This window comes from Actinomadura keratinilytica, from assembly GCF_039539665.1.
GTDB lineage: Bacteria > Actinomycetota > Actinomycetes > Streptosporangiales > Streptosporangiaceae > Spirillospora > Spirillospora keratinilytica.
Map to the genome: position 1 here is coordinate 1 of NZ_BAABDO010000046.1, position 45527 is coordinate 45527.

The following is a 45527-nucleotide window of genomic DNA, read 5'->3' on the forward strand; positions in this document are numbered from 1 at the left end:
GGCTACGTCGAACCCCGCACCGGTGAAGTGCTCCCGACCTGGGATGAGGCGCTTGGCGCCCTCGACCAGGACGACGACGCCGAACCCCTGCACGTGGTGCTGTTCGACCGCCGGTACCTCTAAGAACGCGCCAAACCCGGTGCCCCAGACGTCAAACCCGCCCACTATCGACTGCTGCTGCTGATAGACGCACCCATCACTCGGCGGCGACAGCTCAACGAGGCGCTGACAAACTTTCGGCAACGACGTCAGGGGCTGCCTGAATGGCGAGGAAGCGAGGCAGACGACGCTTCGGCAACATCCGCAAGCTCCCGTCAGGCCGGTTCCAGATCAGGTATCCGGGTCCCGACGGCATCATTCGCCCGGGAAGCCGCACGTTCGCGACCGAACGCGAGGCCGACCAGCAGCTTGCGCTCATCGAAGCAAAGCTGATCTCGGGCGAGTGGACCGACCCCAAGCGCGCCAAGGTCGACCTCAAGGGCTACGCGGCGAAGTGGATCACGGAGCGGCCGAACCTGCGGCCCCGGACGGTCGAAATCCACTCGGGGCTGCTGCGACGCCACATCGCGCCGTATCTCGGCAATGTGGAGCTGGGGAAGATCGACACGGCGAGCGTCCGGGAGTGGCGCGCGGCGCTGATCGAAGCAGGGGTGGGGGCCTCCGATGTGGCGAAGGCGTACCGGTTCCTGCGTGCGGTCCTCATGACGGCGGCCGACGACCTGATCACCCGCGCAACCCGTGCCGGATCCGCGGTGCCGGTGAAGAGAAGCCGAACGAACGGCCGGTGCTCACGGTGGCGCAGGTCTTCGAGCTGGCCGACCTGATGCCCGACCACTTGCGCGCCGTGGTGCTGCTGGCGACCTTCGCAAGCCTGCGCTGGGGCGAGATCGCGGCCCTCCGCCGGATGGACGTGGACGCTGACGCCGGTACGGTCTCGGTGCGGCAAGCCCAGGTCGAACTCGACACCGGCGAACTGCTCATCGGACCGCCCAAGTCACGCGCAGGCGTGCGGACCGTGGCACTCCCCCGCTCCATCCTCCCCGCGCTGCGCGAACACCTGGACAAGTACACCGGGCCGGAGCAGACCGCGCTGGTCTTCACGGGCAAGCGGGGCGGCAACCTGCGACGGGCCAACTTCCGGCGAGCGACCAGATGGGGCGACGCGGTGGCCGAGATCGGCGCACCCGGCCTGCACTTCCATGATCTTCGACACACCGGCAACATGCTCGCGGCCGACACAGGCGCGAGCCTGCGGGACCTCATGGAGCGCCTGGGGCACGACAGCGTGCGAGCGGCCATGATCTACCAGCACAAGTCGGCGGGCGGCAACCGCGCCATCGCCAACGCCATCGACGCCGAGATCAACAACGCCGACCAGGACGGCGACGGGTCCACCGGAGCACTCGCCCGCACGGGCTAATGGCACGCCAATGGCACGCAGACTCGGTTGCGGGGAGCCGACGGGGGGTTTGGGGGGTCGTCCCCCCGAAGGGCACTGCGGGCTACGGGGAAGGCGCACAGCGCCGACCAGCGTCGGCCGCATCGTGGGCGCAGCAAGGATCGAACTTGCGACTCCTCGCTTGTAAGGCGAGTGCTCTACCACTGAGCTATGCGCCCGGGAGGGACCGGGAAGAGATCCCGGTGACCGGGCAAGCGTACCCGGTCGGGGGGGCCGATCGCGAAACGGAAATCAGGGCTGGGCGTCGGGGCCGTCCTGCTCGGCGAGGAAGCGCTCGAACTGGGCGGCGATCTCCTCGGCGGTGGGCATGTCCTGGGACTCGGCGAGCAGGCTCTCGCGGTCGGCGGCGCCGGCGAAGGCGTCGTACTGCTCCTCCAGGGCGCGCACCACCTTCTCGACCTCCTCGTTGCCGGCGATCTGCTGGGCGATCTCGGCGTCGGTCTTGGCGGCGGCCTCGCGCAGGCGGTCGGAGGGCAGGACCAGGCCGGTGGCGGAGACGACGGCCTCCAGGGCGGCGACGGCGGCGGCCGGGTAGGCGGCCTGGGCGAGGTAGTGGGGGACGTGGACGGCGAAGCCGACCGCGTCGTGGCCCGCCTCGCCCAGGCGCAGTTCGAGCAGGGCGGCGGCGCTGCCGGGCACCTGGACCTTGTCGAACCAGGGGGTGCGGGAGACCAGCTCCGAGCGGGTGGCGTGCGAGGTCAGGCCGACCGGGCGGGTGTGCGGCACGCCCATGGGGATGCCGTGGAAGCCGACGACGAGGCGGACGCCCAGCCGTTCGACCAGGTGCCGGACGGCGGCGGTGAAGCCCTCCCAGAGCCGGTCCGGTTCGGGCCCGCTGAGCAGGAGGAACGGGGTGCCGACCTCGTCGCGCAGCAGGTGGACGACCAGTTGGGGGGCGTCGTAGGAGGCCCAGTGGTCGCGGTCGTAGACCATCATCGGGCGGCGGGCCCGGTAGTCCAGCAGCGAGTCGACGTCGAAGCGCGCGATCACGCGGTGGTCCAGCGCGTCGAGGAGGTGCTCGCGCAGGAGCTGCCCGGTGGACCCCGCGTCGACGAAGCCGTCGAGGCTGTGCAGCAGCACCGGTCCGGACAGCTCCGGCAGGTCGGTGTCCAGCTCGTACAGATCCTCAGGGTTGCGCACCGTCTCCCCCACATTCCTCATGCCGACGCACTCAACACTAGGACATGGCGGGGCGCTTCCCTGACGCGTTCATTCTCGCGCAGGGTGAACGGGGCCGGCGGCGAAGTCCTCGGGACGCAGCGTGATCAGGTCGTCGCGTCCGGCGGTGCCGCCGGCGGCGACGAGGCGGCCCGCGTGGCGCAGCCGGGCGCGTTCGATGGCGTTGCGGACGGAGCGGGCGTTGGCGAAGCGGGGCTGGGCGCGGCGGCGCCGGAGGTGGTCGCGGAAGACGGGCACGGCGTCGGGCGACAGGACGTAGCCGTCGCGTTCCAGCATGAGGTGCCCGATCGCCTCCAGTTCCGGCGGCGTGTAGTCGGGGAAGTCGATGTGGTGGGCGATGCGGGAGCTCATGCCGGGGTTGGACGCGAAGAAGGCGTCCATGCGGTCCTTGTAGCCGGCCAGGACGACCACCAGGTCGTCGCGCCGGTTCTCCATCACCTGGAGGAGGATCTCGATGGCCTCCTGGCCGTAGTCGCGTTCGTTCTCGGCGCGGTAGAGGTAGTAGGCCTCGTCGATGAACAGCACACCGCCCATGGCGCGTTTGAGCACCTCCTTGGTCTTGGGGGCGGTGTGCCCGACGTACTGGCCGACGAGGTCGTCGCGGGTGACCGCGACGAGGTGGCCGCGGCGGACGTAGCCGAGGCGGTGCAGCAGTTCGGCCAGGCGGGTGGCGACGGTGGTCTTGCCGGTTCCGGGGCTGCCGGTGAAGCACATGTGCAGGTTGGGGCGGCCGCTGCCGATGCCGAAGCGGGCGCGGGCCCGGTCGACCAGCAGCAGCGCGGCGAGTTCCCGGATGCGGTCCTTGACGGGGGCCAGCCCGACCAGGTCGGCGTCGAGGGCGTCCAGGACGTCGTCGACGCGGGAGGCGGCGCGTTCGGCCGCCAGGTCGATGCGGGCGTCCGGCGGCAGCGGCGCGGCCGCAAGCGGCGGCGCGGGCGGAGCGGGCGGCGGTTCCCCGGCGCCCGGCGGCGTTGGAGTCGCCGGGGAACCGTTCTCGGACGGCCGCATGCCGAATCCGAGCCTGCCGCTCAATCCGGCTCCTCGGCGGAGGCGCGGCGGGCCCCTCGGGGCCGGTCGAGCGCGTACGGGTGGAGGCGGACGCGGACCTGCCGGTCGCGGGTCTCCTCGCGGTCGATGCGGAAGCCGGGCTCGTCGGCCGGGCGCTGCACGATGAACGACAGCGCGGTGGTCTGCCGCCCGTGGCTCGCGTCGTAGGCGTTGAGGCGGATGTAGTGGTCCGGGTAGGCCCTGCGGCACTCGTTGACCTCGTGGACGACCCCGGCGGGGTCGGCGAGGTCGAACATCGGCAGGCCCCACATCTCCCAGTAGGTGTTGCGCGGGTGCGGGTCGTCGGTGAACTCGACCGAGCAGGGCCAGCCGCGTTCCAGGGCGTAGGCGACCTGTGCGGCGATCTCGTCGTCGGTGAGGTCGGGCAGGTAGGAGAAGGTGCCTTGGGTGATGCGCATCAGATGCTCACAGGGGTCTCGACGACGTCGGGGGTGTCGGTGGACTCGTAGGTGAACGTCACGTCGCCCCAGGTGGACAGCGCCACGTCCAGCTCGCGGCTGTGCCGGGCGGCGGCGCGCAGGATGTCGGGGCCCTCGGCCAGGAAGTCGCGGCCCTCGTTGCGCGCCTTGATCATCGCTTCCAGGGCGACGCGGTTGGCGGTGGCGCCGGCGGCGATGCCCATGGGGTGGCCGATGGTGCCGCCGCCGAACTGCAGCACGACGTCCTCGCCGAGGTGGTGCAGCAGCTGGTGCATCTGCCCGGCGTGGATGCCGCCGGACGCGACGGGCATGGTGCCCGGCAGCGACGCCCACTCCTGGTCGAAGTACAGGCCCTTGCGCGGGTCGGCCTCGACGCGGTTCAGGCGCAGGGTGTCATAGAAACCGGCGACGCTGCCCGGGTCGCCCTCCAGTTTGCCGACGACGGTGCCGGCGTGGATGTGGTCGACGCCGGCCAGCCGCATCCACTTGGCGAGCACGCGGAAGTTGACGCCGTGCGTCTTCTGCCGCGTGTAGGTGGAGTGCCCGGCGCGGTGCAGGTGCAGCAGGACGCCGTTGCGCCGCGCCCACCGGGCCATCGACTGGATCGCGGTGTACCCGACGGTCAGGTCGATCATGACGATGACGCTGCCGAGGTCGCGGGCGAACTCGGCCCGCTCGTACATGTCCTCCATGGTGGCGGCGGTCACGTTCAGGTAGTGGCCCTTGACCTCGCCGGTCGCGGCCTGCGCCCGGTCGACGGCCTCCATGCAGAACAGGAACCGGTCGCGCCAGCGCATGAACGGCTGGGAGTTGATGTTCTCGTCGTCCTTGGTGAAGTCCAGGCCGCCGCGCAGCGCCTCGTACACCACGCGCCCGTAGTTGCGCGCCGACAGGCCCAGCTTCGGTTTGACGGTGGCGCCGAGCAGGGGGCGGCCGAACTTGCCGAGGTACTCGCGTTCCATGACGATGCCGTGCGCGGGCCCCTGGAACGTCTTGACGTAGTGCGGGGGGATGCGCATGTCCTCCAACCGCAGCGCCCGGAGCGCCTTGAAGCCGAAGACGTTGCCGATGATGGAGCTGGTCAGGTTGGCGATCGAGCCCTCTTCGAACAGGTCGAGGTCGTAGGCGACGTAGGCGATGAACTCGCCCTCGCGTCCGGGCACGGCCTCCACCCGGTAGCACTTGCCCTGGTAGGTGTCGTAGCTGGTGAGCCGGTCGGTCCACACGACGGTCCAGGTGGCGGTGGACGACTCGCCCGCGACGGCGGCGCCCGCCTCCTCCGGCGGCACGCCGCGCTGCGGGGTGATCCGGAACGCCGCCAGCACGTCGGTGTCCTTGGGCTGGTAGTCGGGCCGCCAGTACCCCATCTCGGCGTACGGGATCACGCCCGCCGACCATCTGTCCGCGCTGCTCATCGTCCGCTCCCGTCCGTGGTCCGCAGTGGGTGGACGGTTCGAGCGTGCCCTGCCGATACTTGCAATGTCCATCAAGTCTTCTGCGGTGACCATCAACCGATCGTTTGAACCTGCGGGAGGGACGGGATGACCGAGGCGCGGCTGCGGTCGTTCACGGCGGTCGCCGACACCGGGTCGGTGCGGGCGGCGGCGCAGCGGCTGTACGTCACCGAGTCGGCGGTGTCGGCGGCGGTCGCGGCGCTGGCCCGGGAGGTGGGGGTGCCGCTGGTGGAGCGGGACGGGCGGGGGCTGCGCCTGACCCCGGCCGGCGCCGCCTACGCCTCGTACGCCCGGCGGGTGCTCGGCCTGCTGGAGCAGGGCCGGGCCGCGGCCCGCGGCGCGGCCGACCCGGCGCGCGGCTCGCTGCAGCTGGCGGCCGTGGCGACCGCCGCCGACCAGCTGCTGCCCGGGCTGCTGGCCTCGTTCCGCGCGCGGCTGCCCGACGTCGAGGTGGCCGTGGAGGTGGGGCCGAGCCGCCAGGTGTGGGGCGGCCTCGCCGACCACCGGGCCGATCTGGTGCTGGCCGGACGGCCGCCCGCGGGCGTGCCGGCGAAGGTGCTGGCCCGCCGGCCCAACGAGCTGGTGGTCGTGGGCTCCCCCGCGGTGGCGGCCGGGTTCGCGCTGGGCACCACCCCGTGGGTGATGCGGGAGCCGGGGTCGGGCACGCGGGCGACGGCCGAGGCGTACCTGGCCGACCGCGACGCCGCCCCGCCGCGCCTGGTGCTGGGCTCGAACGGCGCGGTGATCGCCGGGGCGGCCGCGGGGCTGGGGGTGGCGCTGGTGTCGCGGGATGCGGTCGGCGCCGAGCTGGCCGACGGGCGGCTGGTGGTCGTGGACGCCCCCGGCATGCCGCTGCAGCGGCCCTGGCACGCCGTGGCGGGGCCGTCCCTCACCCCGACGGCCCGGCTGTTCGTCCGCCATCTGGTCGACGCGCCGGGGTGGACACCCGCGGAAGGTCCGTGATCGCCGGGCGGCGGCACGCCAGAATCACATTCGACTCATCCTTCGCCATCGCAACCGATCAGCACGGGAAGGGGTCGCCATGACCGCCGACCACCCGTACGACATCGTCCTGTTCGGCGCCACCGGGTTCACCGGCGGGCTGACGGCCGAGTACCTGGCCGAGCACGCCCCGCCGGGCACCCGCTGGGCGCTGGCGGGCCGCAACCGGGGCCGCCTGGAGGCGGTGCGCGACCGCCTCGCCGCCCGCAGCCCGGCCTGCGCGGACCTGCCGCTGCTGTACGCCGACTCCACCGACGCGGCGTCGCTGCTGGACATCGCCGCGTCCGCCCGCGTGGTGGTCACCACGGTGGGCCCGTACGCCAGGTACGGGGAGCCGCTGGTGGCCGCGTGCGCCCGCGCGGGCACCGACTACCTGGACCTGACCGGCGAGCCGGCGTTCGTCGACCGCATGTACGTCCGCTACCACGAGGAGGCGGCCGCGAGCGGCGCCCGCCTCGTGCACGCCTGCGGCTTCGACTCGATCCCGCACGACCTGGGCGTCTACTTCACCGTCAAGCAGCTGCCCGAGGGCGTGCCGGTGCGGGTGGAGGAGTTCGTCCGGGTGAGGATCGACCCGTCCGGCGGCACCTGGCACTCGGCGATCGGGGTGGCCGCCGACCTGCCCGGCATGTGGCGCGCCCGGCGCGAGCGCCGCCGCGCGGAGGTGTGGCCCGCCGGACGCCGGGTGCGCGTGTCGCAGCGGCCCGTCCCGCACACCCGCCTCGGCTCCGGGTGGACGCTGCCGATGCCGACCCTCGACCCGGACATCGTGGCCCGGTCGGCCGCCGCGCTGGACCGCTACGGCCCCGACTTCGCCTTCGGCATGTACCTGGCGGTGCGGCGGCTGCCGACCGCCCTCGGCATGGCGGCGGGCGCCGCGGCCGCCATGGCGCTGGCGCAGCTCCCGCCCACCCGCGCACTGCTGCTGAACATGCGGACCCCCGGCCAGGGCCCGTCGCCCGAGACGCGCGCCCGGAGCTGGTTCCGGCTGACGTTCGTCGGCGAGGGCGGCGGCGCACGGGTGGTCACCGAGGTGGCGGGCGGCGACCCGGGCTACGACGAGACCGCCAAGATGCTCGCCGAGTCGGCGCTGTGCCTGGCGCACGACGACCTGCCGAAGACGTCGGGGCAGGTCACCCCCGCCGCGGCCATGGGCGACGCGCTGCTGGACCGGCTGGTGCGGGCCGGCATCACCTTCCGCGTCCTGCGAAAGGGCTGACCGCCTGCCCGCCGCCGCGCCCGCCCGCCGGGCCGCGGCGGCGGGAGGCCGGCACCGGCACGACGGCCTCGACCGTCGTGCCGACGCCCAGGCGGCTGGTCACCGACACCCGGCCGCCGAGCAGCTCGGCGCGTTCGGCCATGCCGCGCAGTCCGTAGGAGCCCGGGCGGCGGCCGGGCGCGACCACGTCCCGGACGCGAAAGCCCACGCCGTCGTCGGTGACGGCCAGCCGCACCCGGTCGCGGTCGTGCTCCAGCAGCAGGTCCACGCAGGTGGCCGACGCGTGCCGCAGGCAGTTGCCCACCGCCTCCTGCGCGATCCGGTACAGCGCGGTCTGCACGTGGTCGGGCAGCGCGTCGTCCAGCTCCCCGGTGACCGTGACGGTGACGTCCAGGTTCGCCGCGCCCGCCTCGCGCGCCAGCGTGGCCAGCGCCGCGGACAGGCCCAGGTCGTCCAGCACCGGCGGGCGCAGCCCCCCGATCGCGGCGCGGGTCTCGGCGGCGGCCAGCTCGCACAGCCGCCGGGCCAGGGCGATCTGCTCGGCGGCCTCGGGATGGTGGTCGGGCAGCGCCCGCTCGGCCGCCGACAGGTGGAACCCGAGCCCGGCCAGCCGCTGGGCGATGCCGTCATGGATCTCGCGGCTCAGCCGGGACCGCTCGGCCTCCTGCACCTCCACGGCGCGTTCGGCGAACCGCTCGGCGGCGAGTTCGCGCTGCTCGGCGGCGCGCAGCCGGCGGCACGACGACAGCACGGGCCCGAACAGCCCGGCCAGCGCGGTCGCCAGCGCCACGTCCCGCTCCCGGCAGGGGCCGGCGGACCGCACGTCCAGCACGGCGATCGTGGACGCGTCGTCGCCGTGCACGGGGATCGCGACGCCCCGCCCGTCGGCGTGCCGGCGGGCGCGTCCGTGGGCGGCCACCCAGCCGGCGTCGCCGTCGCCCAGCGGCACGCGCGGGCGGCCGGGGGCCTCCAGCGCCCGGTCGTCGGCGTCCAGGACGTACACGTCGCAGAACGTCAGCGCCTCGGCCGACCGGACCACCAGCCCGGCCAGCTCCTCGGCCAGCTGCGGCAGCTCCCGGGCCGCGCACGCCACCGCGACCACGCGCAGCAGCAGGTCGGTGCCGCGCGCGGCGAGCAGCTCCAGCGGCGGCGCGGTCACCGGAACAGGCCCTCGCGCAGGGCGACGGCGATCGCGGCCGACCGGTCGGTCACCTCCAGCTTGCGGTAAAGGGCGCGCAGATGGCTTTTGACCGTCTCCTCGCTCAGCACCAGCCGCGCCGCGATGGCCCGGTTGGACAGCCCGCCGACCAGCAGCGCCAGCACCTCGCTCTCGCGCTGGGTGAGCCCGCGCCCGGCGCCCGGCCAGAACTCGCCGCGGCCCAGCCGGGCGGCGGTGACCGCCATCCGGCCCGCCAGGGTCGGGTCGACGACCGTCTCGCCCTGCGCCACCTCCTCCAGGCGCTTGACCAGCTCCGGCCCGTCGACCCGTTTGAGCAGGTAGCCGCCGGCTCCGGCGCGCAGCGCCTCGAAGACGTACTGCTCGTCGTCGTACACCGAAAGGAACACCACGCGCGAGCCGGGAGCCTGGCGGGTCAGCGTGCGGCACAGGTCCAGGCCGCTCTCCGGACCGAGCCGCACGTCCAGCAGCACCACGTCCGGGCGCAGCGAGGTGACCAGCCGGGTGGCCTCCTTCCCGGCACCCGCCTGCCCGACCACGCGCACGCGCCCGGAGAAGCCGGCCAGCATGGCCTTCAGCCCGGCGAGGATCATCTCGTGGTCGTCGACCAGGACGACGCGAATGGGCCCCATTCGGGAAAGATAACAAGCCGTTGCCTACCCGCCAGTAGGGAGGGTTTCACCCCGCGAATCCCCTGCTCGGGGGACGCGGCGGGCGGAGGCGGCGGCCTAGCCTCGCGGGCACCGACGACCACCGCGGGACGCTGAGGAGGCCAGGTGCCCCATCGGATCGTGCACATGCTGCGGGCGCGCGGCGCGGCCCGCCGGCCCGTCATGCTCGCCATCGCCGGGGACAGCGCGGCGGGCAAGACGACCCTCACCCGGGGCCTGGTGCAGTGCCTGGGGGCGGACCGGATGACGGCCGTCTGCGTGGACGACTACCACCGCTACGACCGCGCCGAACGCCGGGACAAGCCCTTCACCGCCCTGCACCCCGACTGCAACCACATCGACATCATGGAGCAGCACCTGCAGCTGCTGTCGATGGGCGAGCCGATCCTCAAACCGGTGTACGACCACACCACCGGGCGGCTGGTGCGCCCCGAGCTGGTCCGGCCGCGCGAATTCGTGATCGTCGAAGGGCTGCTCCCCCTGCACACCCGGCTGGCGCGGGCGTGCTTCGACATCACCGTCTACCTCGACCCGCCCGAGCACCTGCGGCACCGCTGGAAGATCGACCGCGACTGCCGCACCCGCGGCTACACCCCCGACCAGGTGCGCCGCGAACTCGACCGGCGGGAGCCGGAGAGCGCCGCCTTCATCCGCCCGCAGCGCCGCTGGGCCGACATCGTGGTGCGGTTCGCGCCCGTCGCCGAACGCGCCGACCCGCCCGGCACGCCCCTGTCGGCCGAGCTGCTGCTGCGCCCCACCATCGACCACCCCGAGCTGGCCGAGGTGCTCAAGGAGCCGGGGACCGCCATGCACCTGCGGCTGCGCCGCGACACCGACGGCCGTCCCGTGGACGCGCTGCACGTCCACGGGTACGTGTCGCCCGAGGAGTCGCAGGTCGTCAAGAAGGCCATCTGGGAGCGCCTGGGGCCGCGCGCGGGCGACGGCATCGACCGCGACGCCCTGGGCCGCCTGTCCGACGGCACCGCCAGCGACCCCCTGGCGATCACCCAGCTGCTGCTGCTCTACCACCTGCTGGAGGCGGGCGACGGCCAGGCCGCCTGAGGGCGGCCACCGCGGACGCGCGGGGAGGCCCCGGACGTCCGGGCCGCGCGGCCGCGGCCGCCGGGAGGGCGTTCGTTCACTTCGGCGCCGGGCGCCCTCCCGGCCCCTGGGGACCGGCGGGCCCGGCGGCGGGCCGGGTCAGCGGACGGGGCCGCGCTTGAGGACGCGCGACAGCGCCGCCGCGACCTCCTGCGACAGGTCGGCGTCGACCGGTCCGGCGCCGCCGGACGGCACCAGGTCGCCGGGGCGCTCGTCGTCGCGGACGGCCTCGCGGGTGTGCCCGCAGTCGCGGCACTCCACCTCGCCGAGGCGGCAGGTCAGCACGGTGGAGCCGCAGGCGTCGCACTGGTCGAGTTCGGCCGTCCAGTCGTGTTCGGCCTGGCAGCGGGGGCAGATCAGCACCTGGCGGTCCGCCCGGACCCCGCGCTTCCACGGGCTCGCGCCGCGGACGGGGTCGGTCTGCCGCGCCCCGCATCGGAAGCAGGGCATCACACCTCCAGGGGTGCGAAGGGTTCGGACCGGCCCGGCCGGCGCGCGGCCGGGCCCGGCCCGGGACGGCCTACAAAGCGGCGAGCGCCTTGCGGTACTCGTCGATGTCGCGCGCGTCCGGGATCGCGTTGACGACCTTCCAGCGGACGACGCCCTCGGTGTCGATGATGAACGTGCCGCGCAGCGCCACGCCGCGCTCCTCGTCGAACACCCCGTAGCTGCGGGCCACCCCGCCGTGCGGCCAGAAGTCCGCCAGCAGCGGGAACTGGTACTTCTCCTGCTCGGACCAGGCCCGCAGCGAGAACATCGAGTCGACCGACACCGCCAGCACCTGGACGTCGTCGCCGCCCAGCGTCGGCAGCTCGTCGCGGATCGTGCACAGCTCGCCCGTGCACACGCCGCTGAACGCCAGGGGGTAGAACACCAGGACGACGTTCTTCCGGCCCCGGTAGTCCGACAGCTTCACCGGGGTGCCGTGCTGGTCCTTCAGCTCGAAGTCCGGCGCGCTGTCGCCAACCTCAACCGCCATGCCTCTCCCGCGGATCGCCCCGCTCGCGGCGGGGAACTCCTCGTCCCCGCGGTCACGGGGACGTGCGCGCACCACGGCGCGTCGCGGCCCAGTCTGCCACCTCCCGCCGGCGCGGCGGCCGCCCACCCCGCCCGCCGCACGGCGCGCCGGAAGCGGGGCCGCGCAGTCGTCGTGACACGGTCGTCATGCCACCCGGCGCCGCGGGCCGACCGTCACGGCCCGGCCGTCACGGCCCGGTTTCGCGTGGCCCGGTCCCGGTGGAGCGGGCGCCGGCGGGCGGCGGGCCGCCCGCGGCCTGGCTACTTGCGCGCCTTCGGCGGCACCAGGCGCGTGCCCGACCACTCGGCGGCCGCGCTGACGCTCTTGGTCTGGGTCAGTCCCGCGCTGCGGGCGGCCTCGCCGATGTCGCTGGGCTCCACATGCCCCTCACGGCCCGCCTTGGGCGTGAGCAGCCAGATGTATCCCCCGTCGGTGAGCGGAACCTGCGCGTCGGTGAGTCCGTCGAACAGGTCGCCGTCGTCCTCCCGCCACCACAGCAGCACGACGTCGACCACGTCGTCGTAGTCCTCGTCGACCAGCTCGTTCCCCGTGACCGCCTCGACGGAGGAACGAAGCTCCTCGTCGACGTCGTCGTCGAAACCGATCTCCTGCACCACCTGGTCCGGCTGGAAGCCGAGCCGTTCGGCCAGGCTGCGCTCAGTCTGCGCCTGACCCGCGGTCGCGCTCACGAAAGTCCTCCCATGGTCGATAGCCCGCGCGGTACCTTTCCCGGCCCCCGAGCGGAGGCCCCTGCGCACCGGCCGGGGCGCGGGGGCGCGGCACATTCCACGTGTCCGAGTCTGACACCGCTGCGGTGTTTGCGGGACAGTCCACACAAGTGAGGGGCCCTAGCGCAAGTGTCTTCCGGGCATTTGCCGGGCCCATTGGCGGGAACGCCGCCGGGACGGTCACTGGACACCCACCGAGCGTAACAATCCATGCTCAGCCCGCAAGGAAGGACAGCCGGACCTGCCGCTCGGGATTGTCGACGTTGAGGTCGACGAGCGCCACCGACTGCCAGGTGCCGAGGGCCAGCCGCCCGCCCACGACGGGGATCGTCGCGTACGGCGGCACGATCGCGGGCAGCACGTGGGACCGCCCGTGGCCGCGCGAGCCGTGCGCGTGCCGCCACCGGTCGTCGGCCGGCAGCAGGTCGCGCAGCGCGGCCAGCAGGTCGTCGTCGCTGCCCGAGCCCAGCTCGATCAGCGCGACCCCCGCGGTGGCGTGCGGGACGAACACGTGCAGCAGCCCGTCCTCGCCCGCCTCGGCGGCGAACCGCTCGCACTCGGCGGTGATGTCGTGCACGACGTCCCGGTTCCCAGTGGTCACCCGCACCACGACGCTCTTCATGACCCGCTTGTTTACCCCATCCCCCGCCCCCGATGCATGATCGCCCGGCCGGGCGCGCCGAGACCGCAACCGGCCAGCGCCCCGCCCGCCCCCCGCTCAGCCGCGGCCGGTTCCGGACGCGCCGCCCGGGCGACGCCCTCACCGGGGTCCCGGCGGAGCACATGATTGCGATCACGCACCGTGGTTATGACTACGGGATGTCGAGATCGATCGGCGGACACGCCCGGCGCGCGCCTGCCGCGCCCCGCCACGGCCTGGGGGCACCGGGGGGACGCGGCCGCCTACGGAAGGACGCGGGCATCCGAGGACAGGGCGCCGATGACGGCCCCTGGGGGGCGCCACCGGCGCCGGTGCGGTCAGCGCTCGGCGGTGGCCTTCGCCGGCTCGATCACGGCGTCGGGCCCCGGGAAGCACAGAGCCTCGTGTCCGTCTTCGAAGCGCACGACGTACGGCGGGCTGCCGTCGTCGCCGCGGACCTCGATGATCTCGCCCACCCGATTGTGATGGCCCACCCACCTGGAGTGCACAAGCAGTACATCTCCGACCGATGCCTTCATCACTCCCCCAGATCTCGCTGGTCGTACGGGTTTTGTCGGAGGGGTCATACCCTGGTTGCGGATTCATACCTGCGTGGGCGCGACGGTCCGCCGGAAGGGGGCGCGACCGCTTTTGCAAAAGGGTGGAAACCACCCTGCCGCAGAGCCTGACACCCGCTGTGACCGGGGAAAATGGTTACTGACTGGTAGAGATGCGATGGCCGCCCCGAGGGGCGACGATGGATCACGAAACCGGCGACGAACAGTCGCAGGACAGTACGGCACAGAGGGGACCCCGTGGCTACCGGACGTCAACGCTTTTCGATCATCAGCGACGGCCTGCCGAGCCAACTGCCGGACATCAACCCGGACGAGACCCGGGAGTGGCTGGAGTCGCTTGACACGGTCATCAAGACCGAGGGCAAGGGGCGCGCGCGCTACGTGATGCTGCGCCTGCTGGAACGTGCCCGCGAGCAGCAGGTCGGCGTCCCCGGCCTGCGCAGTACCGACTTCATCAACACCATCCCGCCGGAGCGCGAGCCCTGGTTCCCCGGCGACGAGCACATCGAGCGGCGCATCCGGGCCTACATCCGGTGGAACGCCGCGATCATGGTGTCCCGGGCCAACCGCCCCGAGCTGGGCGTCGGCGGGCACATCGCCACCTACGCCTCGGCCGCGTCGCTCTACGAGGTGGGGTTCAACCACTTCTTCCGCGGCAAGGACCACGGCGAGTCCGGCGACCAGGTGTTCATCCAGGGGCACGCGGCGCCCGGCATCTACGCCCGCGCCTACCTGGAGGGGCGGCTGACGCAGCACCAGCTGGACGGTTTCCGCCAGGAGATCTCCCACCCGGGCGGCGGGCTGTCGTCGTACCCGCACCCGCGGCTGATGCCCGACTTCTGGGAGTTCCCCACGGTGTCGATGGGCCTGACCGCCATCGACGCCGTCTACCAGGCCCGGTTCAACCGCTACCTGTACAACCGCAAGATCAAGGACACCTCCCGGTCGCACGTGTGGGCGTTCCTCGGCGACGGCGAGATGGGCGAGCCGGAGTCGCTGGGCGCCATCGGCCTGGCCGCCCGCGAGGAGCTGGACAACCTCACCTTCGTCGTCAACTGCAACCTGCAGCAGCTGGACGGCCCGGTGCGCGGCAACGGCAAGATCATCCAGGAGCTGGAGTCGTTCTTCCGCGGCGCGGGCTGGAACGTCATCAAGGTGATCTGGGGCCGCGACTGGGACCCGCTGCTGGCCCAGGACGTCGACGGCGTGCTGGTCAACAAGATGAACACCACGCCGGACGGGCAGTTCCAGACCTACTCGGTCGAGTCCGGCGCCTACATCCGCGAGCACTTCTTCGGCGACGACCCGCGGCTGCGCAAGATGGTCGAGCACCTGTCGGACGACGACCTGCGCCGCCTGTCGCGCGGCGGGCACGACTACCGCAAGGTGTACGCGGCGTTCAAGGCGGCCCGCGAGCACGTCGGCCAGCCCACGGTGATCCTGGCGCACACCATCAAGGGGTGGACGCTCGGCCCCGATTTCGAGGCCCGCAACGCCACCCACCAGATGAAGAAGCTCACCAAGGCCGAGCTCAAGGAGTTCCGCGACCGGCTCTACCTGGACATCCCCGACTCGGCGCTGGAGGCGGACCTGCCGCCGTACTACCACCCGGGCGAGGACTCCGAGGAGATCGAGTACATGCGCGAGCGGCGGGCCGCGCTCGGCGGGTTCCTGCCCAAGCGGGTGGTGCGCGCCAAGCCGCTGAAGCTGCCCGGCGACGCGGTGTACTCGTCGCTGCGCAAGGGCTCGGGCAAGCAGAACGTCGCCACCACCATGGCGTTCGTCCGGCTGCTCAAGGACCTGATCAAGGACGAGAACATCGGCGCCCGGTTCGTCCCGATCGCCCCGGACGAGTACCGCACGTTCGGCATGGACTCGCTGTTCCCCACGTCCAAGATCTACTCGCCGCACGGGCAGACCTACGAGGCCGTCGACCGCAAGCTGCTGCTGTCGTACAAGGAGTCCGAGCAGGGGCAGATGCTGCACGAGGGCATCAGCGAGGCCGGGTCGATGGCCTCGACGATCGCCGCGGGCACCTGCTACGCCACGCACGGCGAGCACATGATCCCCGTCTACATCTTCTACTCGATGTTCGGGTTCCAGCGGACCGGCGACCAGATGTGGGCGATGGGCGACCAGATGGGCCGCGGCTTCCTGCTGGGCGCCACGGCGGGCCGCACCACCCTCACCGGCGAGGGCCTGCAGCACGCCGACGGCCACTCCCCCCTGCTGGCCGCGTCCAACCCCGCCTGCGTGCACTACGACCCGGCGTGGGCGTTCGAGCTGGCGCACATCGTGCGGGACGGGCTGCGCCGCATGTACGGCTCGTCCGAGCAGCACCCGCACGGCGAGGACGTCTTCTACTACCTCACCGTCTACAACGAGCCCTACCAGCAGCCCGCCGAGCCGGCCGACCTGGACGTCGACGGCCTGCTCAAGGGCCTGTACCGGTACCGCGAGGCGCCGCGGGACGGCCTCGGGGCCGAGGCGCCGCGGGCGCAGATCCTGGCGTCCGGCGTGGGCGGGCGCTGGGCCCTGGAGGCGCAGCGGCTGCTGGCCGAGGACTGGGGCGTGGCCGCCGACGTGTGGTCGGCCACCTCGTGGAACGAGCTGGCCCGCGAGGCCCGCTCCTGCGACGAGTGGAACCTGCTGCATCCCGAGGCCGAGCAGCGCGTCCCGTACGTGACGCGGACGCTGGAGAACGCGCCCGGCCCGATCGTGGCGGTGTCGGACTTCATGCGCGCCGTCCCCGACCAGATCGCGCCGTGGGTGCCCGGCGACTTCCTGTCGCTCGGCACCGACGGGTTCGGCTTCTCCGACACCCGCGCCGCCGCCCGCCGGTTCTTCCACGTCGACGCGGCGTCCATCGTGCTCGCCGTGCTGACCCGGCTGGCCCGGCAGGGCGAGGTCAAGCCGGAGACGCTGCAGCAGGCCATCGAGCGCTACCGGCTGAACGACGACGTGGCGTCGGTGTTCGCGGGCGGCGCGCGGACCGCCGAGAGCAGCACCGGCGGCGACGCCTAATACCCTGGGCGAGGCCGCGCGGGCGGGTGCCGAGATCACGGAGGTGTAGGCCGTGACCCCGCCCCGCCCGCCGCGGCCGGGCGCCGCCGGCGTGCGCACGGCGCGCTACGGGCCCGGCCGGCGCCCCTCGATGTGCCGGCGGAGGAGGCCGGCGTGCGACAGCGGCCTGGACAGGTCGCCCACGTCGTCGTTGGCTCCGTAGTCGAGCAGGACGACATCGCCCTCGGCCGCCAGGCGGCCCAGTTCGGCGACCAGGTCGGCGACGCGCCTGTCCAGGACCCACCGGTAGGACGGCAGGTAGATCTCCCGGCGGGCCTGCTCGTACGGCAGCAGCACCGTCCCTTCGAGGCCCCGGCGGTGGCCGAGGACGGGTCCGTGCGCGCGGACCGTCCGCTTGAGCCCCCGCATCGAGGTGACGTGCAGCTTGGCGGGGTCGACGTCCTCGTCCGCGAAGACCTTGAGGGCCTGCCAGATCCCCTCCACCGACTGGGCGGTCACCCCCGGGGTGAACGGCACGGGAATGCCGCCGTGCGGGTAGAAGGGGCTCAGCCGCACCCACGGCTCGTCGGCCCGCGAGGTGACGTCCACGATCCGCGCGCCCGGATACGCCGCCTCGATGGAGGCCCTGGCCCGGCGCCTGCTCGCGACGTGTATGGCCATCAGCTGCCCCCCTTTCGGGGGGCAGCCTGCCCCACGGCACCGACATTCCCGGCGGTTCCGCGGCGTCAGGGAGAGGGGACGGTGCAGCCGTCGGAGGTGAGGACCGGGTTGCAGCGGGCGGCGGCCAGGCCGGGGAGGGCGGCGAAGTAGCCGGTGCCGAAGCGGTCGGCGAGCCCGGGGACCGGGTAGTCCGTGCTGACCCACTGGGCGCCGCTGGCCAGCGCCGCGTCGCGGACGGAGGTGTCGCCGCTGCGGGCCTGGGCGGTGTCGGCGTCGGCGCGGGTCCGCACGACGTAGCCGCGGCGGACGAGCGACTTGATCTCCTCGGCCGCGGCGACCGCGTCGTTGCGCTTGACGAACGCCGCGTCGGGCTGCCCCGGCTCGGCGCTGGTGAACAGGATCCGCCCTTCCAGGCTGGGGTTGCCCTCGACGTAGCGGTCGCGGTAGGAGCCGCCGTTGTCCATGAGGAACATGACCTTGCCGCGGACCGAGTCCAGCGAGGGCCAGCCGTTGCGCAGCACGGACTCCTCCAGGGTGAGGCCGTCGTCGCGGATGTCGTCCGGGGTGATCAGGTCGTCCGCCGAGAACACCGAGCGGATCTCCTCCTCCAGCGCGAGCATCCGCGCCCGCGTCCACCGGTACGGCGGGAGCGGGAAGGAGTCGGGCACCGACAGGTCGAGCGTGTCCTTGAACTCCAGCAGGATCGCGATCGGGACGTGCGACGGGTGGGCCCGCGACCAGTCGCGCACCGCGGTCAGGCATTCCACGAACGACACGCACGTGCTGCGGTAGTCGATGTCGCGGATGTGCAGGACCTTGGTGCCCTTCTCGAGCATGCGCGGGTCGTACTCCAAGGGCTGGCCGGTCAGCAGCCGGATCAGCGGCCGGGCGAGACGTCCGCCGTCGGGGTCCGCCCAGACGTCGAGTTCGATCTGCCGCACGCTCTGCTCGGCGAGCTGGCGGCCGAGCGGGACGTGGGTGTACTGCAGCCCGCCTGCCTGGGCCCCCGCGAAGGCGGAGATCAGCCCGAACTCCTTGGCGTTCGGCTCGACGTGGTAGCTGTTGTGCGTCCCGATGCTCTGGATCCGGTTGAGGGTGAGCTCCTGCGCCTGGTCGGCCGACGCCCGGGTCGCCGGGAGCACGGCGGTGAGCGCGGCGGCGGCGGCGAGGGCGGCGGACCGGCGGGCGAGGCGGCGGACCGCCGGGCGGAGGCGATACGGGGGGCGGAGATCATCCATGGACGTGAGAAGAGCTCACATCTGATCGCCCGTCAAGAGCCCTCCGGTGGCGGAGGGGAGCACGGGGTCGGCGCGCCGGCCGTGCGGGCGCCGGTGATTTCGCCGATTCAGGGGCGGCGCCCGGACGGCACACTGTGCTTCCCCCCGTCATCCGCTCAGGGAGGTGCAACCCCCGTGCGCACACCTGTCCGGTCCCCGTGGCGGCGAGCCGCCGCGGCGGCGCTGGGGGCGGTGCTGGCCGCCGCCCTCGTCCTCGGCGTCCCGCCCGCGGCCCCGGCCGCCCGGGCCGCGGCCGCCAACCCGGTGATCACCGTCCCGCCCGCCGGCGACCGCGGCTTCCCGTTCCTGGCCGCGGCCGAGGACCTCGGCTCGTTCGGTTACACCGAGAGCGAGTACTTCATCGAGGGCACCGCCACGTCCTACGCGAAGTCCGGCATCTGGACGTCCGACGGGCGGTGGGCCGTCCGCGCGTCCGGCCGGGCCGCCTACAAGACCCGGCTGCTCGTGCGGCGGCCCGCCGACCCGGCCAGATTCAACGGCACCGTCGTGGTGGAGTGGCTCAACGTCAGCGGCCAGCTCGAGCTCTCCCCCGACTACTGGTTCGCGCGGGACGAGCTGCTGCGCGGCGGCTACGCGTGGGTGGGCGTCTCGGCGCAGTCGGTCGGCGTCAACGGCGGCCTCGGCCAGATCCGCGGCCTCAAGGGCTGGGACCCGGCGCGGTACGGCAGCCTCGTCCACCCCGGCGACGCCTACTCCTACGACATCTTCTCCCAGGCCGGGCAGGCGCTGCGCACGCCGAACGGCCCCGACCCGCTGGGCGGGCTGCGGATCAGGACGCTGCTCGCCGACGGCGAGTCCCAGTCGGCCGGCTTCATGACGACCTACGTCAACGCCGTGCAGCCGGTGTCCCGGGTCTACGACGGCTTCATGATCCACAGCAACAGCGCGGTCGCCGCGCCGATCAGCGGCAGCCTGGCCGACGTGCTGCGGATGCCGACGCCGTCGCGCATCCGCACCGACCAGCCGGAGCCGGCGTTCGTCGTGCTGACCGAGACCGACATCCCGGGGGCGTCCGCCGCCCGGCAGCCGGACACCGATCGGATCGTGCGCTGGGAGCTGGCGGGGACCGCGCACGGCGACCAGTGGGCCTACGACCTCGGCGACCCGACGCTGCGCAAGTCCGCCGGCTCCGCCGCGCCGCAGCCCGGCTGCGCCCCCGGTTCGGCGCCGTTCAACGACGGGCCCGGCCACTACGCGATGAACGCCGCGCTGCGGCATCTGGCGAGCTGGGCCCGGGGCGGTGCGCGTCCGCCGGGCGGGCCGGCGCTGAACACCTACCTGCGCGACCCGAGCACCGGCCTCGCCGCCGGCGGCATCCGGCTGCCGGACGTCGCGGTGCCGACCCGCACCCTCACCGGCATGCGGGACACCGCCGGCAGCGGCGTCTTCTGCGGCCTGTACGGCGCCCGGGACCCGTGGAACGGCGACGCCGACCCGTGGGACCGCCATGACGACGGCGACCCGTCCGACCCCTCCTTCCCGCCCACCGCCGAGCCCGTGCTCAGCAGGCTGTACCCGACGCACGACGACTACGTGGCCAAGGTCCGGGCGGCCGCGCAGGCGTCGGTGGACGCCGGATACCTCCTGCCCGAGGACGCGGTGACGATCGTCACCGCCGCCCAGAACTCCGACATCGGCGGCTGACACCGCCCGCCGCCCGTAGGCCCTGCCCCGATGCCCTCCCGGGGCAGGGCCTGCGGAAAGGCGATGTCGGTCCCGGGCGGTTTCCACGCGGACCTGGATGTTATTGATCGTTTTGAGCCACGACGAACGGAGCGCGGCGAATGCGACCGGGCGAGCGCGGCACATCGGCGGTCCGCGGTTCGTCAGCACGCCGGTAGAGGTCGTCGATCAGCGCTGCGCCCGGTGCGCGCGGCGCCGCCGCACCCGCCGCCTGAACCCCCGCGACTACCATCTGCGGACCGCCCCCGGCGAGGAGCAACAATCCTCCTGAGCCCGCGCCCCGGCCCACCCGTCCGGCGGACACGGCGCCCAGCAGGCGGCGCAGCGACAGAGCACCCGGCCCCCGGCAGCGCCACCGCACCGTGCGGCGCGTTCGGCGGCGCGGGCGGCATGTCGAGCCGCGGCCCCGACCGCAACGGCCGCGACCCGCGCAGCCCTGCGCGCGGTGTCCCGAACCTTCCTGCGCGGTGGCCGCGCGTCCGCACACGGCACCGGCCGCCCTGCCGCGGTCTCCCCGACCGCCTGCCTGCTGTCTTTCCGGGGCCCTGCCCGCCGCCTCCCCTGCGGCCGCGCCGGCGCTGCCGTCGCCCGTGGCGTGCACGACACGCCGCCGGGGCGTACGGCCGGCGCGGGGCACGTCCCGGCCGTACGCCCCGCCGGCGGCGGCTACAGCGCGCCGAGGAAGTCGATCAGGATGCGGTTGACCTCGTCGGGGCGTTCCTGCTGGGTCCAGTGGCCGCAGCCGGGCAGCCAGACGGTGTCGCGCAGGTCGGGGACGAACGTCCTCATGCCGGCGACGGTGTCGCGGGCGCGCGGGGCGGCGGCGACGAGGTCGCGGTCCCCGGCGATGAACAGGGCCGGGGGCGTGATCGGGGCGCGGTGCCAGGCGGCGGTGAGCTCCCAGTTGCGGTCCAGGTTGCGGTACCAGTTGAGGGGGCCGGTGAAGCCCGCGTCCTCGTACTCGCGGACGTAGGCGGCGATGTCGTCGTCGGTGAGCCAGCCGGGCAGCCCGGCGGGTTCGGGGCACAGGTCGAGGAAGCCGCCGCCGTCCGGGACGATCGGCGTCAGGCCGGGGCCGTCGCCGGACGCGGCGTACAGCAGCCGCCGGAAGGCGGCGGTGCGGTCGCGGTCGAACTCGGCCTCGGGCACGTCGGGCTGCTGGAAGTAGACCATGTAGAAGCCCTCGCCCACCTGCTCGCGCAGCGCGGCCACGGGGGGACGCGAGGAGCGGGGCCGGTGCGGCACGGACATGCTGACGACGCCGCGCACCCGGTCGGGGCGCAGCTGCGCGGCGGCCCAGGCGACGGGGGCGCCCCAGTCGTGCCCGACGACGACGGCCTGCTCCTCGCCGAGCGCGTCGATCAGCCCGACGGCGTCGCCGACCAGGTGCAGGATGGTGTACTCCTCCACGCGGGGCGGCCCGCCGGTGCGGGCGTAGCCGCGCTGGTCGGGGGCGACCGCGCGGTATCCGGCCTCGGCGAGGGCGACGAGCTGGTGCCGCCAGGAGTACCAGCATTCGGGGAAGCCGTGCAGCAGCAGGACCAGGGGACCGGTGCCCGCCTCGGCGATGTGCATCCGCAGGCCGCTTGTGGACTGGACGTGGCGATGGGTGATCTCGGTCATGGAACCCCTCACGTTCGTCGGCACAGCCGACCGTAGCCCGCCGCGCCCGGACGCCACCTGACCGGCCCCGGGGCGCGGCCGCCCCTACCCTCGCCGACCGGCCGTCCAGGCGAGCAGGTCGTCGGCGCTCATGGTGTTGACGACCTGCTCGGGTGCGACCCCGCAGCGGACGGCGCGTTCGCACCCGTCGGGCTGCCAGTCGAGCTGGCCGGGGGCGTGCGCGTCGGAGTCGATGGCGAACCGGCAGCCCGCCTCGACCGCCGGCCGCAGCAGCCGCTCGGGCGGGTCCAGCCGCTCCGGCCGCGAGTTGATCTCCACGGCGACGTCGTAGGCGGCGCAGGCGTCGAAGACCAGGGCCGCGTCGAACTGCGACTCCGGTCGCACGCCGCCGCGCCGCCCGCCGCCCTTGACGATCCGCCCCGTGCAGTGCCCGAGGACGTCGACCCGCGGGTTCCGCACGGCCGCGACCATCCGGCGGGTCATGGCGACGCGGTCCATGCGCAGTTTGGAGTGGACGCTGGCCACCACCACGTCGAGCCGGTCGAGCAGGTCGGGGTCCTGGTCCAGCGAGCCGTCGTCCAGGATGTCCACCTCGATGCCGGTCAGGATGCGGAACGGCGCCAGCTCGGCGTTCAGCTCGGCCACCGCGTCCAGTTGCCGGCGCAGCCGCTCGGCCGACAGCCCGTTGGCCACGGTCAGGCGCGGCGAGTGGTCGGTCAGCGCGATGTAGTCGTGGCCGAGGGCGCGGGCGGTCTCGGCCATCTCCCATATCGGCGAGCCGCCGTCGGACCAGTCGCTGTGGGTGTGCAGGTCGCCGCACAGCGCACGCCGCAGTGCCGCGGCCGCCTCGTCCACATCCGATCGGGGGGACGTCCCCCGCTCCCTCAGCCCCTGCCCCTCGGTCGCCTCCAGGCGCAGCAGGTAGCCGGGGGTCTCCCCGCGCAGCGCCTCCTCGATCACCAGCGCGGTGACCTTGCCGATGCCGGGCAGCGCGGTCAGCGTGCCGTCGCGCACCCGCTCGGCCAGTTCCTCGCGCGGGGTGCGCTCGACCAGATCGGCCGCCTTGCGGAAGGCCCGCACCCGATAGGTGGGCTCCTGCGCGCGTTCCAGCAGGAACGCGATCCGGCGCAGCGCCTCCACCGGTTCCACAGTTCCGACCGTAGTACCCGAGGGGGGCGGGCCGGTGCGGCACCCGGTGCTTCACGCCGTGCGCTGAGCCGTACGCTGACGACGCGGGCGGCTCGGCCCGGATGCCCCCTCGGTATGACATAGAGGTGGCACCACGGTGTCATTCGCCGCGGGTGCGGACGCCTCTAGCCTGACGGCATGGACAGCGACGACGCCCCCAAGCAGGGCCTGGCGCAGACTCTGGGGCTGGTGCTGCGGCCCCTGGTGTCCGGCCTCGTCGGGTCCGCCGAGCCGCTCCCGGCCGACCGGCCGTGGCCGCCCCGGCTGCGCGACACCCGGCTGCGCCGAATCCCGTTCCCGGTCGTCATGCAGGTCATCGACCTGCTCATCGCGGTGGCCATCGGCTTCGGGACGTACTCGCTGCTGGTCCACGAGACGGCGGAGAACGGCCTGTGGGTGTCGCACGGGGAGCTGGGCATCGCCGCGTTCCTGCTGGCGCTGCCGATGGCGCTGCGCGAGCGCCATCCGGTGGCCGCGTGGCGGGTGCTGTACGCGGCGATGTTCTACACCGGGATGCAGCACTGGCTGGACGTGCCGTTCCCGCCCGGCGGGTCGGTCGCCGGCGTGTTCGTCCTCTACACGGTGGCGGTGCGCTCCCCGCTCAGCCTGACGGTCGGCGCGGGCCTGTGGTCGGTGCTCGGGGTGCTGGTGGTCGACCGGCGGACCGGCGCGGGCGCGGCCGTGTTCGTGGTGGTGCCGCTGCTGGTCGGCGCGTTCGTGCGGCTGCGCCAGAAGACCCGCGACGAGCTGGCCGAGCGGGAGCGGGCCGCCGCCCGCGAGCTGGCCGAGCAGGAGAAGCGGCACCGGGAGGCCGAGGCGGTGCTCAAGGAGCGCCAGCGCATCGCCCGCGAGCTGCACGACGTGGTGGCCCACCACATGTCGATGATCGCGATCCAGGCGGAGGCGGCGCCGTACACCGTGCCGGAGGTGCCCGACAAGATCCGCCAGGATCTGAAGGAGATCCGCGCGACCGCGCTGGACGCGCTCACCGAGATGCGCCGCATCCTGGGCGTGCTGCGCTCGGAGGACGGCGCGGAGACCGCGCCGCAGCCCGGCCTGGACCGGCTGGACGCGCTGGTGTGGGCGGCGCGCGGCGCCGGGCTGACCGTCAACACCAGCGTCACCGGCGACCTGTCCGCCGTGCCGCAGGGGGTGGCGCTGAGCGCCTACCGGATCCTGCAGGAGGCGCTCAGCAACGTGATGCGGCACGCTCCGGGGGCGGTGGTCGACGTCGAGCTGATCCAGCGGGAGGGCATACTCCTGCTCAGCGTGATCAACGGCCCGCCCGCCAAGGGTCAGCGTGCGTCGTCGCTGTCGCCGCCCGGCGAGGGGCACGGCCTGGTGGGCATGCGCGAGCGGGCCGCCATGCTGGGCGGCGGGGTGACCGCCAAACCCACCCCCGAAGGAGGTTTCGCCGTGACCGCCACGCTGCCGCTGAGGTCGGCGGCATGACGATCCGGGTGGTGATCGTCGACGACCAGGGCATGGTGCGCACCGGGTTCGGCGTGCTGCTGAACGCCCAGCCCGACATCGAGGTGGTCGGGGAGGCCGCCGACGGCGCGCAGGCGCTGTCGGTGGTCGCCGAGCAGCGGCCCGACGTGGTGCTGATGGACGTGCGGATGCCCGTCATGGACGGCCTGGAGGCGACCCGGCGGCTGCTCAAGGACGGCGGCGGGCCCGCCGAGCCCGGCACCGCCCCGAAGGTGCTCATGCTGACCACCTTCGACCTCGACGACTACGTGTACGAGGCGCTGCGCGCGGGCGCCAGCGGGTTCCTGCTCAAGGACGCCTCGGCCGACGAGCTGGCCGAGGCGGTGCGGATCATCGCGGCGGGCGACGCGCTGCTGTCGCCGTCGGTGACCCGGCGGCTGATCGCCGAATTCGCCCGGCTGGGCGGGCCGCGCGCGCCGTCCCGGGAGCGGCTGGGCGCGCTGACCGAGCGGGAGACCGAGGTGCTGGCGCTGGTCGCCCGCGGCCTGTCCAACGCCGAGATCGCCGCCGAGCTGGTGGTGGCCGAGCAGACCGTCAAGACGCATTTCGGCCGCATCCTCACCAAGCTCGGGCTGCGCGACCGGCCGCAGGCCATCGTCTACGCCTACGAGGTCGGCCTGGTCCGCCCCGGCGACTGATCCCGCCCAAGGCCGCCCCTGGTGCGCCGGCCCGCGTCATACCGGGGTGCGAGGCGGCAAGACGGCTCCGCGGTGTGATCCGCGCGACGGCCCGCGATTCCTAGCTTCCTGCTCAGGATCAGCCCCTGTCCAGGAAGGACGCCGCCGTGTGCAGCCCAACCCCCCGGAGGTTCCTGGCCGTCGGCGCGGCCCTGGCGGCGGTCGCCGCCACGAGCCCGGGGACCGGCCCCGGACCGTACGCGCCGCCGCAGGCCCGGCCGCCGCTGTCTCCCCGCACGCTCGACGCCCGCTACGCCGCCGTGCGCGGCGACATCCAGCGGGCCTACGACATCGCCCGCGCCGTGGGGGACGGCGCCCGCACCGAGGCGCTCAGGGCGTTCCTGGCGCCCGGCCGCCGCTTCCTGGCGTTCGACGCGCGCGGCCGCGGCCGGGCCGTCGAGGTCGTCGGCGACCTGGCGCAGGCCGAGCGGATCGCGGTCGTGGTGCCCGGCGCGGACGGGCGGCTCACCAACTTCGACGACCCCAAGTGGGCGGGCGGCGGCGCGCGCGCCGTCCACCGGCAGGCGCGGCAGGTGGCGCCCGGTGTGCGCCTGGCGGTGGTGGCCTGGCTCGGGTACGCCTCGCCCTCCACCGCCAGCGCAGCGGTGCTCACCCCGGGACGGGCCGCCGACGGCGCCCGCGAGCTGCGGCGATTCGTGGCCGGGCTGCATGCGGTCAACGGGCGCGCCCGGGTGGCGCTGCTGTGCCACAGCTACGGCTCGGTGGTGTGCGTCCAGGCGGCCCGGGCGGTCCGGGCGGAGGACATCGCGCTGTACGGCAGCCCTGGTGTCACCGCCTCCTCGGTCACCGACATGCACACCGGTGCACGCGTGTGGGCGGGGCGGGCCGACGGCGACTGGACCCGGTACGTGCCGAAGCTGCGCGTGGCCGGGCTCGGCTTCGGCCCGGACCCGGTGAGCCCTTCGTTCGGGGCGCTGCGCTTCGCCGCTGGGGCGGGCGCGCACAGCGAGTACCTGCGCCCCGGGTCGGTGTCACTGCGCAACCTGACGTTCATCGCGCTCGGCCGCATCTCCGAGGTGACCCATGCTTGACACACCGCGACCGGGTCTTGCGGCCCGCATCGAGGCGGCGACACCGCCCGACCGCGACCGCGCCGTCGACGCCCTGCGCGCGCTGGCCATCCTGGGCGTGGTGCTGGGGCACTGGTGCGTCACCGCGTTCGTGTCCATGGGGGACGGGCGGCTGCGGGTGGCCAGCCCCCTGTCGGCGATGCCGCACCTGGCGCCGGTCTCCTGGGTGCTGCAGACGCTCGCGGTGTTCTTCCTCGTGGGCGGCTGCACGGCGGCGAAGGGGCATCGCGCCGGGGAGCCGTACCTGCCGTGGGCGCGCCGCCGCCTGGCGCGGCTGGCGCGTCCCGTGCCCGTGCTGCTGCTGGCGTGGGCGGCGGCCGCGTCCGCGTTGGCGTGGGCGGGCCTGCCGTCCGGCACGCTGCACGCTCTGCTGAAGCTGGTGCTGAGCCCGCTGTGGTTCCTGGGCGTGTACGGGGCGCTCACCGTCCTCACCCCCGTGGTGGTGGCGCTGTGGAACCGGCTCGGCATGCGGGGCCTGCTGCTCCCCCTGGCCGCGACAGCGCTCATCGACCTGGGCCGGTTCGGCCTGGACGCGCCAGCCTGGATCGGCTGGGGCACCGTGCTGACCGGGTGGCTCGTGCCGTTCTACCTGGGGGTGGCGTGGGCGCACGGCGCCCTGGCCCCGCCCCGTGCCGGCTGGGCTCTGCTGGCCGGTGGCGCCGCGGCCGCGGCCGCGCTGGTGCTGTGGGCGGGATTCCCGGCGAGCATGGTGGGTGTGCCGGGCGCCGAGGTGTCCAACCTGAACCCGCCCACCCTGGCGGCGGTGGCGTTCGGCACGGCGCAGTGCGGCCTGGCGCTGCTGGCGCGCGGGCCGCTCACGCGCCTGACGCGGCGGCCCGGCGTCTGGGCCGCGGTCGCGCTGGCCAACCTGTCCGCCATGACGATCTTCCTGTGGCACCAGACGGCCATGATGTCCGTCACCGTGGCGGCCGCGGCGGCCGGCGGGGCGCTGCCCGGGCTGCTCACCGCCCCCGACCGGGCGGCGTGGATCCCCACCCGGCTGGCGTGGCTTCCGGTCTTCGCTCTCGCCCTTGCCGTGCTGTGGTCCCTGACGCACCGGTTCGAGCGGCCCCGCCCGCGATGAGCCAACCCCGACGCCGTCCCGTACATCACACAAGAGCGACCCGGGCGGCGGAGCTGCGGCGAACGCGCGGGGCAGACGGACACGCACGACGACCCCCGGATCGGCGGAGCACTGTCCCCCATCCGGTAGAAAGACGGACCATGCCGCCACGAGCTGCGGAAACGCGATCGTCCCTGCCTGCCGGACGGCCTGGCGAAGCGTCCCCGGACGCGCCGCCGGGCGCGCCGCCGGGCGACCGTCGGGCCGCGTCCGGACGCAGTGTCCGGCGGCGCCTGCGCCGGGCCTTCGCCGGCACCGTGACGATCTGCGCCCTGCTGCTCACCAACGCCGGCACCGGCCACGCCGACCCCTACGCCGCCCCCGGCCCCGCCCCCGTGCTCGCCCCGTCCACCCTGGACGCCCGCTACGCCGCCGAACGCCGCGCCATCGAACAGGCGCTCGCGACCGCCCGCCAGGTGGGCGACGACGAACGCGCCAGGGCGCTGGGCGCCTTCCTCCAGCCGGGCAGGCGGTTCCTGTACTTCGACGCGCGCGGCGACGGACGGGCCATAGAGGTCATCGGCGACCTGACACGCGCACGACGCGTGGTGCTGCTGGTCCCGGGGGCCGACACCACGCTGTCGTACTTCGACGACCGGGCCGGCAAGCCGTGGTCCGCCCCCGCGGGCGGGGCACGCGCGCTATGGCGGCAGGCGCACGCGGTGACCCCCGACCCCGGCATCGCGGTCGTGGCGTGGCTGGGGTATGCGGCGCCGCGCACGTTCAGCAGCGACGTACTGACCGATGAGCGGGCCGAGCAGGGCGCGGCCTCGTTGCGGCGTTTCCTACGCCGGCTGCACCGCGTCAACAGTCACGCCCGCGTGGCGCTGCTGTGCCACAGCTACGGCTCGGTGGTGTGCGGACGCGCCGCCCTGGCCGGATCCGGCACGGCCGGGGACGCCTGGCGCAGCGTCACCGACATCGCCCTGTACGGCAGCCCCGGCACCACGGCGTGGTCGGCGAAGCGCCTGGGCGGCACCGCGCGCGTGTGGGCGGGACGCGGTTCCGCCGACTGGATGCAGGACGTGCCGCACGTGCGCATCTTCGGCCTCGGCCTGGGCCCCGACCCCGTGTCGCCCGACTTCGGCGCCCGCGTGTTCGACGCGGGCGGCAGCGGCCACAGCGACTACCTCGCCCCGGGCTCGCCGTCCCTGCGCAACCTCACCTACATCGCCCTGGGACGTCCCCACGACGTCACCCTCGGCTGACCCCCGCGCCTGTTACCGGCCGGTCCGGGTGCCCTCCGGCGGAGCGTGAGCATGGACACCTCCCAGGTGGTGGCACCCTTGGGGAGGTGGACACCACCAACGAGGCCGCCCTGAGAGAGCAGACCACGCTGCGTTTGGAAAAGGCCATGGGGTCCTTCGGGACCGCCGCACTGGCCAAGATGGAGCAACAGCTTCCATGGTTCCGGCGCATGCCCCCCGAGCAGCGCTCCTGGATCGGGCTGGTCGCCCAGGCGGGCATCGCCGCGTTCGTGGAGTGGTTCAAAAGCGCCGAGCGCACCCGCCCCGCCATCGCCGGCGAGGTGTTCGGCACCGCTCCGCGCGACCTGATGCGGTCGGTGAAACTGCAGCACACCATCGACATGATCCGCGTCATCATCGACGTGGTGGAGACGCGGCTGGACGAGCTGGCCGCGCCCGGCGGCGAGGCGCAGCTGCGCGAGGCGATCCTGCGCTACACCCGCGACGTGGCCTTCGGCGCCGCCCAGGTGTACGCGCGCGCCGCCGAGACGCGCGCCGCCTGGGACGCCCGCCTGGAGGCGCTGGTGGTGAACGCGGTGCTGCGCGGCGAGGTGGACGACGGCATGCACTCCTGGGCGGCCGCGCTCGGCTGGACGTCCAAACCGGTCACCGTCATCGCCGGGTACACCCCCGAGGACGAGGAGCCCGAGGTCACCATCGACCAGATGCAGCTGGCGTCCCGCCGCGCCCGGGTCGACGTGCTGGCCGGCGTGCAGGGCCGCCGCGTCATCGTCATCGTGGGCGGCGCCGCCGACCCGCTGGAGGCCGCCCGGCACATCGCGGCCAAGTGCGGCCCCGGCCCCGTCGTGGTCGGCCCGCAGGTCGGCGACCTGTACGACTCCACCGCCTCGGCGCGCGCCGCGCTCGCCGGGCTGCGCGCCGCCGCCGGGTGGCCGGACGCGCCGCGCCCCGTCCTGGCCGCCGAGCTGCTGCCCGAACGCGCCCTCGACGGCGACGAGGAGGCCCGCCGGTACCTCGTCGAGCAGGTCTACAACCCGATGTGCGCGGCGGGCGCGCCCCTGCTGGACACCCTCACCACCTACCTGGAGCAGGGCTCGTCGCTGGAGGCCACGGCACGGCTGCTGTTCGTCCACCCCAACACCGTGCGCTACCGGCTGCGCCGCGTCGCCGAACTGACCGGGCTGACGCCGACGGACGGCCGCAACGCCTTCACGCTGCGGATCGCGCTCGTCCTCGGCCGCTTCAGCCAGCGCTCGCCGCGGACCTAGCCGACGCCCCGCCCGACACCCTCGCACGGCCACGCCCGCTGCCATGCCCGCCGCCTGCCGGACGCCATGCCCGCTCTTTCCCCGGGCGTGACGTCTGATTCTCCCGCCTTGTAGGGGTCGTACAAAGGGCCCCGGCGAAAGTTAGTCGCGATCGGCATCGGCACCGCGGAAGCCCAGAGGGGAAGCTGGGGCGTGTGATTCTCCTCGCCTCGCCCGGTCAGGGCGCCCAGACCCCAGGATTTCTGAGTCCGTGGCTTGAGGTACCCGGTGTCGCCGACCGCCTGGCATGGTGGTCCGCGGTCACCGGGCTCGACCTGGTCCGCTACGGGACCGTCGCGGACGCCGAGGAGATCCGCGACACCGCCGTGGCCCAGCCGCTGCTGGTCGCCGCGGCCCTGGCCGCGTTCGAGACGCTGTACCAGGGCGACGACCGGCCGGACGCGGTGGCCGGGCACAGCGTCGGCGAGCTGGCCGCCGCCGCGATCGCCGGGGTGCTGTCGCCGGAGGCCGCGCTGGTGCTGGTGCGCGAACGCGGCCGCGCGATGGCCGAGGCCGCCGCCGTCACCGAGACCGGCATGACCGCCGTGCTCGGCGGCGACCCCGACGAGGTCCTCGCGGCCATCGAACGGCACGGCCTGACCCCCGCCAACGTCAACGGCGCCGGGCAGGTCGTGGCCGCCGGGACGGTGGAGCGGCTCGCCGCCCTCAAGGACGACCCGCCGGCCAAGGCGCGGCTGCGCCCGCTGTCGGTGGCGGGCGCGTTCCACACCGAGCACATGGCCCCGGCCGTCGACACGCTGCGCCGCCTGGCGCCCGGCGCTCCGGTCGCCGACCCCGCCATCGCGCTGCTGTCCAACCGCGACGGCGCGGTGGTGCGCGACGGCCGCGACTACCTCGGCCGCCTCGTCGAGCAGGTCAGCGCGCCCGTCCGCTGGGACCGCTGCATGGCGACCATGCGCGAGCTGGGCGTCACCGCGATCATCGAGCTGCCGCCCGCCGGCACGCTCGTCGGCATCGCCCGGCGCGAGCTCAAGGGCGTGGAGCTGCTCGCCCTGAAGACCCCCGAGGACCTCGCCAAGGCCCGCGAGCTGATCAAGGCGCACACCTCATGACGGCCGCCGAGAACTTCACGCTGCGCCTGCCCGAGGGCGCGCCCGGCGCCCGCATCGTGGCGTTCGGCGACTACCAGCCCGCCCGGGTCGTCACCAACGACGAACTGGCCCAGATCGTCGACACCAACGACGAGTGGATCCGCACCCGCGTCGGCATCCGCGAACGCCGCATCGCCGCGCCCGACGAGACCGTCGGCGACATGGCCGTGCAGGCCGGCGGCAAGGCGCTGGCCGCCGGCGGCGTGTCCCCCGAGGACATCGACCTGGTGATCGTGGCGACCTGCTCCTACGAGACGCCCATCCCCAACCAGGCCGCCCGCGTCGCGCACCGGCTCGGCATCAAGGCCCCCGGCGCGTTCGACCTGAACGCCGCCTGCGCCGGGTTCTGCTACGCGCTGGAGACCGCCGCCTCGGCCGTGCGCACCGGCACCGCCCGCAACGCGCTGGTGATCGGCGCCGAGAAGATGTCCAACTGGATCGACTGGAACGACCGTTCCACCTGCATCATCTTCGCCGACGGCGCGGGCGCGGCGGTCGTCACCGCCGCCGACGAGCCGGGCGTGGGCCCGGTGGTGTGGGGCAGCGCCGGCGACCTGGCCGACAAGATCGTCGTGGCGGACCGGCAGTCGTTCATCCGGCAGGAGGGCCAGGCGGTGTTCCGCTGGGCCACCACCGCGGTCGCGCCCGTCGCGCTGGCCGCCTGCGAACGCGCCGGGGTCGCCCCCGAGGAGCTGGCGGCGCTGGTGCCGCACCAGGCCAACCTGCGTATCGTTGACGCGATCGCGCGACGGCTCAAGGCGGTCAACGCCGTGGTGGCCGACGACATCGTCCACTCCGGCAACACGTCGGCGGCGTCCATCCCCATGGCGCTGTCGCGCATGATCGAACGCGGCGACGTGCCGTCCGGCGCCCCGGCCCTGCTGGTCGGGTTCGGCGCCGGGCTGTCCTACGCCGCGCAAGTCATCCGGATTCCCTGACGTACGCGGGGCCCGACCCGACGACGATCCGACCACGAAGGAGAGCACACACCATGGCAGTCGCCACCGAGCAGGAGATCCTGGCCGGCCTCGCCGAGATCATCGACGAGATCGTGGGGATCGACAAGTCCGAGGTGACCCCCGAGAAGAACTTCGTCGACGACCTGGACATCGACTCGCTGTCGATGGTGGAGATCGCGGTGGCCGCCCAGGACAAGTTCGGCGTCGAGATCCCCGACGACCAGCTCAAGGACCTCAAGACGGTCAAGGACGTCGTCGTCTACGTCCAGAACCTGCAGCAGTAGGACCGCGGGCGGCGCGGCGCGCACCGGAGGGGGTGCCGCCGCGCCGCCGGCCGCGTTTCCGACTCCGGCGCCGCCCGCCGCCCCGTGGAGCCGCCCGCCTCCCCCAGTTCGCTAGGAGCACTCTCAATGAGCACTACCCAGACCAAAGTCGTGGTGACCGGGCTCGGTGCGACCACACCGCTCGGCGGTGACGTGCCGTCGACCTGGTCCGCACTGCTCGCCGGCGAGTCCGGGGTGCGCGAGCTGGACTGGGAGAACGTGGACCGGCTGCCCGTCCGGTTCGCCGCGCAGCTGGCCGTGGAGCCGTCCGAGGTCATCCCCAAGGCGCAGCTGCGCCGCCTGGACCGCTGCCAGGCGATCGCGCTGATCGCGGCGCGCGAGGCGTGGCGGGACGCCGGGTTCGCCCCGCCCGTCAAGCGCAAGGGCGGCAAGGACGCGGCCGAGACCGGGGTCGAAGGCGGCTACCGGGTCGACGGCGACCGGCTCGGCGTGGTGGTCTCCAGCGGCATCGGCGGCCTGCACACCGCCCTGAACAGCTACGACACGTTCCTGGAGAAGGGCTGGCAGCGGGTCACGCCGTTCACCGTGCCGATGCTGATGCCCAACGGCTCCTCCGGCCACATCGGCATCGAGTTCGGCGCCACGGCCGGGTCGCACGCCATGGTCAGCGCCTGCGCGTCCAGCGCCGAGGCGGTCGGCTACGCCATCGACATGATCCGCGCCGGCCGGGCCGACGTGGTGATCTGCGGCGGCACCGAGGCGTGCATCCACCCGCTGCAGATGGCCTCGTTCGGCGTGATGCGGGCGCTGTCCACCCGCAACGACGAGCCGCAGCGCGCCTCCCGGCCCTACGACAAGAACCGCGACGGCTTCGTGCTCGGCGAGGGCGCCGCGGTGATGATCCTGGAGTCGGAGGAGCACGCCCGCGCCCGCGGCGCCCGGGTGCACGCGATCGCCGCCGGCTGCGGCTACTCCGCCGACGCCTACGACATCGTGCTGCCCGACCCGTCCGGCGCCGGGCAGGCCAAGGCGATGCGCCGCGCGCTGGCCGACGCCGGCCTGCGGCCGGAGGACATCGTCCACGTCAACGCGCACGCCACCTCCACCCCCGCCGGCGACATCGCCGAGCTGACCTCCATCAAGGCCGCGCTCGGCGAGGAGGCGGCGCGCAAGCTGTGCATCACCGCCACCAAGTCGATGACCGGCCACCTGCTGGGCGGCGCCGGCGCGCTGGAGTCGATCTTCACGATCCTGGCGCTGCGGGAGGGCGTGGTCCCGGCCGTGGCCAACCTGGAGGACCTCGACGACGAGGCCGACCTGGACATCGTGCGCGGCGAGCCGCGCAAGCTGCCGGACGGCCCGGCCGCCGCGCTCAACAACTCGTTCGGCTTCGGCGGCCACAACGTGTCGGTCGCCTTCCAGCGCGCCGTCTGACGACCCGCCCCGCGGGCGTGGCCCGCCGGCTGTGACACAAGGAGCTTTACGGACGTGACTGTGCTCGACAACCGGGTCGTGGACCCGGCCGCCACCGCAGCCCAGCAGGAGGCCGATCCGCGGCATCCGCGGACCCGGCTCACCGCGCTCTTCGACGAGGGCACCTTCCGTCCGCTCGCCGGCGCCCCGGGCGAGGACGACGACAGCGGCGTGCTCGCCGGGCAGGGGCGGATCGAGGGCCTGCCGGTGGTGGCGTTCGCGTCCGACCCGCGCTTCCAGGGCGGCGCCATGGGCACCGCCGGGTGCGAGGCCATCGTGGCCGCCTACGACCTGGCCGTCCGCGAGCGGCTGCCGATCGTCGGGCTGTGGCACTCCGGCGGCGCCCGCCTGGCCGAGGGCGTGGAGTCGCTGCACGCGGTCGGCACCGTGTTCGCCGCGATGACCCGCGCGTCCGGCGTCGTCCCGCAGATCTCGGTGGTGCTCGGCGCCGCCGCCGGAGGCGCCGCCTACGGCCCGGCGCTGACCGACATCGTGGTGCTGTCCGAGGGCGGCAAGATCTTCGTGACCGGTCCGGACGTGGTCCGCTCGGTCACCGGCGAGGAGATCGACATGGCCGGGCTGGGCGGCCCCGAGCCGCACTCGCGCAAGTCCGGCGTGGTGCACGTGGTCGCCAAGGACGACACCGAGGCCATCGCGCAGGGCCGCAGGCTCGCCGTGCTGCTCGGCCACCAGGGCCGGGTCCGCCCCGGCGACGTCGAGGAGCGCGACTTCTCCGGCGTGCTGCCCGACAGCCCCCGGCGCGCCTACAACGTGCAGCCGCTGGTCAAGGGGGTGCTCGACGACACCGCGACGGCGGTCGAGCTGCACCCCAGGTGGGCGCCCAACATCGTGACCACGCTCGGCCGGCTCGGCGGCCGCACCGTCGGCGTGATCGCCAACAACCCGCTGCGGCTCGGCGGCTGCCTGGACGCCACGTCCGCCGAGAAGGCCGCCCGGTTCGTGCGGATGTGCGATGCGTTCGGGGTGCCGCTGGTGGTGCTGGTGGACGTGCCCGGCTACCTGCCCGGCGTCGGCCAGGAGCACGGGGGCGTGGTCCGCCGCGGCGCCAAGCTCCTGCACGCCTTCGCCGAGGCGACGGTGCCGCGGGTCACCCTGGTGACCCGCAAGGCCTACGGCGGCGCCTACATCGCGATGAACTCCCGCTCGCTGGGGGCGACCCGCGTGTTCGCCTGGCCGACCGCCGAGTTCGGCGTCATGGGCGCCGTCGCCGCCGTGCGCATCCTGCACCGGCGCAAGCTGGCCGCGGTGCCCGAGGAGGAGCGCCCGGCGCTGGAGGCCGAGCTGGCCGCCGAGCACGAGCGCATCGCCGGCGGTCTGGACCGGGCCCGCGAGCTCGGCGTCGTCGACGAGGTGATCACGCCGACGACCACCCGCACCGCCCTGGCCCGCGCCATCGCCGAGGCGATCCCGGCGCGCGGCGCGCACGGCAACATCCCGCTCTGACCGACCTCTGCCGATGGCCCGGCCCTGCGGCCGGGCCATCGGCATGTTCGGACTCCGCGGCGGGCGGGGAACAGCGGGCGGGAAAACGTTACGCGCGGCCGCTCCCGGGGGGAGCGGCCGCGCGTGCGGTCAGACGATGCCCGGGGCGTGCGGATCACACGGCCGCGTGCAGCCAGCGGACGGGAGCGCCGTCGCCCGCGCGGCGGAAGGGCTCCAGCTCGTTGTCCCAGGGGGTGCCGAGCAGGCGCTCCAGCTCGTGTTCGAGATTGGCCTTGCCGACCGCGGCGTTGGCCATGACGCTGCGCAGCCGGTCCTCGGGGATCATGATGTCGCCGTTGGCGCCGATCACGCCCGTGAACACCCCGAGGGACGGGGTGAAGCTGTAGCGGACGCCGTCGCACCCCGGCGTGGGATCCTCGGTGACCTCGAACCGCAGCAGCTTCCAGCTGCGCAGCGCGGACGTGATCCCCGCCGCGGTGCCGGGCCTGCCCTCCCAATGGAGTTCGGCGCGCAGCGTCCCCGGGGCGGCGGCTTGGTCGGCCCATTCCAGCGAAACGGGCACGCCAAGAACACCTGCGACGGCCCACTCGATGTGCGGGCTGAGCGCAGGCGGCGCTGAGTGGACGTAGAAAACGCCACGTGCGGTCACCGGACCTCCTGGATCTGTACCGAGGCTCGTCTTCCCCTACGGCCTCGTAAGTCCCAGGACGCGTTCCGCGACCATCATTCTGCATCATCGGCACCGGAGACACCACTGCACGACGCCTGTTAGCCGAAGCAATGCGGCCGTGGAGGGCGGCGCGGGCGCCCGTCCCGGGACGCGGCCGACGGCAGGTCGGGGGCGGGTCAGGGGGCGGGGCGGCGGCGCGCGGCGGCGAGCACGACGGCGGCGGCCGTGACCAGTACGGCCAGATGCCCGACGTAGTCGCCGTAGCGGTCGTAGGGGGTGCGGTCGGCGGCGGGCGGGACCCGCAGGGTGACGACGACGGCGCCGCGCCGGTCGGTGCCCAACCGGGCCAGCCGCCTGCCCTGGGCGTCGTAGGCGGCCGAGACCCCGGTCAGCGCGGCCTGCACGGCGGGCCGTCCGGTCTCGGCGGCGCGGACGGCGGCGAGGGCGGCGTGCTGCTCCGGTGCCCAGCTGTCCTGGAAGGTGGACGTGGACGACTGGTAGACCAGGATCTGGGCGCCGTGCCGGACGACGGCGCGGCCGAGGTCGGGGAAGGCGGACTCGAAGCAGATCAGCGGGCCGATCGCCGCGTCGCCCGCGCGCAGGGCCGCGGCGCCGGTGCCGGGGACGCGGTCCTCGCCCGCGGCCCGGCTGACGCGGGTCAGCCAGCCGAACGCCGGGCGCAGCGGGATGTACTCGCCGAACGGCACCAGCCGCGTCTTGACGTACCGCCCTTCGGGCCCGTGCGGGCCGAGCAGGATCGCGCTTTTGGAGATGCGGCCGGAGGCGTCGCGGGCGTCCTCGTTGACCAGCAGCCGGCCGCGCGCCGCCAGGGCGGTGAGCCGCGCGGCGACGTCGGGGCGGCGGGCGAGGTCGACGCCGACGCTGCTCTCCGCCCACACGATCAGGTCGGCCGGGGGCAGTCCGGCGGTGATGCGCTCGCCCGCCGCCAGCCGGGGGCCGGGGCCGTGGATCACGCCGGGCTGCACCAGCGCGACGCCGACGGCGCGTTCGGCGGGCGGCGCGGGCCGCAGCGCGTACACCGCCGGGCCCGCCAGCCCGATCGCCGCGGCGGCGGCGAGCAGCGCCCGCCGGGCCCGCGGGAGCAGCAGGGCCAGGGCCACGGCCGTGTTGGCGGCGACGAGCGCGAACGACACCAGCCACACGCCGCCCACGGCGGCCAGGGCCAGCACGGTGGGGTGCCGCCATTGGGACGCCCCCAGCAGCGCCCACGGGCCGCCCAGGCGCGGCCAGGAGCGCACCAGTTCGATGACCAGCCACACGCTCGGCACCACGACCATGGCCAGGAGGGGGTGCTCGGGCACGAGACGCCGTATGGCGGCGCCCCATCCCGCCCACATCGCGCCGAACACCACCGCGACGAGCAGCAGCCCGGGGCCGATGTTGGGGAGCGTCCAGTAGAGGGCCGCCAGCAGGAGGCCGGCGCCGAACCACCAGCCGCGCACGGCCGCCTCCCGTACCGTCGGGGCGCGGCTCATCAGCCAGATCCCGGGGACGAGCACCACCCACGCCAGCCACCCCAAGTCGGCCTCGGGGAAGACGACCAGTGTCAGCGCCCCGGCCGCCAGGCTCGCCGCCCGTGCGCGCGTCGGCCGCGCCGGGACCCTCTGTCGCGGCGTCGGTCGCGGTGTCCGTGCGCGTTCCGGCGCGCGGGTCTGCCGGCGTCCGAGCACTCCTCCAGTAAGGCACCGCCGTTCGGTGAACGCCACTCCGCGCGTTTTCAATGACACAGGGTGCTCGTTAGGGCACACTCAGTTAAATGTTCGACCAAGATTCCTGTCTCGAGCGTCTGCTCGCCCGGCATGACGACGCCGTCGTGGTGGAGGCGGTGCCCGGCCGCCCCGCCCTGATCCGGCGCGATGAGCTGCTGGTCGCCCCCCAGGACGCGCCCGCCGTGGCGGATCTCGTGCGCCGCTGGCACGACTCCGGTGAGGACGACCACGGCGTGCACCGGATGCGGCTGCGTCCGGCCGCGCGCGTGGACGTGTGCGAACTGGCGTCCCAGCTCGCCGGCGACCGCCGCCACCGGGAGCTGGCCGTCGCCCCCAACCACCTGGTGCACGGCCAGCCGCTGTGGTGGTCGGGCCCCGCCGATCTGGCTCGCCCCACGGCCCCGGTGCCCGCGCCCAGGCCGCGTCCGGCCGCCCGGGAGACGACGGTCGCGGTGCTGGACACGGGTCTGTCGCCCCACCCGTGGTACGACGGCGCCGACTGGTACGCCGGGCAGCGCGACGACGTGGCGGAGGTGCTCGACGCCGACCTCGACTGCGCGCTGGACGCGCAGGCGGGGCACGGCACGTTCATCACGGGGGTGGTCCTGCGGTACGCGCCGTCGGCCCGTATCCGCGCGGTGCGGGTGCTGGGCGGCGACGGCGTCGGCGACGAGCTGGACGTGGTGCGCGCGCTCGCCCGGCTGGCCGCGTGGGGCCGCGCCGACGTGGTGAACCTGTCGCTGGGGTGCCACACCTTCGACGACCGCCCCTCCCCCGTGCTGTCGCGGGTGCTGGCGCAGCTGCGGTCGGCGCCGCGCCGCCCGGTGGTGGTGGCGTGCGCGGGCAACACCGGCGGCGAGCGGCCGTTCTGGCCCGCCGCGGCCAAGTCGGTGATCTCGGTGGCCGCGCTGGACACCCGGCGGGGGCGCACCGATCGCGCGTGGTTCTCCAACTACGGCTGGTGGGTGGACGCGTGCGCGCCCGGTGTGGACATCGCCAGCTGCTTCGTGCGGTTCGGCGAGTTCGACGGGTACGCGCGCTGGAGCGGCACCTCGTTCGCCGCGCCGGCGGTCGCGGGGATGATCGCCGGGCTGGCCGCCCAGGAGGACGTGCCGGCGGCCGAGGCGGCGCGGCGGGTGCTGGATCCGGCCCGCGCGCGCACGCTGCCCGACCTCGGCGTCGTGGTCGGGCCGTCGGCACGGGACGAGGTCCAGCGTGAGCCCGCAGGCGTCTAGACCGGCCTACGGGCCGCCCCTGGCGGAGGCGGCGTCACCCGAGGAACTGGTGGGGCGGGCCCGCGGCGGCGACGGCGACGCGTGGGCGGCGCTGACCCGGCGCTACACCGGCATGCTGTGGGCCATCGCCCGCTCCCACGGGCTGTCGCAGAACGACGCGGCGGACGTGGTGCAGACCGCGTGGCTGCGCCTCGTCGAGCGCCTCGACGCGCTGCGCGATCCGAGGCGGGTAGGGGCGTGGCTCGCCGTCACCACGGCCCGTGAGGCCGCACGGGCGCGTTTCCGGTCGGCGCAGTGGCCGCACGATGCGCACGACGGGGCCGTCCACCCTCCGGCGTCGCGCACACCGGAGGGCGTCTGGACCGCCCGGGAGCGCCTGCGCCGCGTCGCGGAGGCGCTGGAGGAACTGCCCGAGCGGTGCCGGCGGCTCCTGCGGCTGTTCGCCGCGTCCCCCAGTTACACCGATGTGGCGGCGGCCCTGGGGATGCCGGTCGGCAGCATCGGCCCCACCCGCACACGGTGCCTGACCGCGCTGCGCCAACGCCTCGGAGACGACTTCTGACGTCATGAACGAGCAGGAGATCCTGGCGGAGATACGGGCCGCCTTCGACGCCATCGACCCGCCCCCTCCGCATGTGCTGGAGGGGGCGCAGGCCGCGTTCCGGTGGCGCGCCCCCGACGCGCTCCTGGTGGAGTTCGTCGGTGACGCGGCGGCCGGGAGGTCGGGGCTGCGCCAGGGCGACGGCCCGCGGCTGCTCAGCTTCACCGGCCACGACGTGGGCGTGGAGATCGAGGTGGTGGAGGAGCCGCAGGGGCACCGCGTCGTCGGCCGCCTCCTGCCCCCGGCCACCGCCACCGTGGTGCTGCGGCACGCGGACGGGGAGCTGCGCTCGGCCACCGACATGGCGGGGCAGTTCATGATGGACGGCGTGCCCGGGGGCCCGGTCAGCCTGATGTTCCGCCTGCCCGGCGGGGTGTGCGTCGTCACCAGCTGGGTGCGCTTGTGAGCGACCTGCTGCGGCTGGCGGCCTCGGAGCCCGCCCGCGCCTACGTGACGGCGCTGGCGGCCGTGCAGACGCACGACGACGCGGCGGCCCGTGTCACGGCGTTACGGGCCGCCGCGGTCGCCGCCAAGGAGATGGGGCGGCTGGGCGAGGGCATCGAGCTGCTCACCACCGCGCTGCACACGGCGCTGGGCCTGCCCTACCAGGAGGCGCAGGTGCGGATGACGCTGGTGGGTCTGCTGGCCGCGCGCGGGGACCTGGCGGGCGCCCTGGACGCCGCCGAACGCGCCGCGCCGCTTCTGGAGGGCACCGACGCCGAACGCCTCACCGCCAACCGGGCCTGCGCGCTGGCCAGGGCGGGGCGGCTCGAGGAGGCGCTCGGCGCCCTCCCCCTGCTGCGGTCGGGGAGGGACCCCGCCGCGCTGACCGGACTGCTGACGAACCTGGGGCTGGCCCGTGCGCTCAGGGGCGAGCTGGACGCCGCGCAGGCCGTGCTCGCCGAGGCCGTGGACGTCGCGTCGCGGACGGGGCTGCGGCACCAGGCGGCGATGGCGCGGGTCAATTTGGCGTTCGTCGTGTCCCGCCGGGGCGACGTGCCGTCGGCCCTGCACCTGTACACGGTCGCCGAGGCCGACCTGACGGGCGAGCGCCTGGCGCAGGCGCGGCTCGACCGGGCCGAGACGCTGATCTCCGCGGGGCTGCCCGGCGAGGCCCGCCCGCTGCTGGAGAGGACCCTGGCGGACGTGGCGCGGCGCGGCTACGCCTGCGACGCCGCGGACGGCCTGCTGCTGCTGGCGCACGCCGAGCTGGCCGACGGGGATCCGGAACGGGCCGCCGCCACCGCCGAACGGGCCCGCGCCGCGTTCGCCGCGCAGGAGCGCCCCGGGTGGGCGCTGCCCGCCGAGCACCTGCTGGTGCGGGCGCGCTGGGCCGGCGGCGACCGGTCCGCGGTGTTCCTGCGCGCGGCGGTGGCCGCCGCCGACCGCCTCGCGCGGGGAGGCTGGGACGAGGCCGCCACCGAGGCGTGGATCATTTCGGCGCGGCTGCGCATGGAGCTGGGGCGTCCGCCGCGCGCCCTGCCCGCCGGGGTCGAGTGCGCCCGCGCGCGGGGCCCGGCGACGAGCTGGCCGCGTTCGGGCTGCGCCTGGCGCGTTCGGCGCGCGAGCTGCTGCTGGCCGGGGAGCGGCGCCGCGCGGTGGCCCGGCGTCCCGTCGCGGTGCGTCCGCCGCGCGACCCGGCCCACGCCGCCGCGCTGGCGGAGCTGCCCACCGCGAGCGCCGCCCACACCGCCGCCACGGCGGACGGTTCCCTCACCGCGGACGAGCTCGCCGCCTCGGCCGAACGGCTCTGCCGGTTGGAGCGGTCCGTGCAGAGCATGGCCCGCGCCGGGCGCCGGTCGGCCGAGGGGGCGTGCCGGGACCCGGCGGAGGTGCCGCCGACGTTGGCGCGGCTCCCCGACGCCCTCGGCGACCGCGCGCTGCTGGAGCTGGTGCGGATCGGCGACGACCTGCACGCCGTGACCGTCACCGGGGGGCGGTGCCGCCGCCGGCGGCTCGGCCCCTACAAGAGCGTCGAGCAGGACGTCCACCTGGTGCGGTTCGCGCTGCGGCGCCTGGTGATGGCGGACGGCAGGGACGAGGCGGCCGAGGCGGGGCTGGCGCAGGCGGCGCGGCGCGTCCAGTCCGCGGTGCTGGAACCGCTGGACGACGCCCTGGGTCAACGCGAGCTGGTCATCGCGCCCACGGCGACGCTGCACGGCCTCCCCTGGGCGGTGCTGCCGATGCTGGCGGAGCGGCCGTTCACGGTGGTGCCGTCCGCCGCCGCCTGGCTGCGCGCGCACGGGTCGGGCAGGACCCCTGCGCGCCGTGTCGTGCTGGTCGCCGGTCCCCGGCTGGAGCACGCCGCGGCGGAGGTACTGGCGCTGGCCAGGCTCTACCCCGGCGCGACCGTCATGACGGGGGCGGCGGCGCGCGTGGACGACGTCCGCCGGGCACTGGACGGGGCCGACCTGACGCACCTGGCCGCGCACGGGTACTTCCGGCGGGGCAACGCCCTGCTGTCGCACCTGGAGCTGTCCGACGGCCCCCTGATGGGCTACGACCTGCAGGAGCTGGACCGTCCCCCGGCCACGATCGTCCTGTCGGGGTGCGACACGGGCCGTTCGGAGGCCGGGGACGCGGTGACCGGCCTGGCCGGGGTGCTGCTGGGCGCGGGGACGGCCACCGTGATCGCCAGCGTCGCCCCCGTGGGGGACCGCGCCGCCCGCGACGCCATGATCGACTTCCATGGGCGGCTGCACCGGGGCAGGCCGCCCGCGTCCGCGCTGGCGGCGGTCCCCCGCACCCCCGGCACCGCGGGGTTCCAGTGCTTCGGCGCCGGCTGAGCGCCGTGCGGGCTCAGCCGTCCCCGGTCGCCACCGGGTTGCCGGGGTCGGCGACCCAGTTGGACCAGGACCCGACGTACAGGGCGGCGGGGATGCCCGCCAGGTGCAGCGCCAGGACCTCGTGGGCGGCGGTCACTCCGGAGCCGCAGTAGACGCCGACGTCCACGGCGTCGGTCGCGCCGAGTTCGCCGAAGCGGTCGCGCAGCACGCCGGGCGGCAGGAAGCGTCCGTCCACCCCCACGTTGCCCACGGTGGGGGCGCTGACCGCGCCGGGGATGTGCCCGGCGACGGGGTCGACCGGCTCGTTCTCGCCCCGGTAGCGCTCGGCGGAGCGGGCGTCCAGCAGCACCCCGGCCTTGGCCAGCGCGGCGGCGCCGGCGGCGTCCAGGACGGGCATCCCGCCGGGCCGGGCGGTGAAGTCGCCGGGGGCGACGTCGGGCACCTCGGTGGTCACCGGCTGCCCCGCGCCGACCCAGGCGTGGTAGCCGCCGTCGAGGACGCGCACGCGGGTGTGGCCGAAGTAGCGCAGCGTCCACCACGCCCGCCCCGCGGCGGTGGAGTCGGCGTCGTCGTAGACCACCACGGTGCGGCCCGCGGACACCCCGGCGCGCCGCATCGCCTCCTCGAAGGCGTCCGGCGGCGGCAGCGGGTGGCGGCCCTGCGGTCCCGGCGGCGCGGCCAGGTCGCGGTCCAGGTCGACGAAGACGGCGCCGGGCAGGTGGCCGGCGTCGTAGGCGGCGCGGCCGGGCGGGCCGCCCAGGCGCCAGCGGACGTCGAGCAGGGTGGGCGGGTCGTGGCGCAGGAGCCGGGCCAGGTCGGCGACGTCGATGAGAGGCTGCACATCGCCAGTCTGACCATGGTCGCCGAAATTTGACAGGGGAGTGTCCACGTTCCTCATTCCCGGTGAACGGCCAGCAGCGGCACGAGCTGCTCGGCGGGCGTCAGCGAACCGTGCATGCCGACCAGGCTCGACATCAGCGGCTCGGTCTCCCGCGCGACGATCGCCAGGTCGGCGTTCGGGACCGCGACGACGTCGCCGACGCGCGGCAGCACCTGCGGGGCCACCGGGCCGAACCAGCCCGCGTCCACGGCCTCCTCGCGGGTGACCACCCACGCCTCGCCCGCCAGCGTCTCCCGCCAGGCCGCCAGCACGTCGGCGGCGGCGCCCGGCAGCGCGTACACGTGCCGCGCGCGCGGCTCGCCGCCCAGTTCGGCCACTCCCTCGCACAGGGCCGGCACCCGGTCGGCGTCGACGTGCCGGGTCGGGTTGACCATGCCGTGGTCGGCGGTGACGTACATGGACGTGCCGGGCGGCAGCACGTCGGCCAGGCGTTCGGCGAGCAGGTCGGCGAAGCGCAGCTGGTGGCGCCAGTGCGGGGAGCCCGCGCCGAAGCGGTGGCCGGTGGAGTCCAGGTCGGAGTGGTAGACGGTCACGTACGCCCGGTCGGCCCCGGCGAGGACCCGCCCGGCCTCGGCGACGAGCTGGCCGAGCGAGTCGCCGGGCACGTAGTCGGCGCCCCGGGCCGTGGCCAGGCTCAGCCCGCTGCCGCGGTAGGCGCCGGACGCGACGTAGCCCGTGGACACGCCCGCCGCCGCGGCCCGCTCGTAGACGGTCGGACGGGGCTGCACGACGGCCGGGTCGGCGTCCTCGGCGCGCCACCTGAGGCACTGCAGCAGCCCCTCCACGCCCGGCACGGCGAACTGGATGCCGACCAGCCCGTGCTCCCCCGGCGGCAGCCCGGTGCCCAGCGACGCCAGGCTGGTGGCGGTGGTGGCGGGGAATCCGGCGCTCAGGACGCGTCCTTCGGCGGCCAGCGAGGCCAGGAACGGCGCGTCCGCCTCGTGCGCGCGCAGCAGCTCCCAGCCGAGGCCGTCGATCAGCAGCAGGCAGGCGCGCGGCCGCTCCGGCAGGTCCAGCGCGTTGGCGGCGCCGGGGACGCCCACCGCGGCGAGCAGGGACGCGGCCAGGTCGGCCAGCGTCCCCGTGCCGTAGCGCGGCGCCGCCGGCCGCCCGGCCGTCACCGCGCGCTCCCGCATGTCCGGGCCGCGGTCATCGGGCGGTGGCCTCCGACAGCGCCTCGGCGAAGGCCAGCACCTGCGTCACCGCGTCGGCGCCGTCGGCGGCCTCGCTGACCCGCAGCGACAGGTCGTCGGCGGTGACGCTGCCGGTGTAGCCGTGGTCGGCCTCGCAGTTCTCGTCGCCGCAGGTCGCCGGTTCCAGGTCGATGTGCGAGATCGCGCCCCAGCCGATCGTCAGCACGACCTCCGACGGCGGCACGCCGGGCACGTAGGAGGCCGGGTCGGGCACCACGCGCGTCACGGCGACGGACTGGACCCGGTCGAGCCGGACGGCCTCGGTGGTGGTGGAGGCGTGCGGCCGCGGATTCCCCTCGCCGGGCGGGTGCTCGTCGGTGTGGCAGACCAGCAGGCGGGTCGGCGACAGCACCAGCACGGTCACGTGCCGCCGCATCTCCATGGCGGGATCGAAGGTCGCCTCGTGGTGCACCACGAAGGCGTCCACCTGCTCAGCGCCGATGGCCGACTCGACCGCGTCCGCCACAAGTGCGGGGTAGTAGCCGCTGCGCTCGATGGCCGCGCGCAGCCCATGCGCCGTCGCTCGGGTGTCCCTCATGCCCCCATCCTGCCCTGTCGGGCCGCACCTCGCACGCCGCGCGGGTGAACCCCGGTTCCCACGTGCCCCTCCCGCCGCACGACTCCGCGGCGGGCCGCCGCGCCCCCGGCCGCCGCCGCCCGCCGCGCCCGCGCCGTCCTTCCGGCGGGACGGCGCCCACCAGGGCCGATGCGGGGTCATCGGGTGCGGTCCGGGTAGGGGTGGGGCATGAGCATGACCGACCCGGTGCCGGGCCCGCCGCCGGTGCCGCCGCCCCAGCCGCCGGTGCCGCCCCCGGAGCCGCCGCCCAAACCGCCGGAGCCGCCCCGTCCGCCGCAGCCCGTCCCGGAACCCGAACCGGAACCGATCCCGCCCATACCGGAGCCTGAGCCGGTCCCGCCCGAACCCGGCCCGCCGCCCTACCCGGAGTAGGCCGCTCCCCCATCGAGCGGCCGCCTAGCTGTACTGACCATGGACGTTGGTGACGGCGACACGGCTGGATGATCTTGAAATGAA

At 74.7% G+C, this 45527-nt stretch carries 43 protein-coding genes and 1 tRNA gene; 23 read left to right on the forward strand and 21 right to left on the reverse strand.

Annotation, left to right across the window (positions count from 1 at the left end):
• Positions 1–263 precede the first annotated feature (263 nt).
• Together ABD879_RS16360 and ABD879_RS16365 are read left to right on the forward strand one after the other, a co-directional pair.
• Positions 264–824 (forward strand): tyrosine-type recombinase/integrase, encoded by a 561-nt coding sequence (locus tag ABD879_RS16360; protein ID WP_345022274.1) that lies wholly within the window; start codon positions 264–266, stop codon positions 822–824.
• Positions 785–1420 (forward strand): tyrosine-type recombinase/integrase, encoded by a 636-nt coding sequence (locus ABD879_RS16365; RefSeq protein WP_345022275.1) that lies wholly within the window; start codon positions 785–787, stop codon positions 1418–1420. The genes ABD879_RS16360 and ABD879_RS16365 overlap by 40 nt, the downstream gene beginning before the upstream one ends.
• Positions 1421–1545: 125 nt before the next feature.
• Here ABD879_RS16365 and ABD879_RS16370 read toward each other — a convergent pair.
• From ABD879_RS16370 to ABD879_RS16390, 5 genes are all read right to left on the reverse strand, one after another.
• Positions 1546–1617: transfer RNA gene (locus ABD879_RS16370), tRNA-Val, on the reverse strand.
• 73 nt (positions 1618–1690) lie between these two features.
• Positions 1691–2599 carry a proteasome assembly chaperone family protein gene (locus tag ABD879_RS16375; RefSeq protein ID WP_345022312.1) on the reverse strand — a complete coding sequence of 303 codons (909 nt, stop codon included), beginning with the start codon at positions 2597–2599 and terminating at the stop codon, positions 1691–1693.
• A gap of 69 nt (positions 2600–2668) precedes the next feature.
• Complete coding sequence (gene cbbX, locus ABD879_RS16380) at positions 2669–3670, reverse strand: CbbX protein (protein WP_345022276.1); 1002 nt, start codon at positions 3668–3670, stop codon at positions 2669–2671.
• The gene (locus ABD879_RS16385; RefSeq protein WP_345022277.1) at positions 3667–4104 is read right to left on the reverse strand and encodes a ribulose bisphosphate carboxylase small subunit; all 438 of its coding nucleotides are present in this window, start codon (positions 4102–4104) and stop codon (positions 3667–3669) included. Before ABD879_RS16385 ends, cbbX begins: the two co-directional genes overlap by 4 nt.
• Positions 4104–5540 (reverse strand): form I ribulose bisphosphate carboxylase large subunit, encoded by a 1437-nt coding sequence (locus ABD879_RS16390; RefSeq protein WP_345022278.1) that lies wholly within the window; start codon positions 5538–5540, stop codon positions 4104–4106. Before ABD879_RS16390 ends, ABD879_RS16385 begins: the two co-directional genes overlap by 1 nt.
• Before the next feature lie 126 nt (positions 5541–5666).
• On the opposite strand from ABD879_RS16390, the gene ABD879_RS16395 reads away from it, so the two are divergent.
• Both ABD879_RS16395 and ABD879_RS16400 read left to right on the forward strand, forming a co-directional pair.
• The gene (locus ABD879_RS16395) at positions 5667–6542 is read left to right on the forward strand and encodes a LysR substrate-binding domain-containing protein (protein WP_345022279.1); all 876 of its coding nucleotides are present in this window, start codon (positions 5667–5669) and stop codon (positions 6540–6542) included.
• Positions 6543–6621: 79 nt separating this feature from the next.
• Positions 6622–7800 carry a saccharopine dehydrogenase family protein gene (locus ABD879_RS16400; protein WP_345022280.1) on the forward strand — a complete coding sequence of 393 codons (1179 nt, stop codon included), beginning with the start codon at positions 6622–6624 and terminating at the stop codon, positions 7798–7800.
• Here the strand turns inward: ABD879_RS16400 and ABD879_RS16405 are convergent.
• The gene (locus ABD879_RS16405; RefSeq protein WP_345022281.1) at positions 7772–8959 is read right to left on the reverse strand and encodes a GAF domain-containing sensor histidine kinase; all 1188 of its coding nucleotides are present in this window, start codon (positions 8957–8959) and stop codon (positions 7772–7774) included. The genes ABD879_RS16400 and ABD879_RS16405 overlap by 29 nt on opposite strands.
• On the reverse strand, positions 8956–9609 hold the full coding sequence (locus tag ABD879_RS16410; RefSeq protein ID WP_345022282.1) for a response regulator: 654 nt from the start codon (positions 9607–9609) through the stop codon (positions 8956–8958). The genes ABD879_RS16405 and ABD879_RS16410 overlap by 4 nt, the downstream gene beginning before the upstream one ends.
• Positions 9610–9753: 144 nt before the next feature.
• Between ABD879_RS16410 and ABD879_RS16415 the strand changes: the two genes are divergently transcribed.
• A complete protein-coding gene (locus ABD879_RS16415; RefSeq protein WP_345022283.1) occupies positions 9754–10710 on the forward strand; it encodes a phosphoribulokinase in 957 nt (318 codons plus the stop codon).
• Positions 10711–10848: 138 nt separating this feature from the next.
• Here ABD879_RS16415 and ABD879_RS16420 read toward each other — a convergent pair whose 3' ends face one another.
• The 5 genes from ABD879_RS16420 to ABD879_RS16440 all read right to left on the reverse strand — a co-directional run bounded on the left by ABD879_RS16420 (position 10849) and on the right by ABD879_RS16440 (position 13722).
• A complete protein-coding gene (locus ABD879_RS16420) occupies positions 10849–11199 on the reverse strand; it encodes a hypothetical protein (RefSeq protein WP_345022284.1) in 351 nt (116 codons plus the stop codon).
• A 70-nt stretch (positions 11200–11269) separates the two neighbouring features.
• Positions 11270–11728, reverse strand: a complete 459-nt coding sequence (locus ABD879_RS16425; protein WP_285496141.1) for a peroxiredoxin — start codon at positions 11726–11728, stop codon at positions 11270–11272.
• A 299-nt stretch (positions 11729–12027) separates the two neighbouring features.
• Positions 12028–12456: a DUF3052 domain-containing protein gene (locus ABD879_RS16430; RefSeq protein WP_345022285.1), complete on the reverse strand. Its 429-nt coding sequence runs from the start codon at positions 12454–12456 to the stop codon at positions 12028–12030.
• A 253-nt stretch (positions 12457–12709) separates the two neighbouring features.
• Positions 12710–13117 (reverse strand): secondary thiamine-phosphate synthase enzyme YjbQ, encoded by a 408-nt coding sequence (locus tag ABD879_RS16435; protein WP_345022286.1) that lies wholly within the window; start codon positions 13115–13117, stop codon positions 12710–12712.
• A gap of 356 nt (positions 13118–13473) precedes the next feature.
• Positions 13474–13722: a DUF1918 domain-containing protein gene (locus ABD879_RS16440; RefSeq protein ID WP_345022287.1), complete on the reverse strand. Its 249-nt coding sequence runs from the start codon at positions 13720–13722 to the stop codon at positions 13474–13476.
• Between the two features lie 228 nt (positions 13723–13950).
• On the opposite strand from ABD879_RS16440, the gene aceE reads away from it, so the two are divergent.
• Complete coding sequence (aceE, locus tag ABD879_RS16445; protein ID WP_345022288.1) at positions 13951–16737, forward strand: pyruvate dehydrogenase (acetyl-transferring), homodimeric type; 2787 nt, start codon at positions 13951–13953, stop codon at positions 16735–16737.
• Between the two features lie 105 nt (positions 16738–16842).
• Here aceE and ABD879_RS16450 read toward each other — a convergent pair whose 3' ends face one another.
• Positions 16843–17397 (reverse strand): DUF6939 family protein, encoded by a 555-nt coding sequence (locus ABD879_RS16450; RefSeq protein WP_345022289.1) that lies wholly within the window; start codon positions 17395–17397, stop codon positions 16843–16845.
• 65 nt (positions 17398–17462) lie between these two features.
• Positions 17463–18635: a phosphatidylinositol-specific phospholipase C1-like protein gene (locus ABD879_RS16455; protein WP_345022290.1), complete on the reverse strand. Its 1173-nt coding sequence runs from the start codon at positions 18633–18635 to the stop codon at positions 17463–17465.
• 174 nt (positions 18636–18809) lie between these two features.
• Between ABD879_RS16455 and ABD879_RS16460 the strand changes: the two genes are divergently transcribed.
• The gene (locus tag ABD879_RS16460; RefSeq protein WP_345022291.1) at positions 18810–20339 is read left to right on the forward strand and encodes an alpha/beta hydrolase domain-containing protein; all 1530 of its coding nucleotides are present in this window, start codon (positions 18810–18812) and stop codon (positions 20337–20339) included.
• Between the two features lie 705 nt (positions 20340–21044).
• Here ABD879_RS16460 and ABD879_RS16465 read toward each other — a convergent pair.
• Together ABD879_RS16465 and ABD879_RS16470 are read right to left on the reverse strand one after the other, a co-directional pair.
• Positions 21045–22001: an alpha/beta fold hydrolase gene (locus ABD879_RS16465; protein WP_345022292.1), complete on the reverse strand. Its 957-nt coding sequence runs from the start codon at positions 21999–22001 to the stop codon at positions 21045–21047.
• A gap of 84 nt (positions 22002–22085) precedes the next feature.
• Positions 22086–23150: a PHP domain-containing protein gene (locus tag ABD879_RS16470; protein WP_345022293.1), complete on the reverse strand. Its 1065-nt coding sequence runs from the start codon at positions 23148–23150 to the stop codon at positions 22086–22088.
• 177 nt (positions 23151–23327) lie between these two features.
• Between ABD879_RS16470 and ABD879_RS16475 the strand changes: the two genes are divergently transcribed.
• The 11 genes from ABD879_RS16475 (at position 23328) to ABD879_RS16525 (ending at position 35378) form a co-directional block, all read left to right on the forward strand.
• Positions 23328–24641 carry a sensor histidine kinase gene (locus ABD879_RS16475; protein WP_345022294.1) on the forward strand — a complete coding sequence of 438 codons (1314 nt, stop codon included), beginning with the start codon at positions 23328–23330 and terminating at the stop codon, positions 24639–24641.
• The gene (locus tag ABD879_RS16480; RefSeq protein WP_345022295.1) at positions 24638–25318 is read left to right on the forward strand and encodes a response regulator; all 681 of its coding nucleotides are present in this window, start codon (positions 24638–24640) and stop codon (positions 25316–25318) included. Before ABD879_RS16475 ends, ABD879_RS16480 begins: the two co-directional genes overlap by 4 nt.
• 146 nt (positions 25319–25464) lie before the next feature.
• Positions 25465–26409 (forward strand): alpha/beta hydrolase, encoded by a 945-nt coding sequence (locus tag ABD879_RS16485; protein WP_345022296.1) that lies wholly within the window; start codon positions 25465–25467, stop codon positions 26407–26409.
• Positions 26402–27532: an acyltransferase family protein gene (locus ABD879_RS16490; protein ID WP_345022297.1), complete on the forward strand. Its 1131-nt coding sequence runs from the start codon at positions 26402–26404 to the stop codon at positions 27530–27532. Before ABD879_RS16485 ends, ABD879_RS16490 begins: the two co-directional genes overlap by 8 nt.
• Before the next feature lie 296 nt (positions 27533–27828).
• Entirely contained in the window at positions 27829–28779 is a 951-nt protein-coding gene (locus ABD879_RS16495; RefSeq protein WP_345022298.1) for an alpha/beta hydrolase, read from the forward strand.
• A gap of 146 nt (positions 28780–28925) precedes the next feature.
• Entirely contained in the window at positions 28926–30047 is a 1122-nt protein-coding gene (locus ABD879_RS16500; protein WP_425549639.1) for a PucR family transcriptional regulator, read from the forward strand.
• Between the two features lie 194 nt (positions 30048–30241).
• Positions 30242–31159, forward strand: coding sequence for an ACP S-malonyltransferase (locus tag ABD879_RS16505; protein WP_345022300.1), 918 nt, complete (start codon positions 30242–30244; stop codon positions 31157–31159).
• Positions 31156–32136 (forward strand): beta-ketoacyl-ACP synthase III, encoded by a 981-nt coding sequence (locus tag ABD879_RS16510; protein WP_345022301.1) that lies wholly within the window; start codon positions 31156–31158, stop codon positions 32134–32136. The genes ABD879_RS16505 and ABD879_RS16510 overlap by 4 nt, the downstream gene beginning before the upstream one ends.
• Positions 32137–32189: 53 nt before the next feature.
• Positions 32190–32441, forward strand: coding sequence for an acyl carrier protein (locus tag ABD879_RS16515; RefSeq protein WP_285496167.1), 252 nt, complete (start codon positions 32190–32192; stop codon positions 32439–32441).
• A 126-nt stretch (positions 32442–32567) separates the two neighbouring features.
• Positions 32568–33875: a beta-ketoacyl-[acyl-carrier-protein] synthase family protein gene (locus tag ABD879_RS16520; RefSeq protein WP_345022302.1), complete on the forward strand. Its 1308-nt coding sequence runs from the start codon at positions 32568–32570 to the stop codon at positions 33873–33875.
• A gap of 54 nt (positions 33876–33929) precedes the next feature.
• A complete protein-coding gene (locus tag ABD879_RS16525; protein WP_345022303.1) occupies positions 33930–35378 on the forward strand; it encodes an acyl-CoA carboxylase subunit beta in 1449 nt (482 codons plus the stop codon).
• Between the two features lie 154 nt (positions 35379–35532).
• Here ABD879_RS16525 and ABD879_RS16530 read toward each other — a convergent pair whose 3' ends face one another.
• Positions 35533–36027: a DUF3145 domain-containing protein gene (locus ABD879_RS16530; protein WP_285496170.1), complete on the reverse strand. Its 495-nt coding sequence runs from the start codon at positions 36025–36027 to the stop codon at positions 35533–35535.
• Positions 36028–36224: 197 nt separating this feature from the next.
• A complete protein-coding gene (lnt, locus tag ABD879_RS16535; protein WP_345022304.1) occupies positions 36225–37817 on the reverse strand; it encodes an apolipoprotein N-acyltransferase in 1593 nt (530 codons plus the stop codon).
• A gap of 8 nt (positions 37818–37825) precedes the next feature.
• Here lnt and ABD879_RS16540 point away from each other — a divergent pair, with 8 nt between their 5' ends.
• Genes ABD879_RS16540 through ABD879_RS16560 form a run of 5 tightly spaced genes read left to right on the forward strand, consistent with a single transcriptional unit; the run spans position 37826 to position 42400 of the window.
• Positions 37826–39013: a S8 family serine peptidase gene (locus ABD879_RS16540; RefSeq protein ID WP_345022305.1), complete on the forward strand. Its 1188-nt coding sequence runs from the start codon at positions 37826–37828 to the stop codon at positions 39011–39013.
• The gene (locus tag ABD879_RS16545; protein ID WP_345022306.1) at positions 38994–39575 is read left to right on the forward strand and encodes an RNA polymerase sigma factor; all 582 of its coding nucleotides are present in this window, start codon (positions 38994–38996) and stop codon (positions 39573–39575) included. Before ABD879_RS16540 ends, ABD879_RS16545 begins: the two co-directional genes overlap by 20 nt.
• A gap of 4 nt (positions 39576–39579) precedes the next feature.
• Entirely contained in the window at positions 39580–40020 is a 441-nt protein-coding gene (locus ABD879_RS16550) for a hypothetical protein (RefSeq protein ID WP_345022307.1), read from the forward strand.
• Positions 40017–41537, forward strand: coding sequence for a tetratricopeptide repeat protein (locus ABD879_RS16555; RefSeq protein WP_345022308.1), 1521 nt, complete (start codon positions 40017–40019; stop codon positions 41535–41537). Before ABD879_RS16550 ends, ABD879_RS16555 begins: the two co-directional genes overlap by 4 nt.
• Positions 41459–42400 carry a CHAT domain-containing protein gene (locus ABD879_RS16560; protein WP_345022309.1) on the forward strand — a complete coding sequence of 314 codons (942 nt, stop codon included), beginning with the start codon at positions 41459–41461 and terminating at the stop codon, positions 42398–42400. Before ABD879_RS16555 ends, ABD879_RS16560 begins: the two co-directional genes overlap by 79 nt.
• Before the next feature lie 13 nt (positions 42401–42413).
• On the opposite strand, the gene ABD879_RS16565 is transcribed toward ABD879_RS16560, so the two are convergent.
• Genes ABD879_RS16565 through ABD879_RS16575 form a run of 3 tightly spaced genes read right to left on the reverse strand, consistent with a single transcriptional unit; the run spans position 42414 to position 45032 of the window.
• Positions 42414–43241 carry a sulfurtransferase gene (locus tag ABD879_RS16565; protein ID WP_345022310.1) on the reverse strand — a complete coding sequence of 276 codons (828 nt, stop codon included), beginning with the start codon at positions 43239–43241 and terminating at the stop codon, positions 42414–42416.
• A gap of 53 nt (positions 43242–43294) precedes the next feature.
• Positions 43295–44422: an alkaline phosphatase family protein gene (locus tag ABD879_RS16570; RefSeq protein WP_345022311.1), complete on the reverse strand. Its 1128-nt coding sequence runs from the start codon at positions 44420–44422 to the stop codon at positions 43295–43297.
• A gap of 28 nt (positions 44423–44450) precedes the next feature.
• Entirely contained in the window at positions 44451–45032 is a 582-nt protein-coding gene (locus ABD879_RS16575) for a DUF5998 family protein (RefSeq protein ID WP_285496178.1), read from the reverse strand.
• Positions 45033–45527: the final 495 nt, after the last annotated feature.

Bases quoted from the DNA above. Each gene is read 5' to 3' on its own strand.
- ABD879_RS16465 (WP_345022292.1), bottom strand. From the start codon at position 22,001: ATGACCGAGATCACCCATCGCCACGTCCAGTCCACAAGCGGCCTGCGG.
- ABD879_RS16520 (WP_345022302.1), top strand. From the start codon at position 32,568: ATGAGCACTACCCAGACCAAAGTCGTGGTGACCGGGCTCGGTGCGACC.
- ABD879_RS16390 (WP_345022278.1), bottom strand. From the start codon at position 5,540: ATGAGCAGCGCGGACAGATGGTCGGCGGGCGTGATCCCGTACGCCGAG.
- ABD879_RS16510 (WP_345022301.1), top strand. From the start codon at position 31,156: ATGACGGCCGCCGAGAACTTCACGCTGCGCCTGCCCGAGGGCGCGCCC.
- ABD879_RS16500 (WP_425549639.1), top strand. From the start codon at position 28,926: ATGGGGTCCTTCGGGACCGCCGCACTGGCCAAGATGGAGCAACAGCTT.
- ABD879_RS16385 (WP_345022277.1), bottom strand. From the start codon at position 4,104: ATGCGCATCACCCAAGGCACCTTCTCCTACCTGCCCGACCTCACCGAC.
- ABD879_RS16475 (WP_345022294.1), top strand. From the start codon at position 23,328: ATGGACAGCGACGACGCCCCCAAGCAGGGCCTGGCGCAGACTCTGGGG.
- ABD879_RS16455 (WP_345022290.1), bottom strand. From the start codon at position 18,635: ATGGATGATCTCCGCCCCCCGTATCGCCTCCGCCCGGCGGTCCGCCGC.
- ABD879_RS16540 (WP_345022305.1), top strand. From the start codon at position 37,826: ATGTTCGACCAAGATTCCTGTCTCGAGCGTCTGCTCGCCCGGCATGAC.
- ABD879_RS16435 (WP_345022286.1), bottom strand. From the start codon at position 13,117: ATGAAGAGCGTCGTGGTGCGGGTGACCACTGGGAACCGGGACGTCGTG.
- ABD879_RS16395 (WP_345022279.1), top strand. From the start codon at position 5,667: ATGACCGAGGCGCGGCTGCGGTCGTTCACGGCGGTCGCCGACACCGGG.
- ABD879_RS16400 (WP_345022280.1), top strand. From the start codon at position 6,622: ATGACCGCCGACCACCCGTACGACATCGTCCTGTTCGGCGCCACCGGG.
- ABD879_RS16550 (WP_345022307.1), top strand. From the start codon at position 39,580: ATGAACGAGCAGGAGATCCTGGCGGAGATACGGGCCGCCTTCGACGCC.
- ABD879_RS16360 (WP_345022274.1), top strand. From the start codon at position 264: ATGGCGAGGAAGCGAGGCAGACGACGCTTCGGCAACATCCGCAAGCTC.
- ABD879_RS16450 (WP_345022289.1), bottom strand. From the start codon at position 17,397: ATGGCCATACACGTCGCGAGCAGGCGCCGGGCCAGGGCCTCCATCGAG.
- ABD879_RS16515 (WP_285496167.1), top strand. From the start codon at position 32,190: ATGGCAGTCGCCACCGAGCAGGAGATCCTGGCCGGCCTCGCCGAGATC.
- ABD879_RS16490 (WP_345022297.1), top strand. From the start codon at position 26,402: ATGCTTGACACACCGCGACCGGGTCTTGCGGCCCGCATCGAGGCGGCG.
- ABD879_RS16420 (WP_345022284.1), bottom strand. From the start codon at position 11,199: ATGCCCTGCTTCCGATGCGGGGCGCGGCAGACCGACCCCGTCCGCGGC.
- ABD879_RS16480 (WP_345022295.1), top strand. From the start codon at position 24,638: ATGACGATCCGGGTGGTGATCGTCGACGACCAGGGCATGGTGCGCACC.
- ABD879_RS16440 (WP_345022287.1), bottom strand. From the start codon at position 13,722: ATGACCCCTCCGACAAAACCCGTACGACCAGCGAGATCTGGGGGAGTG.
- ABD879_RS16410 (WP_345022282.1), bottom strand. From the start codon at position 9,609: ATGGGGCCCATTCGCGTCGTCCTGGTCGACGACCACGAGATGATCCTC.
- ABD879_RS16575 (WP_285496178.1), bottom strand. From the start codon at position 45,032: ATGAGGGACACCCGAGCGACGGCGCATGGGCTGCGCGCGGCCATCGAG.
- ABD879_RS16425 (WP_285496141.1), bottom strand. From the start codon at position 11,728: ATGGCGGTTGAGGTTGGCGACAGCGCGCCGGACTTCGAGCTGAAGGAC.